This is a genomic window from Rhizobium sp. T1470, assembly GCF_042140505.1.
Classification (GTDB): domain Bacteria; phylum Pseudomonadota; class Alphaproteobacteria; order Rhizobiales; family Rhizobiaceae; genus Rhizobium; species Rhizobium favelukesii.
Genome location: NZ_CP148095.1, coordinates 56,835 through 113,512 on the forward strand (window position 1 = coordinate 56,835; position 56,678 = coordinate 113,512).

General features: G+C 59.5%; 53 protein-coding genes and 7 pseudogenes (1 of these 60 only partly in view). 25 read left to right on the top strand and 35 right to left on the bottom strand.

Annotated elements, in window-relative coordinates; genetic code table 11:
- Positions 1-182: 182 nt before the first annotated feature.
- Positions 183-323 carry a hypothetical protein gene (locus WGT02_RS38615; RefSeq protein WP_208245121.1) on the top strand — a complete coding sequence of 47 codons (141 nt, stop codon included), beginning with the start codon at positions 183-185 and terminating at the stop codon, positions 321-323.
- A 203-nt stretch (positions 324-526) separates the two neighbouring features.
- Here the strand turns inward: WGT02_RS38615 and WGT02_RS38620 are convergent, their stop codons facing one another.
- From WGT02_RS38620 to WGT02_RS38685, 14 genes and pseudogenes are all read right to left on the bottom strand, one after another.
- The gene (locus WGT02_RS38620) at positions 527-1,084 is read right to left on the bottom strand and encodes a hypothetical protein (RefSeq protein WP_208245119.1); all 558 of its coding nucleotides are present in this window, start codon (positions 1,082-1,084) and stop codon (positions 527-529) included.
- A gap of 286 nt (positions 1,085-1,370) precedes the next feature.
- Positions 1,371-1,889 carry a hypothetical protein gene (locus tag WGT02_RS38625; RefSeq protein WP_208245117.1) on the bottom strand — a complete coding sequence of 173 codons (519 nt, stop codon included), beginning with the start codon at positions 1,887-1,889 and terminating at the stop codon, positions 1,371-1,373.
- Between the two features lies 1 nt (position 1,890).
- On the bottom strand, positions 1,891-3,654 hold the full coding sequence (locus WGT02_RS38630) for a hypothetical protein (protein ID WP_208245115.1): 1,764 nt from the start codon (positions 3,652-3,654) through the stop codon (positions 1,891-1,893).
- Positions 3,654-3,848 carry a hypothetical protein gene (locus tag WGT02_RS38635; RefSeq protein ID WP_208245113.1) on the bottom strand — a complete coding sequence of 65 codons (195 nt, stop codon included), beginning with the start codon at positions 3,846-3,848 and terminating at the stop codon, positions 3,654-3,656. The genes WGT02_RS38630 and WGT02_RS38635 overlap by 1 nt, the downstream gene beginning before the upstream one ends.
- 7 nt (positions 3,849-3,855) lie before the next feature.
- Positions 3,856-4,916, bottom strand: a protein-coding gene (locus WGT02_RS38640; protein ID WP_112334090.1) for an IS630 family transposase whose coding sequence is annotated in 2 segments (ribosomal slippage) — positions 3,856-4,424 and positions 4,424-4,916 — 1,062 coding nt in all. Because the reading frame shifts where the segments join, the coding sequence is not laid out codon by codon here.
- 35 nt (positions 4,917-4,951) lie between these two features.
- On the bottom strand, positions 4,952-5,131 hold the full coding sequence (locus WGT02_RS38645; RefSeq protein ID WP_208245112.1) for a hypothetical protein: 180 nt from the start codon (positions 5,129-5,131) through the stop codon (positions 4,952-4,954).
- An 8-nt stretch (positions 5,132-5,139) separates the two neighbouring features.
- On the bottom strand, positions 5,140-6,564 hold the full coding sequence (locus WGT02_RS38650) for a hypothetical protein (protein ID WP_208245110.1): 1,425 nt from the start codon (positions 6,562-6,564) through the stop codon (positions 5,140-5,142).
- Complete coding sequence (locus WGT02_RS38655) at positions 6,501-7,328, bottom strand: phage tail protein (protein WP_208245109.1); 828 nt, start codon at positions 7,326-7,328, stop codon at positions 6,501-6,503. The genes WGT02_RS38650 and WGT02_RS38655 overlap by 64 nt, the downstream gene beginning before the upstream one ends.
- Positions 7,291-7,917 carry a hypothetical protein gene (locus WGT02_RS38660; RefSeq protein WP_208245107.1) on the bottom strand — a complete coding sequence of 209 codons (627 nt, stop codon included), beginning with the start codon at positions 7,915-7,917 and terminating at the stop codon, positions 7,291-7,293. Before WGT02_RS38660 ends, WGT02_RS38655 begins: the two co-directional genes overlap by 38 nt.
- A 3-nt stretch (positions 7,918-7,920) precedes the next feature.
- Complete coding sequence (locus tag WGT02_RS38665; RefSeq protein WP_208245179.1) at positions 7,921-8,208, bottom strand: GNAT family N-acetyltransferase; 288 nt, start codon at positions 8,206-8,208, stop codon at positions 7,921-7,923.
- A gap of 153 nt (positions 8,209-8,361) precedes the next feature.
- A complete protein-coding gene (locus WGT02_RS38670; protein ID WP_375680030.1) occupies positions 8,362-8,943 on the bottom strand; it encodes a hypothetical protein in 582 nt (193 codons plus the stop codon).
- 651 nt (positions 8,944-9,594) lie between these two features.
- A pseudogene (locus WGT02_RS38675) lies at positions 9,595-10,335 on the bottom strand (terminase large subunit domain-containing protein); the annotation flags it as partial.
- Positions 10,336-10,372: 37 nt separating this feature from the next.
- Entirely contained in the window at positions 10,373-10,810 is a 438-nt protein-coding gene (locus tag WGT02_RS38680) for a terminase small subunit (RefSeq protein WP_208245103.1), read from the bottom strand.
- Between the two features lie 95 nt (positions 10,811-10,905).
- Complete coding sequence (locus tag WGT02_RS38685) at positions 10,906-11,205, bottom strand: HNH endonuclease (RefSeq protein WP_208245101.1); 300 nt, start codon at positions 11,203-11,205, stop codon at positions 10,906-10,908.
- 45 nt (positions 11,206-11,250) lie between these two features.
- On the opposite strand from WGT02_RS38685, the pseudogene WGT02_RS38690 reads away from it, so the two are divergent.
- Together WGT02_RS38690 and WGT02_RS38695 are read left to right on the top strand one after the other, a co-directional pair.
- Positions 11,251-11,432 (top strand): annotated as a pseudogene (locus WGT02_RS38690) (DUF3606 domain-containing protein).
- Between the two features lie 720 nt (positions 11,433-12,152).
- Complete coding sequence (locus WGT02_RS38695; RefSeq protein WP_225040687.1) at positions 12,153-12,791, top strand: DUF3800 domain-containing protein; 639 nt, start codon at positions 12,153-12,155, stop codon at positions 12,789-12,791.
- 512 nt (positions 12,792-13,303) lie between these two features.
- On the opposite strand, the gene WGT02_RS38700 is transcribed toward WGT02_RS38695, so the two are convergent.
- Entirely contained in the window at positions 13,304-14,455 is a 1,152-nt protein-coding gene (locus WGT02_RS38700; protein WP_225040689.1) for a hypothetical protein, read from the bottom strand.
- Between WGT02_RS38700 and pcaD the strand changes: the two genes are divergently transcribed.
- Positions 14,429-15,214 (top strand): 3-oxoadipate enol-lactonase, encoded by a 786-nt coding sequence (gene pcaD / locus WGT02_RS38705; protein WP_208245094.1) that lies wholly within the window; start codon positions 14,429-14,431, stop codon positions 15,212-15,214. The two genes, WGT02_RS38700 and pcaD, sit on opposite strands and share 27 nt — an antisense overlap.
- A gap of 461 nt (positions 15,215-15,675) precedes the next feature.
- Here pcaD and WGT02_RS38710 read toward each other — a convergent pair whose 3' ends face one another.
- Complete coding sequence (locus WGT02_RS38710) at positions 15,676-16,812, bottom strand: hypothetical protein (RefSeq protein ID WP_225040620.1); 1,137 nt, start codon at positions 16,810-16,812, stop codon at positions 15,676-15,678.
- Between the two features lie 267 nt (positions 16,813-17,079).
- Between WGT02_RS38710 and WGT02_RS38715 the strand changes: the two genes are divergently transcribed.
- The gene (locus WGT02_RS38715; protein ID WP_011654721.1) at positions 17,080-17,568 is read left to right on the top strand and encodes a DUF488 family protein; all 489 of its coding nucleotides are present in this window, start codon (positions 17,080-17,082) and stop codon (positions 17,566-17,568) included.
- A gap of 8 nt (positions 17,569-17,576) precedes the next feature.
- Here WGT02_RS38715 and WGT02_RS38720 read toward each other — a convergent pair whose 3' ends face one another.
- Both WGT02_RS38720 and WGT02_RS38725 read right to left on the bottom strand, forming a co-directional pair.
- Positions 17,577-18,386 carry a hypothetical protein gene (locus WGT02_RS38720; RefSeq protein ID WP_011654722.1) on the bottom strand — a complete coding sequence of 270 codons (810 nt, stop codon included), beginning with the start codon at positions 18,384-18,386 and terminating at the stop codon, positions 17,577-17,579.
- A 480-nt stretch (positions 18,387-18,866) separates the two neighbouring features.
- The gene (locus WGT02_RS38725; RefSeq protein ID WP_225040622.1) at positions 18,867-20,117 is read right to left on the bottom strand and encodes a hypothetical protein; all 1,251 of its coding nucleotides are present in this window, start codon (positions 20,115-20,117) and stop codon (positions 18,867-18,869) included.
- A gap of 684 nt (positions 20,118-20,801) precedes the next feature.
- Here WGT02_RS38725 and WGT02_RS38730 point away from each other — a divergent pair.
- From WGT02_RS38730 to WGT02_RS38750, 5 genes and pseudogenes are all read left to right on the top strand, one after another.
- Positions 20,802-21,873 (top strand): annotated as a pseudogene (locus tag WGT02_RS38730) (IS630 family transposase).
- A 20-nt stretch (positions 21,874-21,893) separates the two neighbouring features.
- On the top strand, positions 21,894-22,070 hold the full coding sequence (locus WGT02_RS38735; RefSeq protein WP_011654724.1) for a hypothetical protein: 177 nt from the start codon (positions 21,894-21,896) through the stop codon (positions 22,068-22,070).
- A gap of 190 nt (positions 22,071-22,260) precedes the next feature.
- Entirely contained in the window at positions 22,261-23,229 is a 969-nt protein-coding gene (locus tag WGT02_RS38740) for a DUF3991 and toprim domain-containing protein (protein ID WP_011654725.1), read from the top strand.
- Between the two features lie 116 nt (positions 23,230-23,345).
- Positions 23,346-23,948 carry a DUF1419 domain-containing protein gene (locus tag WGT02_RS38745; RefSeq protein ID WP_208245089.1) on the top strand — a complete coding sequence of 201 codons (603 nt, stop codon included), beginning with the start codon at positions 23,346-23,348 and terminating at the stop codon, positions 23,946-23,948.
- 90 nt (positions 23,949-24,038) lie between these two features.
- Positions 24,039-29,130: pseudogene (locus tag WGT02_RS38750) on the top strand (DEAD/DEAH box helicase family protein).
- Between the two features lie 24 nt (positions 29,131-29,154).
- Here WGT02_RS38750 and WGT02_RS38755 read toward each other — a convergent pair.
- Entirely contained in the window at positions 29,155-29,397 is a 243-nt protein-coding gene (locus WGT02_RS38755) for a hypothetical protein (protein WP_065284742.1), read from the bottom strand.
- Positions 29,398-29,714: 317 nt separating this feature from the next.
- Between WGT02_RS38755 and WGT02_RS38760 the strand changes: the two genes are divergently transcribed.
- The 7 genes and pseudogenes from WGT02_RS38760 to WGT02_RS38790 all read left to right on the top strand — a co-directional run bounded on the left by WGT02_RS38760 (position 29,715) and on the right by WGT02_RS38790 (position 34,946).
- Positions 29,715-30,032 carry a hypothetical protein gene (locus WGT02_RS38760; RefSeq protein ID WP_208245087.1) on the top strand — a complete coding sequence of 106 codons (318 nt, stop codon included), beginning with the start codon at positions 29,715-29,717 and terminating at the stop codon, positions 30,030-30,032.
- A gap of 358 nt (positions 30,033-30,390) precedes the next feature.
- Positions 30,391-32,139 (top strand): ParB N-terminal domain-containing protein, encoded by a 1,749-nt coding sequence (locus WGT02_RS38765; RefSeq protein WP_072642069.1) that lies wholly within the window; start codon positions 30,391-30,393, stop codon positions 32,137-32,139.
- A 90-nt stretch (positions 32,140-32,229) separates the two neighbouring features.
- Positions 32,230-33,126 (top strand): DUF7007 domain-containing protein, encoded by an 897-nt coding sequence (locus tag WGT02_RS38770; RefSeq protein WP_208245084.1) that lies wholly within the window; start codon positions 32,230-32,232, stop codon positions 33,124-33,126.
- Positions 33,123-33,464 (top strand): hypothetical protein, encoded by a 342-nt coding sequence (locus WGT02_RS38775; RefSeq protein ID WP_318246616.1) that lies wholly within the window; start codon positions 33,123-33,125, stop codon positions 33,462-33,464. Before WGT02_RS38770 ends, WGT02_RS38775 begins: the two co-directional genes overlap by 4 nt.
- Before the next feature lie 4 nt (positions 33,465-33,468).
- Entirely contained in the window at positions 33,469-33,921 is a 453-nt protein-coding gene (locus WGT02_RS38780; protein WP_072642068.1) for a hypothetical protein, read from the top strand.
- 317 nt (positions 33,922-34,238) lie between these two features.
- Positions 34,239-34,484: pseudogene (locus WGT02_RS38785) on the top strand (hypothetical protein); the annotation flags it as partial.
- Between the two features lie 261 nt (positions 34,485-34,745).
- The gene (locus WGT02_RS38790) at positions 34,746-34,946 is read left to right on the top strand and encodes a hypothetical protein (RefSeq protein WP_128409067.1); all 201 of its coding nucleotides are present in this window, start codon (positions 34,746-34,748) and stop codon (positions 34,944-34,946) included.
- 32 nt (positions 34,947-34,978) lie between these two features.
- On the opposite strand, the gene WGT02_RS38795 is transcribed toward WGT02_RS38790, so the two are convergent.
- The 6 genes from WGT02_RS38795 to traC form a co-directional block, all read right to left on the bottom strand.
- Complete coding sequence (locus WGT02_RS38795; RefSeq protein WP_011654740.1) at positions 34,979-35,419, bottom strand: thermonuclease family protein; 441 nt, start codon at positions 35,417-35,419, stop codon at positions 34,979-34,981.
- On the bottom strand, positions 35,416-35,724 hold the full coding sequence (locus WGT02_RS38800; protein WP_032981063.1) for a WGR domain-containing protein: 309 nt from the start codon (positions 35,722-35,724) through the stop codon (positions 35,416-35,418). Before WGT02_RS38800 ends, WGT02_RS38795 begins: the two co-directional genes overlap by 4 nt.
- 208 nt (positions 35,725-35,932) lie before the next feature.
- Entirely contained in the window at positions 35,933-36,127 is a 195-nt protein-coding gene (locus WGT02_RS38805; protein ID WP_208245081.1) for a hypothetical protein, read from the bottom strand.
- Between the two features lie 18 nt (positions 36,128-36,145).
- Entirely contained in the window at positions 36,146-38,098 is a 1,953-nt protein-coding gene (traG, locus tag WGT02_RS38810) for a Ti-type conjugative transfer system protein TraG (RefSeq protein ID WP_130749266.1), read from the bottom strand.
- On the bottom strand, positions 38,088-38,291 hold the full coding sequence (gene traD / locus WGT02_RS38815; RefSeq protein ID WP_208245079.1) for a conjugal transfer protein TraD: 204 nt from the start codon (positions 38,289-38,291) through the stop codon (positions 38,088-38,090). Before traD ends, traG begins: the two co-directional genes overlap by 11 nt.
- 13 nt (positions 38,292-38,304) lie before the next feature.
- A complete protein-coding gene (traC, locus tag WGT02_RS38820) occupies positions 38,305-38,577 on the bottom strand; it encodes a conjugal transfer protein TraC (RefSeq protein WP_208245077.1) in 273 nt (90 codons plus the stop codon).
- 250 nt (positions 38,578-38,827) lie between these two features.
- Here traC and traA point away from each other — a divergent pair, with 250 nt between their 5' ends.
- The 5 genes and pseudogenes from traA (at position 38,828) to WGT02_RS38845 (ending at position 45,676) form a co-directional block, all read left to right on the top strand.
- The gene (gene traA, locus WGT02_RS38825) at positions 38,828-42,460 is read left to right on the top strand and encodes a Ti-type conjugative transfer relaxase TraA (RefSeq protein WP_208245076.1); all 3,633 of its coding nucleotides are present in this window, start codon (positions 38,828-38,830) and stop codon (positions 42,458-42,460) included.
- Positions 42,457-43,023 carry a conjugative transfer signal peptidase TraF gene (gene traF / locus WGT02_RS38830; RefSeq protein WP_208245075.1) on the top strand — a complete coding sequence of 189 codons (567 nt, stop codon included), beginning with the start codon at positions 42,457-42,459 and terminating at the stop codon, positions 43,021-43,023. The genes traA and traF overlap by 4 nt, the downstream gene beginning before the upstream one ends.
- Positions 43,013-44,179 carry a conjugal transfer protein TraB gene (locus WGT02_RS38835; protein ID WP_208245074.1) on the top strand — a complete coding sequence of 389 codons (1,167 nt, stop codon included), beginning with the start codon at positions 43,013-43,015 and terminating at the stop codon, positions 44,177-44,179. Before traF ends, WGT02_RS38835 begins: the two co-directional genes overlap by 11 nt.
- Positions 44,180-44,193: 14 nt before the next feature.
- Positions 44,194-44,810 (top strand): annotated as a pseudogene (locus WGT02_RS38840) (TraH family protein).
- A gap of 59 nt (positions 44,811-44,869) precedes the next feature.
- Positions 44,870-45,676 carry a DUF3800 domain-containing protein gene (locus tag WGT02_RS38845; RefSeq protein WP_208245073.1) on the top strand — a complete coding sequence of 269 codons (807 nt, stop codon included), beginning with the start codon at positions 44,870-44,872 and terminating at the stop codon, positions 45,674-45,676.
- Positions 45,677-45,843: 167 nt separating this feature from the next.
- On the opposite strand, the gene WGT02_RS38850 is transcribed toward WGT02_RS38845, so the two are convergent.
- Together WGT02_RS38850 and WGT02_RS38855 are read right to left on the bottom strand one after the other, a co-directional pair.
- Positions 45,844-46,839, bottom strand: coding sequence for an RcgR family putative quorum lactone hydrolase (locus WGT02_RS38850; protein ID WP_208245072.1), 996 nt, complete (start codon positions 46,837-46,839; stop codon positions 45,844-45,846).
- Positions 46,829-48,439: an RcgA family putative transporter gene (locus WGT02_RS38855; RefSeq protein WP_208245071.1), complete on the bottom strand. Its 1,611-nt coding sequence runs from the start codon at positions 48,437-48,439 to the stop codon at positions 46,829-46,831. The genes WGT02_RS38850 and WGT02_RS38855 overlap by 11 nt, the downstream gene beginning before the upstream one ends.
- A 210-nt stretch (positions 48,440-48,649) precedes the next feature.
- Between WGT02_RS38855 and WGT02_RS38860 the strand changes: the two genes are divergently transcribed.
- From WGT02_RS38860 to WGT02_RS38870, 3 genes are all read left to right on the top strand, one after another.
- A complete protein-coding gene (locus WGT02_RS38860; protein WP_225040626.1) occupies positions 48,650-48,796 on the top strand; it encodes a hypothetical protein in 147 nt (48 codons plus the stop codon).
- A gap of 165 nt (positions 48,797-48,961) precedes the next feature.
- Positions 48,962-50,022 (top strand): IS630 family transposase gene (locus WGT02_RS38865; protein WP_112334090.1). Its coding sequence is split into 2 segments (ribosomal slippage): positions 48,962-49,454 and positions 49,454-50,022, totalling 1,062 coding nucleotides; the frame shifts between segments, so codons are not numbered across the junction.
- Complete coding sequence (locus WGT02_RS38870) at positions 50,004-50,510, top strand: autoinducer binding domain-containing protein (RefSeq protein ID WP_225040628.1); 507 nt, start codon at positions 50,004-50,006, stop codon at positions 50,508-50,510. Before WGT02_RS38865 ends, WGT02_RS38870 begins: the two co-directional genes overlap by 19 nt.
- Here WGT02_RS38870 and WGT02_RS38875 read toward each other — a convergent pair whose 3' ends face one another.
- The 8 genes and pseudogenes from WGT02_RS38875 to istA all read right to left on the bottom strand — a co-directional run.
- Entirely contained in the window at positions 50,511-50,810 is a 300-nt protein-coding gene (locus WGT02_RS38875) for a transcriptional repressor TraM (RefSeq protein WP_208245070.1), read from the bottom strand.
- Positions 50,811-51,010: 200 nt separating this feature from the next.
- On the bottom strand, positions 51,011-52,306 hold the full coding sequence (trbI, locus tag WGT02_RS38880) for an IncP-type conjugal transfer protein TrbI (RefSeq protein ID WP_208245067.1): 1,296 nt from the start codon (positions 52,304-52,306) through the stop codon (positions 51,011-51,013).
- 15 nt (positions 52,307-52,321) lie between these two features.
- Entirely contained in the window at positions 52,322-52,768 is a 447-nt protein-coding gene (trbH, locus tag WGT02_RS38885) for a conjugal transfer protein TrbH (RefSeq protein WP_208245066.1), read from the bottom strand.
- A 3-nt stretch (positions 52,769-52,771) separates the two neighbouring features.
- Positions 52,772-53,602, bottom strand: coding sequence for a P-type conjugative transfer protein TrbG (trbG, locus tag WGT02_RS38890; RefSeq protein ID WP_208245064.1), 831 nt, complete (start codon positions 53,600-53,602; stop codon positions 52,772-52,774).
- Positions 53,603-53,617: 15 nt separating this feature from the next.
- Positions 53,618-54,280, bottom strand: coding sequence for a conjugal transfer protein TrbF (locus tag WGT02_RS38895; protein ID WP_208245062.1), 663 nt, complete (start codon positions 54,278-54,280; stop codon positions 53,618-53,620).
- Positions 54,281-54,301: 21 nt separating this feature from the next.
- Positions 54,302-55,114: pseudogene (trbL, locus tag WGT02_RS38900) on the bottom strand (P-type conjugative transfer protein TrbL); the annotation flags it as partial.
- Positions 55,115-55,148: 34 nt separating this feature from the next.
- Complete coding sequence (gene istB / locus WGT02_RS38905) at positions 55,149-55,943, bottom strand: IS21-like element helper ATPase IstB (protein WP_208245060.1); 795 nt, start codon at positions 55,941-55,943, stop codon at positions 55,149-55,151.
- Positions 55,933-56,678, bottom strand: the 3' portion of a protein-coding gene (gene istA, locus WGT02_RS38910; protein ID WP_208180357.1) for an IS21 family transposase. It continues 775 nt past the right edge of the window; only the last 746 of its 1,521 coding nucleotides appear in the window; the start codon falls outside the window, past its right edge; its stop codon occupies positions 55,933-55,935. The genes istB and istA overlap by 11 nt, the downstream gene beginning before the upstream one ends.

Sequence of the window (56,678 nt, forward strand, 5' to 3'; positions counted from 1 at the left end):
CCTAGTAGTCGTGATTATCGTCGCCGCGCCGGCCGTGGTTCGGTACGTGGTGAGATACGTTCTCCGTTGAAGGCCGGGCGCGACAGACCACTCACGTAATTTGTCAACCTCCCCAGATAAGTGTTCGACCCATAGTAGCCCTCAAACGTTCATCCGGTTAATTGCGGCTGAGAGGTGAAACAATGCTCGATTCTGAGAAACAACGCGAAAGCGACGAACCGCCTGTACGTGCACCGCTGCCTGAAGGCGAGGAATTCTTCGACCCCTGGGAAGAAGAATTTCGCAAAAGCTACGCAAAGGACAATATGGCGTTCGATTTTTGAACGGAGCGGCCAGTGATTTTTCGCTGACAGGTAGACAATCTACGCCTATTGGCTGACGTGCCGGCAATGGCCGGTTGTGCTTTTATGAGGCCGACCGAGATGCGGTCAGTTTCTTCTGTGATGCGTTATGAAGCCCGCCCGACCCCGGCGGGCTTCTTGTCTGGCCACGAAAGGCAAAGTCTCCGCGCGCCGCACCTCCAGCGCTACAAATCAAAGTCCTGTTGAAGGTCACTGATCGTCCGGGCGAGGCCGAGATAGTAGTTCTTCCCATCATTCTTGGTGAATATCACCCATTTTCCCGTAATCTTTCCGTCCACATTGCGCTTTTCGACCGGCAAGGTTGCTACTGCTTGCGCTAGCTCATCAATAGCCTGAGGTGTTATGACTTGGTATTTCACCGGATCGAGGATTTCATCAACCATGGTATTGAGGCCGTACCTTCCACGCGCTGGGAAGATATTGGCAGGGAGGTAGCGTGCCGAGAAGTAATGTTTGTGCCATAACGCCTTAAGCGACTCGTCTTTGAATTCCGTCACAGTTACATCGCTATTAGGCTTGCCGGCCTCTACGTCGTGGACTGCGTCGATGACCTCGGTTGGGTCGATGCCAAAGGCGATCATGTGTACGAAGATGTCGCGCCACCACGATTCAGACATCCGTGAAAGAAGCTCCTCATCGCGTACAAAATGCGCTATGAAAGCATCGAATGCCTCTGTCGTGATCGTTAGAGCGCGATCTTGAAGTTTCACCGTCCAGGCCATCAAAAAAGTCCGGATTCGTCATGACGCAACCCAAGCCATCATAACCAAGCTATGGCGGCGGACGAGGTTTGCAACCTCAACTCGTACGAATGCATTGTAATATAGCAACCCGTGTGGCTATCTGCCGGGGACTTAACGGACAGATGATCAACTCTTTCGCCGCCCTGCAGGGGACGGGTGTGCCGGTTGTAAATGCTGCGTCGGACGGGACTGGTCGCCAAACTAAGACCCGTCGTTGGAGCTCCCAAACAGCTCCAGGCGCCCGGTCAATGCCGGGAAGCGACTGTCAGGCGTTAGGCCAACTTGCGGCAGTGGCTGCCGTTTCTGCCTCGGCGACGGTCACCGCGATTTCTATCGCGGCTTTGGTTCCAAGGCGCACGGCCTCGATCGCGCCGCCGATGACCTGCCATTGCGTGAATGCGGCGTATATGACGTTCGCAACCTCGCCGATGGTCGGCGCGGTAATCCCGACTTCGGCGGCCAACAGCGGAAAGCTGGAAAGTTCCAGCGCCTCGGAAGCTTCGATGGCGGCCAGATACCGCTTCGCCTCGTCTGACTTCTGCTGATAGGGCATGGCCTGACCAGATCCGCCGGTGATGTATTTCAACCGTTCAGTCTCAGCGGCGATGTCTATCGATGCCTTAAGCTGTTGCTTCAACGTCGCTGGATCCGGCCCGGGAGGATTGAAGAACGTGACCAATTCTGGATCGTCAATCGGCACCGCGATATCATCGAACCCCTCTTGAGGGAGCGGAGACACCGAAACAATCTTCCCATCGCGCCTTTGGACGTAATAAACGTTCATACTACCCTCCAATTCTTGGGATTGTTACATCGACCCAGCCGCGAGTGCGAAACTCCCATTGGAGGGTCGCGTGCGGACTGCCGATGCAGCCAAGAGGAATGGAGCCCGCCACATCGGTGTCATATCCGCTTTCTAGCGCAGTGTAGGTGGCAGTCGTGGTGCTATAGAATTCCTGATAACCCACGTTTACGACGGCCACGAGGCTGCTGGCGGCTATGGGTTTGACTTGGAACAATGCCTGCACGCGGACACCCAGTGGAACGCTTATTGCAATTGGCGCTAACGTACGGGTCGCGGTAGAGGCGAAGTCCAGCACAGATGTCGCCCATATTGTTCGATTTCCGACTTGAGTGAAATCGATAATCTGCGACGAAGCGTTGGTTCTGAGTGCTCCAAGTCGCTGAGACAAAACCCAACCAGAAGGCAAATTTGGTGCGGTTGCCGAGCCTGAGATCAATACGTCCGTGTCGCCAGTGCTTGTCTGACGTATCGCATGGGCATGATAACTTGAGTTCGCCGCGATTGATCCAGTATCTAGGCCACCATTTCCCGTGCCCTTAACCCAAGCGGCATTGATCTGCTTCGTGAACGCGGCCGAGGTTTTGACGAATACCCCACTTTTTTTGCCTTCGAGTACTGCTATGCCGATCACCGTTGCAGATGATCTGGATAGCTCTCCACCCTTCAGGTATTCCATGCCAATACGATCGTTTACTTGAACGTCAGTAAGTTTCTTGATGAGTTTGCCAGTGGATGAATTGAATGCCGCGAAATCATCTGTAGCAACACCGCCGGCTGGACCGACGACGTCGCCTATACCCGTTCCGTCCGTGCCTTTTTGCGCGAGAAGCTGCCACCAAGTATTTGACGTGGTGGGCAAGTTCGGCGGGGCATTGCCGGTTGTCGCCGCGATTGCAATCCAAGTCGAGCCGTTGTGGAGAACGGAATCAGTGACCGCGTAGGCCGTAGCATTGTCGTAAGCCCCGCGGGGGTTAACGCCGGTCGCTCCGGTAGCGCCACGCGCTGCGAGCAAGCCCCAGGTGGCTCCCGCTACAGGTGCCACGTTGGTGTTGTCGACGAGCGCAATCCACGATGCATTGTTGTAGCTGACAGCGTCGTCTTTCTCGTACGCCGTCGCGCCGCTCCAAACGCCTTTCCAGTTAAGGCCGCGCGGTCCTGTGATGTACGCAGGATCGCTCCAATCTCCGGAAGATGCCGTTACCTTCGAATATATAGCCGCCCGCCCGTCGCCGACGTCGGACACCAAAACAGCGTAGCCCGGAACCTGCAAGTCATAGGCGGCGCGATCTGCAAGCGCATCAACCTGCACATCGTAGTTGACGCCCTGCGTCAGATCCTGCCTCGTAAGCAGGCCCATAGCGCCCGGCCCGGTAAAGTACGGCACGGTGTTTGGCTGGCCAGTCAAGCCGGAGAATGCCGTTATGTTGCCATTCATAAGCTGCTGCAGAAGTTGACGAGTCGACGTCGCCATGCGGGCGTTGTCGCTCTGGAGCATGACCTCGTAGGCAGCATCCGTCTGCGACGGGCCGGGCCAAGGATTGGCCAGCGTCAGCGCACCGTTGCCCTCGATGGAGGCGATGCGGATGGCATAGCCCTTATGCACGCCAAACCAGTCGCCCGGCAGAATCGGGTTGCCTTCACCGTTGGGAGTTCCCCAAAAGGTATTGATGCCGGTTACTGCCGTGCTGCCGTTGGCAACCGTTGCGGTGCCCTCCTTGTAGGAAGACGGAAGAATAGCAGCCATTAGATCGCCTCTGGAGTTTCGGTTTCAGCCGTCGATGGTGTTTGATTGCGGGCAAGATAAAGCTGCCGCTCGAACTCGGCGGCGTTTGCCTCGGCCGCTTGCAAGCGGGCCGTCAGTTCCTCGACGCGTCTTGCCAGCTCGGCATTGCCCTCATTGCGCTCGTTAACGTCACGCTGTAGGGCTAATACCAACATGCATTGATCAAAACCGATGCGCCCACTCGCGCAGTCCAATGGACATTATCTTCCAGGGTTGCGCGACGAGTTTGTTCCAGGCGGCACAGCAGTGAGCGACGATGTCCTCGTAGTCTGTGAAGATGCGGTTCGACAGCCAGTTGTCCCTCATAAACTGCCAGACGTTTTCGACAGGGTTCAATTCAGGCGAACGCGGCGGCAAGAACAGCAATGTGATGTTGTCAGGGACGCTGAGCTTCGGCGTGACGTGCCATCCGGCTTGATCGAGGATGAGGACCGCGTGAGCGCCGTCATCGACTGCCTGGCTGATTTCCAGCAGATGTTGATTCATGGCGTCGGTATCGCAATAGGGCAATACGAGGCCCGCGCCCTTACCTTTCTTGGGGCAGATGGCACCGAAGATGTACGCCCACATCGTCCGTTGATCCAGCGGCGCTGAAGGTCGGGTGCCACGGCGAGCCCATCGGCGGGTGATCTTGTTTTTCTGACCTATGCGCGCCTCGTCGGCCCACCAGAGTTCGATCTCGGTATTCTTCGGGAGGCTGCTTCTGATGGCTGCCAATGCGGCAGGGAACTCTTTTTAAAAGCGTCCACTTCGGGTTCATTCTGGGCGTAGTGGCGCGGCCGGGCAGACAGCTTGGCAAAGCCGAGAGCCTTCAATTCGCGACCAACCGTGGTCTCGTCCATCGAGATCCGGAATTCCTGGAAGATCCATTGGACCAGATCCTTGCGCCGCCACCGAACGACACCGTGGATAGCCGGGATCGGACCACGCTCTACAATCTTGGCCAAGGCCTGGCGCTGATCATCATTCAGCTTGGGCCGATTGCCGGGAGCCTTGCCGTTGAGGAGCCCGGCCGACCCGTGCTCATTGAAACGAACGACCCAGTCGCGAACAATCTGCAAGGTCACGCCCCCGATCCGGGCCGCATCTGTACGCGAGCCGCCGTCATAAATTTCCGCCAACGCCAGAAGCCGCCGCGCTTGAGCGGCATCCTTGGTCCCTTTCGCGAACTGCCGCAGAGCAGGACCATCAAAATCATCGCGCAATGCAATCGCCGAACCCATTGCAAACCTCCCGTTTGCCCCATGGATTCAGATTTTCACCGATTCGGGAATCCCAAGTGAGTCGCACTCTGCGCTCGCTGGTATAAGACCTCTTCGGCCTTGTCGTGGAGAAGCTGAGACAGCATCAGCACTCGTTGCTCGAGAAAACTCTTCTGCGCTGCCGTCTCGACAAGCTGCACCTGCGGCGAAATAGTGATTTTGTTCTCTTCGGACATTGCGGCTCCTACACGAGCTCGTCGAACGCGTACCAGGTCACCGTGTGGGCGAACCGGGTGGAGATCGTCACGACGAAGCTGTTGACGTTGATTGTCGCCCATAGATTCGGGTGACCGGGAACAACCCCGATACTCGACTTGAGCATGATGAAAGGTGCGTAACTATAGGCCTTCGTCAGGCCGACGTTGGCCGAGCCGGCTCCTGCAAAGGTGATCTGCCCGTTGACCGTGCCGATATTTGCGACGTTCAGTGACAGCACGCCGGACTGAAAGACGAGCGGGTTGCTCACGTTGCCAAGGTCGGCTTGGTTGGCAACAACGAACTGCTCGGCGACCACGAGGAAGCGCGTGGGCTGCGACGGTGAACTCGGGACGTCGAGATACCAGGCCGCTGCCTTGAAGCTGCCAGCGCCTCCCGCGCGTGCCTCCGCGCCGATACGCGCCGCATAGCCAGACGGCCCCGCGTTCAAGGTCATTCGGAAATTCGCCGTCGCAACGTCACCCGTATTGGATGCGGCAGAAAGCGAGGTGATAGCAGACGCCAGTGCATCGCCTTGCTCGTCGATCTGCACCTGCAGCGAGTCGATCGCCGTGGCGACCGTGGTATCGACATAGACCTCCAGATCCTCCAGGCGCAGCGCCAGAGCCGAATTCGGCCCGGTGGCGATCGTGATGGCATTGAGGTAGCTGGCCGTGATGCTGCCATTCGTCAGCACCATTTCCGTGCGCAACTGCTGACGCGCCAGGAACTTGCCGAAGTCCTCGTCGGCTTGCAGGCGTGAGATGCGCTGGGCCTCAAGGATGGTCTGACGGGTCCCGTCTCTGATCCATGCCGTCGCATCGTTGACGAGCTCCTTAACCCCCTCAACGACACCCGGCAGATAGATATCCATATCCGTCAGCCGGACGTTGGGCGTCGTGACCGGGAGCCAGTCGCTCCATTCCATGAGCCGGTCGGGATCGGACGGCACGAGCTGCCCGCGTACGCCATAGGCATTATTCGGCAAGAGGTTCTGCGCGATGATGACAGAGCCGACGTCAGCGCGAAGGGTGTTGCCGCGATAGACGACTACGAAGGTTTCGGCATCACGCACCTCCCATTGCACGCCGATGACGCCAACCAGCCCGCCCGGCGAGTTGTCCCAAACCATGCGGATTGCAGGCCTGCGGCTGTTGCTGGCGTTATCGAGCAGCGTGTACGGCTCGATGAACCAATCGATAATTGGCTGAGGCTGCGGCACGACAGGGCCAACGGCACCATCAACCGGCGGATGGAACTCCGTTTCCGAGTCCCAATCGTAATCTGACGGATCAACCTCGGTGATGTCGACCATCACATCGAGATTGCCGCGGTCGACTGCACCGTCGATCACGAACCACTTGTTCGCGTAGCCATTGCGGACCGATGTCCACTGGATGACCTCGCCGGGCACCGCATACGCCAGAAGCTTGGCGGCAGCACGATCGTGTGTCGGCGAGCTCGGAGCGCGGCAAGGAGCGCCGACTTCATCAACCGCTGCACCTGCTCGGCATACGGCACCAGGTCAAAAGACACATCAGCCAGGAGTCGTCGGTTGCCGTCCTTCGCTTCCAGATCTGGCCGAAGGTATGGAGGCGCAGTCTGCGTCACCCATCCATTGGCCGGCTCGGGATACGTCCCGTTGATACCGTTGATGGTGTCCGCCAAGCCGTAGAACGGCGTGAAGGTCTGCCCGTCGGTCGACAGGATATCGTCATCCGTGAAGCTGATCGTTGGCGTCCCGGGCTCACCGACAAACAGGCGATAGACGCCACCGATCTCCGAGAGCGAGCCTTGGCACGCCGTCAAAAGGTTCTCGACGGTCGCATTGACAGGCTGATCAACGGAGATCTCGCCGCCCGATCGATACTGTGTGCCGTCACCGGAGACAGAAACGATAACCTTGCGGCACTCGTTGATTGCCGTGATCCAGTTTTGCACCGGCAGCCGCGCAGTCGTCAGGCCCTGAACACCGTAGACCCAGCGGGTTCCGAAGCGAAGGCCGCGCATGATGTTGTAGGTCTGAACGGCCGGAAGCCGGTCGCCATCGCCGCCCCAGGTCGACGGATCGCTATAGCGTTGCGGTCCGGAGCCGCCGACGACGGTGGAGTCCTTCGAAGGATCGTAGAGCGGGATGCCGTCAACGACGAAGGTCACGGCCGGGAAGCCGCTGAACATGTTCCTGGTCGCGCGAGCATGCACAACCGCATAAGGCCACACCGTAGCCGATCCGGTCCGCGCCCCAGGGGCGCTCTATGCTCTGGGCATAGGTGTAGAGCGCCGGATCAGCGGCCGTCTGCTTGCCATTGTAGAATTTGACGTAGAGGTTCGGGCCGCTGTTTTCGTAATCCGGGATCGAATAACCGAAGGCCGTGTTGTTGTTGCCGGCCGGATCATAGGTCACCTTCTTGCCATCGACCCAGATCTCGACGAGGCCGGTGATTGGCAAATCGGAAATCGCGATGACCTGAGTAAACCAGGCGTTCGGCGTATCTCCATCATTACCCCAGGTATTCGACCAGACGAGGCTGCCAGCCGTCGCGTAGCGGCCCAGGATGAACGAACGCGCAAGATCGCCGCCGCCCTGAATGTCTCCGTTGATGGAGAAGTTCGTATTATCTTTCTGCTTGCCTGCGAGAGCCTGCGCCGCGAGGCTCAGACCGATGCCGACGGCCGTGCGCAAGGCGAACGTGCCGAAGGCGCCAAGGCCGCCAATGAAGGAGCTGACAGCCGCATAGGCGCCCGCCAGAGCCGTGGAGATTGCCATCAGTTAAAGCCTTTTGATGAAAGCCGTTTCGGCTGCGGCATAGCCGCTTCTCGAGTAGAGCCGCGCCACTGCTTCCGGCCGAGCCGAATGCTGCGCCGTCAACTTGACGACAGCGCAGCCCGATGAAGCGGCCCACGTTTCGAACTTGGCGATAAGTCCTCTGGCCAGTCCTGCGGAGCGATGGTCAGGATCCACATACATGGCCACCTCTTCTGCCATGCGCTCGCCGGTCAGGTAGTTGCTGCCCGCACGCGCGATGAGGAATCCGCAAGGCGCATCGCCCGCAACGATGGCGAGGTATTCTGCACTTCGCTATCGCTTGGCCAAGGAATGCGCGCACGCGGTCAACCTTGAAGGGATACGAGCCGCCCGCTTCTCCGTGGAAACGTTCTGCCAGCGCAACGAGCGCCGGCAGGTCGCTCAGTCGCGCCTCGTAAATGTCCATTAGAAAATCCCTAGGAACTTCTTGCGTTTCTTCTGCGTAGGCACCACGCCCTTTTGCGAGCCCCACCAGATTTTCCACGTCGGCGTTGTGGCTGCGTCTTTGTAGAAAGTGTCACCGACATTTCGGAGAACCTGCGTCTCATGGCTCCGCGTCTCGGCGTTGGCTCGCGTCATCTCTTGCGTATGGCTGACACAGGTCAGACTGACGCCGCCCGTCTCGTTTTCGCTTGGTGTCTCGATGACGAGATTATCCGCGAAGCCGACGAAGCGGTTTTCAGCCGGCGCAACCATCTGCCTGGTGTCCGGATCGAAAAGACCGCGATAGACTTCCACGCGTGCCTGGCGAATGTCATAATCGCGCACGAGCTGCTGCACGTGGTCATCGATCTGCGACATCTGGATCGTGATGTTCTGCACGCTCATATTCTTGACGAGGGGAATATCGCTCATCTGAATCAGCGTGCCGGAACCGTAGAAGTTGCGGGTTTCTGTCAGGCCGGTATCGGGATTGATGACCTGGGCCGCAACATCGCCCCAGTCGCTCCCTGCCATCGGGCACAAGTTCGCCCGTCGTCCGATCACGGGCGACTATCCAGAGGAAGTCACGTGCAACGAGACGGCGCTCCTGCAAGGCCGCGACGTTGGCGGCAGTCATATTGCGAGGCATCAGCGGGCCTCCCAGGCGTCGAATGAAATGGAGCCCATTCCGGTGGAAAGGTCAGTCTGCGAGCTGACGCTGTCAGGATCAATGGACATGATGCAGTGAGGGCGCTTGACGCTCACTGCCGTGCCGGGTGCGACCGACGGCCAGAGGTGCGGCCGCACTTCAAGTGTCGGAAACACGCCAGAGACGTTTGCTACAGCATCAGACTGCACCCAATGCAAGTCGGTAGTTCCGACCTGTATTATGTCGCCTTCAGACAGCTTGAACCCCGGAGGGAAACCCTGAACGCTGATCACCTTGCGATTGGAATCGATACCGGTAATTCCGCCGGCCCCATCGAATGCATCGCCCGTTGGCCAAGATCCACGAGGATAGGCGATCGGGTAGCAACGGGATAGGTTGACGCCGAGGAACGTCTGGATTCCGCCATCCATGCTGGCAAGGATCGCCCGCCACTTGTCGACAGTGTTGGCTCTCACAAGCTTTGTCACGTAAGAGGCCCGCCAGATCGGCGAGCCGAGATCCTTGGCAAAGGTCTTGCCGCCGGCCGTGCGAGACCGCTCCTGGCGATAGATGTGGCTGACAATGCGTGGATCCTTCGACGTCTCAGCGTCGTCTATCCATCGTGAGAAAAGGTCGTTGTCGGTAGCGGCCTGCGTGGAGATGGCGAAAAGCATAGCCTTGCCATCATAGGCGCCCTGTGACGTTTCGATTGCCTCGACGAAGTCATCGGTCGGGCCTTTGATCTGCCCGACTTCGTCCAGAATCGCCAGGACAGGCGAGCCGCCATGCGCGCTTTTTGCTTCCGCAGAACTTGCCTGGTATTCGACATTTCTTGCCAGCCCAACGATCATTTTCGCTGACGGCACAATTCTTGCGAGCTTTGAAAGTTCCGGCGACATCATAATCATTTTGGCGCTGTAGTTAAAGACTTCAGCGGCTTGCTTGCGCGACCTAGCCCCGGATACGATTCTTCCGTTTTGATATGCCTCCGGTCCCACGATATGTGCCAGCAAGAGGCAAGCAATCGTCGCTGTCTTGGAATTCTTGCGGGCGATCGAAAGATAAGCTCGAGACGTTCCGGCCGGGTTATCGTAGACGGCCAGGATCCAAGCTTCTTGAAAGGGCTCTAGCTTGATTTTCTGGCCAAGAAGCGTCCCTTCCGGGACGAGAAGATATGATTCGATAAACCGGCAAACCCGTTCACCCCGCGACAGCTTATGCGTGGGTAAGTGCCGCCACTTACGCAGCTTTGGCACAGGGCCGCACTGGATTGCCTCCGTCGTTGTTTCCGGCAGCCGGCTGGCCATTCTTGCACCTAACTGGGTCGCGCTAACAGGTCATCCTCTAATCTAATGGATTGTCCGCCTCTATCTCTTTCGTGGCTCGCCTCTTCGCAACGTCCCGAGCCTCGCCCGCTTGCGCGCGCGCGTGAAGTGACAGCGATCGCCGAAACGATAGGATCGAGCCCGCGTGCATCTGAACTATGCTTTTCCGCGGGTTAGCGACCGGAGTCCCTTTGTCTGAGTAGGCAATACCGCCCTCGTCCCGCAGCAATTTTTGCTCTCGCGTCAGGTCTGCCATCGTGCGAGCAAGCATTGCGGCAAGCTCAAGCTGATGGTTCGACCATTCCGAGCGCGCGTACTCCGCGATCACATTCTCGAAAAACGGTAAGTCTTCGTGGTCGAGTGGGACGTTGGCCGGAGGCACGATCGCAGCGCTGGCTTTCGCCATTACGCGCACCGCCTCGGCCGCGCTATCAATGCGCGCCTTTCGCTTGGCCATGAAATGTTCCTATGAAATAAACTGTAATAGCAATAACGCTAAGGGGGGACACGGGTACGCGGGCCGACGTCGCCAGACCGGCGACCTCCCCCACCCTAGCCGACCTCGATGGGGTATCCGTCGATGCCCGTGATGGTCACGGTCTTGCCTCGATCGATGCGTTGCTTGAGACCGTCATGGCAGGGCTTGCACAATGATTTCAGGTTTGAAGGATCATGGAATAGCTCGAGGTTTCCCTTGTGTGCCTTGATGTGGTCGACAACGGTTGCCTCAGTAACATCCTCGGTGATCAGGCAAAACTGGCACAGAGGTTGAGCCGCGAGCTGGTAGCGCCTCAGTCGCCGCCAAGCAGCCAGCTGATATAGGTGGTGCCAAGCATCTTTCGTCGCGGCCATGTTCGGGAAAGCCAGCGTTCTGCCTCAGCAACAAAGGAGCGATCAATGGCAGACGACAAAACGAAAAAGGGGCGACAGGACCGAGACCGGTGTCGCTGAGCGAGCCGTATGAAGTAGCCTACTTCGCCAAGAAACACGGCATCGCAACCGAAGACGCGAAGCGTATCATCAAGCAACACGGATCAGACCGGGACGCGGCCGACAAGGCGGCCAGTCGCCTGAAATAGCGGCAGCGGCGGGGAGCTGGGTGTTGGCTACGCTTCACCCGCCGCGCGCACCACCGGCGCGCCGACTTCAGCGCCCAGGTGATTCAGACGTTTGGGGAGCGGCCGGCTCAACGCTAGCACTGCGTGCGCGCGAGCCGACCTCATACGCCGGTCGTTGGGAAACGGGCCCGGCGCATAATCTTTATGTGGTGATTGCGTGGGCAGGATTCTAGATGCAAACACGGCAGGGAGTGCACCAGCCTTAAGCCACAACGAATCGTCTGCCGCATTTGTTCGGCAAAGCTGCAACCAAATCAACACGGTCACAACTTTTCCCCGGCCCGACGGTAGCGCAGATCGCAACGGATTGATTTTGCTAAATTATTTTGCTTTTCCCCGTTCTCCACAGCCGATCCACAACATCTTGTGGTGAACGGTTCGTTAAAAACGACCCCTTGACGCAATTCCCACTTTGCTTCGTAATAGCAATTGATGTTGCTGCGGCAGTTGGACCGGAATTAACGAGGCCGGTTCTCTTCAAAAATCGAGCGTAGAATCAGGGTGTTGCATCCACGAGAGGATGACAGCCCGTTATGGTTTCGTGTGCGATTTTTAACGTCCGAAAAGTGACGTCCGGGCAGGCGATAATAAGCTGTTAATACTATATTTAGTGTTTGCAGCCGATATTGCCACAAGTTAACAAATGATGAATAATGCAAGGTTAAGGCTACGGTCCTGAAGATTTTTTGTGATGAGAGCGGAGGTTTCGGGGGGAACGAGCACTCGTTTCTTGTTTCCGCTGTTCGCATTTCAGATCACGATGCTGGCCGTCTCATGAAGCGGCTCAGAAAGACTTTCAAGGCGCCGAATGAAATCAAGGGTAATTCGCTGACGGAAAAGCAGCGGGTGACCTTCTTCGACATGCTGAGTGAAATTGATCAAGTTGCCGCCGTTGTGACGTGCCAAAAGACGTCGGCTCTCGGAGCTATTGTGTCAAAGTCGCACCGGGAGCACGAGATCTTTGAGGATATGCTTGTAGAGGCGTGCGATCACCTAGTCGACTTCAATGCCCCGGTGTTGCGCATCGTGGCGGATGGCGGCAGATACAAGCGGCCCGTTCACGATAAGCTTGCTATTAACGCTGCGGGGCGCCTCACTCGAGACGGCGTTATGGCAAACGTCGATTTCGCCAGGAGCGAAGAGATTGCGGGTATCCAAGTCGCAGACATAATCGCAAACACGGTCTACAAGGCGTTGACCGGCGGCGGTTTTGACACCACATCCGCGTGCGGACTTCTGGTGCAAACGAAAAGGATTATAGTCTCATCTGCAGGTCTGCCGACGACGAGACCTTCTTGGATGACAATGGCTGCAGAATGAATCACTAGGGCCACCTCACGGTGGCCCAGACTGATAGCGTCGACGTTGTAATGTTGGTCCGCATCTAGTGACTAGCGGTGCCAGCTGGCCCCTCCTGATCGGCATTGCAACGCGCCTCCCCTGTAGGGAAAACTTTCCCTGACGCATAAAAAGATATGGTGCAAAATGACGGAGTCGTCAAATTCATTTTACGCTTTTCGACAACGCTGTAAAAAACATGCGCATAAATGCGCACCTGTAAACCCTCGTCCGAATTTCTTCTTGCGATGTTCTAGGCAGCACCAAAAACCGCTAGCGGCCGCTCAACACCGCAGATCGCAGTGGAGCAGCCGCACGATCGCCCGTCGCCGGAGGAGGCAGCGCCAGGAGATGGGGAATGAGGCTGACCCGGCTACACTCGCGAGTTTACAACGTCCGCGGATCGACAGCGCCTCAAAGAAAACGGCCGACGAGGCGGCCGCTGGGATAACCCATTCAATAAAATACGACTTGAGGGTGCGGTTAACCGGACATCAGGCGGCAATTTTATCTTCGATGGGTGTGAATTCACCGCGTGCTGTCTCGTCAAGCTCAATCAGGGCATCAATCGCCGCCTCGATCAGTGACGGGCCGCGTTTCTCAGCATACGCGGGCGCCAATCCCATGGCGATGCCAATGTCCTTCGCGGAAGTATCGGTGATGGCCAAATCAAGCACTTTGGCGTGCTGTCCAAGGCGTCGGCGCAGATAGTCGACGTACGAGAGTGTTTCGACCTGACGAACGAATTCAGGTTCCTTGCCAGCTGGCTCCGACGCGTTGGGTTTTGGTTTCTTCACTCCACCGATCCACTGCTCACCGGTGACGATGCCGTCCGGGTGTCGGGTCGCAGCGAATGGCAGCCGATCGAATGGCACGCTGCCGTCGACCTTGAAGGACCGCAGAACTTCGCGCGCTTCCTTGACGCCGTAGCGGCCGTGCCTGTCCTTCGCGTTAGGTTCTTCTCGTGGCAGCGGACTGTAGCAATCATGAATCGCAGGCTCACTCGATATGGGCTTTTCGTATGGCAACGCGGTGAATGGCGAGACGGCACCACGCAGTCCGAGATATGACAGGATTGCGCCTTCCGACCTGGGTGGCGCGCTGCCGCCCTTAACGCCGCGATGGCGTTCAACTGGTCGCAAAGCCGAACCCTTCTTTGTCTCGCCCCATTGGACGAGTTTGCCATCACGGAAGATCAACGTACCGACCGAAGTGTCCGTTCCGCCGTTCCGGTTCTTCTGTCTGGTCTCCATGGAGGGCTGCGACTGGTAGTTGTTCACCATCTCGCCAATCTCGTGCCAGCGCTCGCGATCAATGACTTCCCAGCCTATGGCGGTGAGGGGCACTGTAAAGTTATCAGCGGATGCAATCCCTCGGCTGCTTTCGCCGGTGTCATATCCACTCCGAGCGCAAATGCCGGGCCGCTGGTCATCGTCTTTCCGGCAGCGCACGGACCGAACCCCCGGCGTTGCCTGAAGCCTGGCTCTGGGCATCGCCGTCGGCAGGGGTGTGTCCGGAATGTGCCGAGCCGGGTGCGGGTGGTGATTGCCTGGTCGGCGTCGAGTTAGGCACCACTGATCATCGTTCTGCCGACTGTCCAGATCGTGAGTATTTGACTTATGCCTTATCTTGATCTTCCCAGTCATCGCCTTCACTACTGCATCGACAGCGATCCGGCTGACGGCCAAAGCAAGCCTTGGCTTATGTTCTGCAATTCGCTTGGCACCGACCTGCACATGTGGGACGCGCAGGTGGCCGGACTGTGGCAGCATTTCCGAATTCTGCGGTATGATCGTCGCGGTCACGGTCTGTCTTCGCCGCCGCCGCCGCCATACGGATTGGCCGACCTCGGCAACGACATCGTTGCGCTGCTCGATGCGCTGCAAATAGAGCGAGTGCATTTCTGCGGTCTGTCCATCGGCGGCCTGACAGGGCAGTGGCTGGGCATTCATGCCGGACAGCGTCTCGGCAGGATCGCTGTGTGCGCGACATCCGCGAAGATCGGTACTGCCGAAAGCTGGATCGCGCGAATGGACGCCGTGCGGGAGAACGGTCTTGCGGCACTGACCGCCGCCACCGCCGAACGCTGGTTCACTCCGCGTTTCAACGCAGCCGAACCCAGCGGTGTCGGCAAGGTGCTCGACAGTTTTGTCGCCACGTCGATCGACGGGTATATCGGCTGCTGCGCCGCTCTGGCCGGGGCCGACTTGCGTGAGGACATCAAACGGATCGCCAACCCTCTGCTCGCCGTTTCCGGTGATGACGACCCGGTGTGCCAGCCAGCTGACCTGAAAAATATTGTCACCCGCGTGCAGCAGGGCCGGCATCTGTCGTTGCCGGGCCGGCATATCGTCAACATCGAGTCGGCGCATGCTTTCAATGCCGCACTCCTGGAATTTTTTTAGAGCATGGAGACAGACGATAGTCGAGCAAATCCCTCAGGCGCGATGGAGCTTCAATGCCTTTAGCAGACCTGTGCGGCGATCGATCGGAACGTGGTCGCGAACCGCGCTGATTGGCGTCAAATCATCAACGATTGGCCGCTGCGCCCAATCGCGCATCGAGCCTTACTTAGGCTGCGTGTTCCGACAGAAGTCTGCCGCAGATTCCGATACCAAGCCGGCCATCCATCCGATCTCATTCCGGCCAGCATTCCGACTTGAAGCGGTCTGATAGTCTCCTGGGTCGTTGATTTGAACGGCTCCTGATTGTCGCTCTCACCCCAAGACTTCCGAGCAGGGATGTTCATCATTAGCCGCGCTTCATCAGCTGGATTTCATCGTCGTTGGGTCCGCTTGTAGAAGTTCCATAAATCTGCTTATGCGACGTTATAACATTACCAATTGATTCGTAATGTCGGAAGCTGCTATTCGTCGTCGGGAGTCTGCGGTTTGACTGCCGCCAGAAGGCATTCCTCGCAGTCGTTCCTGAACCTCGTCGCCTGCAGGTGCTTGCCGTATTCCTCTCGAGTTTTTTCACCCGCAATGACCTGCTCCGATGTCACCCCATCCGGATCGCCCAGTATTGTCGCAAGAGCCATCCGGAATATTGCGGCCGGGAAGGACAGGATCAACGTCCCGTTTTTGAGTCGGAAGTCCTCTGGTTCGACGGCATTTCCATGAAGGAAGTTGTTCCTCAGGTCATTCATCTTCATATAGAGCGCATTCGCGAGCCGGAGGTCGAAGGTCTTTCCGCCGCCGAAGTCAGCCGAATGTGTCTCCTCCCTCGCCATCTCGCTCTGCCATGGAATGGACTTCAGCAGGTCGAGCACCCTCTGACGGGTCGCCTTGCCGGTCGCTCCGGGATGCACGAGGATCTCGAACGCGCTGACCCACAGGGACAGGACGCGACCGTAGTCGTAGAAGGATTCGGTGGAACCGGTAGGAGACGACAGGCGCATCGCGGACGCAGCCATTTTCAGAGACCGTAGAATAGCGCGCGACGTCCAAGCGTTGTGCCCGTCGATGAACCGGGACTTCCATAGCGCGAGGAGCTGCTTGAAGAACCGGGGATGCGCCGGCTCGTTTCCGACGTCCTGGACCGGAACGGCCGCCGACGCCGCGCCGCGGAACTTGTCGAGTTCGTGGATTGCCCACAGCGCGGCGTTACCGGCGACGAGTCTCTTGCCCTGCGGGTCGATCATCCACGGGTAGATCTCGAAGGCATCGGTATGAAACGGGCCGACGTTCCTGCGCCATGTCACCGCCCTCACTCTGGCATCAAGCACGACACAGGCGACAACTATATCCATGAAGCTCGAAATTGCCTCCGAGTTCGGGCGATCCGGATAGGCATCCGATCTCACCAGCAGGCTCGGTCTTAGCCGCTGACCGTGGTTGCCTTCGAATTTCGAGAGAAAGGTCTGGAGGTTTGGACCGTTGGCGAGGGCATCTAGGAAGCGATCATCCTGGAAGCCCACCAGCGCCATGTGCTCGCCTGCAAAGACGTCCGACATCATGTTAATGTTCGGCAGGACACCAAGCGCGGTCCACTTCAGTGCCATCTCCATCTCTCCTGTAACGTTTAGCGACCGGGAAGGTACAAGGCTGGCCAAGATTCCTGCAAACGCGCGATTCGGGCCGTCCACAGAAACTCGGGCTAGAAGGTCTTCGGCATTGCAAGTCAATAGCGGCGGCCAGGTTACCCGCCCTTGCGGAAATCGGCGTTTCCCTCTGGCGGCCCCCTCCCCGATGCAGTATCGAGGCGCGTTCGCGCTAGGCAAGCGTCAGGCCAGCGACGCTCGCTATCACGAGCGAAGAAGGAGCATCGCATGAAGACAGTCTACACCATCGGCTACGAGGGCACCGACATCGAGCGTTTCGTGAAGACGCTGACCGCCGTCGGAATCGAAGCGGTAGCAGATGTCCGGGCAGTTCCCCTGTCACGCAAGAAGGGATTCTCCAAGAACGCTTTGCGGGAGCATCTTGAAAAAGCCGGCATCAAGTATCTCGCGATGCAGCAGCTTGGCGATCCGAAAGAAGGCCGTGAAGCGGCGAAGGCGGGCGACTACGATCGGTTCCGCTCGATCTATTCCGGGCATGTTGACCTTCCCGAAGTAGCCGCGGCAATTGAAGAGCTCGCGACCGCCTCCGAGGAGCAGGCGGTCTGCCTCCTCTGCTTCGAACGCGATCCGAAAACCTGCCACCGATTCATAGTCGGCGAACGCATGGGCGCTTTCGGATACGAGATGACGCATCTCTTCGGCGACGATCCTGCACGGTACATCCGAAACCAGGACCGGCTTCCGAAGCGGTCGTAGCTCTTTAGCTATAGCAGCAGCCCCTGGGCAAGATGTGGCGGATAGATGAGGCTGATGATCAACCACTGGTCCTGAAACCGGTGCTGGTTGCCCATGAGAAACATCAGGTCCTTCGCTGGAATCTTATTTTCGAGTTGGTCCCGGAAGTATTTTTCCCAGTCGGCTCCATGGGAGCGATGACAGTTCAAATAGAGAGCACCCACCTCCCAGTCCACAAGCTTGTGCCTGAACATTTTCGCGCCTGGACCTTCGCCGCACTGGTAGCGGTAGTAAAAGTCGAAGGGAAGCTTCTGCAGGGTCCTGATCGATGGCTTGTCTTCATCATCGAAGAGACCGCCCTGCTTTTGCTCTTGCACTAGCTTCGCCAGTTCCTCTTCGGTCCATTCGGGATTCGAGACTGGCTCGATATCCAGACCAAGAATCCGCGCCGGCTTCAACATGGCGAGCGACATACCGCTGGCCCGCTGCTCGGCATCTATCTTATCGAAATGATCGTAGACATGGATGGGCGAGATCAGGTGTCTTCGTTCGGCCCAATCCTTGCCCGGCTGAACGACGGCTTCGCCTTCGATCGTGTCGACCTTGATGGTCAAGCTTTCCTGCCGATGATCTTTGCGCGCTTTTTCAACCTTCGCACGGATCCACTGCCACTTCTTAAACTGTTGACCCGTGGCAATAAGACGAAAAGGAACCGGGAAGAGGCGGACCAGCTTGCCACTCTCGTCCATCCCAGCAACACACGTCGTCTCCGCATACTTTCCGCTCGGCGACGGGTAGGTCTTGCAGAGAATAAGAATTCGAGCATCGACGACGGCCATGGATCTCTCCGGGGCGAATCAACCCAGCTTCAAGGAGTTGCGCAATAGCGCCTGTAGCCAGTGCATTGGTCAATCCTGCGTTGCTTCGATCTGAGCTAGAACGCACAACCTTGTGTCTATGCGCCCGTGGCCACGCCCAACCGCGTAGGCTTTTTTGTTTGACGAGATCGATTAAGAAGGAGACGGCCTCGGCCCTCTTATCGAAGCGATGGTCATCGACTGGCCCCGATCCGCCCCAACGATGCGTCAAGGAGGCTCCGCCAAAAAGACTGGGAGTCTTCGACGGCTTGAGGGAATATGTCTCGGACGACCAGGCAGCAGCCTGAAGCGGAACGCCCCCGCCGGGCGCAGTCGGTCCCGGCTTCCGCTGACCGGCGCTATGCTAAGCCTCCTGCGGCTGCGCTACTTCCGGCAGTGCCGTGTCGAGAATTCCCGAAATCCCGGCCGAGCGGCCGTCGCTATGCTGATTTCTCCGATGTTCTACATTTTTTGTCCCGGATCTCGGCCTAACGCCGGTTGACCCGGGCCGGCTATGGCTTCGAGCGCAGTGGCGCCGCGGATATTCCACGGAAGCGAGTATTTCTCGATCAATCCGAGTTCAAGGCCCGCACTTCCGTTGACCGGCAGGCCATTCCATTCGAGATCCGGAGGCATGGCTATGAAGATCTCAATGGCCTCAGGGCCTGACAGCTCTGCCATGATGATGGCTTCGAGGCGCTGGTTGATTCGCTGCGAGATCCCCGGGCGCCCATATGAATAGAGCCTGCCCGCGAGCCCTTTTGTTGCGACGCCGACATAGAGCGCGACGCCGGCTTTTACGAAGGCATAGACACCCTTGGACTTCGGCGCAGGCGTTTCGACAGCAAGGCTGTCCCCCGAGATGATCCAGCGTCCGACCCGTGTAAAGCCGCCGCTGATCAGGATGTCGGTCGTGAGCGCGGGTTTGCTTTGTGGGCGCGTTTCCGGTCGACCGATGGGGGACGGCTTGGTCGCCGCTTCCAACGTCCGACGCGGACCGGCATTGATGACATTGTAGGCATGCTGATAGCGGATCCCCAATCGAGCAGCGATGTCCGCCGCCTTCAGGCCATCCGCCGCTAATGAGCGTATCTGATCTGCTTTTGTCATGTCAGTTCCTGTTAAGGCCCATTTCCCGGCTCTGCAGCTTGTCCTTCCAGCGTCGTTCGAGCTCCCCGAGGTCCGCGGTCGTCGCGGTCGAGCCGACCGTTTAAGGATCGATAGCTGGTAGTCGCTGGGGTCGCGACTCTTAAGCCCGACATTACCGCCGTGGCCCGTTGCAAAGTATTCGCGCCACCTGCCGATGAAGCCGTCGACACCCGACGCCATGCCGAAATATTGCTCGCGCGTTCTCGGGCAGGTCAGAAGATAGATGCCGCTCGTCGCAGACAGAGGTGCCTGCCAGGTCGCGGGAAGGCTCTCGATATCGGAGAGATTGGCGATAAAGGCCGCAAAGCCGGGGAATGGAGGATCGCCTAGAGTTCGCCGCAGTTCGATTAGGCGCTTCGCCTTACCGTCACCGCGCTGGATCCAGGACCTATAGCTATCGCCCCAGTCGATCCAGAGCCGGCCGGCGTATTCGGAAAGCGAAGGCAGGCGATCAACTTCGTAAACGTTGCAGCTTCCGGCGGGCTCTATGCCGCCGGTGATCGGGTGCTGGCGATCGGCCGGCAATGGGCCGAGAAGCCGGGCTGCGTATAGCCCAACGAACAACGTTTCCCGCTCGGGAACGCCGACGAAAGAGGCCCAGTAGGTCGCGCGCAGTTTCGGCTCACTGGCGAAGGATTGGGTCGCCTGGTATGCCTCGAAGCGTTCGCGATGGTCACGCCATAAAGCATAGGGTGTCGGAACCCGGCATGCCGGTTGTCCTGATGTCGAAGCAGCCGGACCGTGCTTCGTTCAATTCCCGCCAGGTCCAACATGTTTCCGAATGCCAGCATTGTTCGCCCTCACCTCCTCCATGACATGGCTTATCGTCGAGCGGTTTGCAAACACATGCGTGTGCATACACGCCTCTCCCTTTCGTCTGTGAAGGACATCCGCAAATGTCCCGAATGTCTGGCTTGTACGCGGCTGAGTGTCCAACTCCATTCGAATTCGGCCGTGGCTGGGCGGCACCATTCGGAAGCACGCCAAACCCGCTCTCTTGCGATGGCGTCCTGGCCCAGATCCGGATCTTCCACGATCAACCCGCAAGGGGTCCGCTAGCAATGCGGCCACTCGGGCTGCACCCTCGCGGTGATCGCGCCCGTCCCAGGGCCTTTTGAGGAGCCATCGAGCGGGAATTGGCCCGCTCCCAAATGGAGCCTCTCATACCAACGTGAGCGGTTTCTGACTCGTTTTGCGGTTTCCAAATCAGTTGAATTCTGAATCTCTGTCGCAAACGGAGGTTTGCGGATGACATTGGGAATTCCACTGCGCGATGACTTCGACGGTTTTGCCCTGCGGGCATTGGCCAAGAGCACGAAGGATGCGGCACAGGCTCGGCGGCTTCTTGCCCTTGCCGAAATCTATGATGGTCATTCACGCAGCGACGCGGCCAGGATCGGAGGCGTGACCCTGCAGATTGTCCGCGATTGGGTTATGCGCTTCAATGCCCGCGGTCCGTCAGGGCTCATCAACGGCAAAGCGCCTGGCAATCAAGGAAAGCTTTCCGCTGTGCATCGCCAGGCTTTGGCGAAGATTGTCGAAAGCGGGCCGATACCAGCAGTGCATGGCGTCGTTCGCTGGCGGCGCAAGGATCTGGTTCAATGGCTTTCCAGGAATACCGGATCTCTGTGGACGAGACGACCATTGGCCGCGAATTGAAGGCGCTCGGCTTTGCAAAGCTGTCTGCTCGTCCGCGCCATTACGCCCAGAACGAGGGTGACCTGGAGAGTTTTAAAAAAACTTCCCCGCCACACTGGCAACCATCAAAAGCAGGCTCCCCAAGAACATCGAGATCGAGCTCTGGTGGGCCGACGAAGCTCGGATAGGGCAGAAGAACAAGATCACCCGACGATGGGCACGCAAGGGCACAAGGCCTTCGGCACCACTCGATCAACGCACGATGTGGACTTATATCTTCGGCGCCATCTGCCCCAAGAAGGGCAAAGCTGCGGGCCTTGTTCTTCCCTACTGCGACACCGATGCCATGAACCATGCCATGAACCAGCATCTGCTCGAAATCAGCCAGGCGGTCGATGAAGGTGCTCATGCCGTGCTGATCGTTGATCAGGCTGGATGGCACGTCACGCCGAAACTCAAAGTACCCGACACCGTCACCCTGCTGTTCCTGCCGCCGCGGTCGCCCGAATTGAACCCTGTCGAGAACCTGTGGCAATTTATGAGGGAGAACTGGTTGTCCAACCGGATATTCAAAGACTACGACGACATCGTTTCCCATTGCTGTGACGCATGGAACAAGCTGGTCGCGCAGCCGTGGAAGATCATGTCAATTGGAATGCGTGATTGGGCGCACCGGTTTTGATTAGCGCTCGTTGGTATCACATGTCGCACGATCTTTCTCTCGCACAGTCCCACGCCTTCCAGCTCTCCCGCGACCTGATGGTCCCCGTCACCGTCTTCGAAGTCGACGGGGAGTATGGCGTCCTGCCCTCTGACGAGATCGACGCCGATGATGACCTTTCGGTCATCCATGAATTTCATCCGTGGCCGGCTCACTGAGCCGGCAATTGCCGTTCCGAGTGCCGCTGGCGACCTATCGGCGGCAAGGGAAGCTTCGCCGCGGGCGGTGCAACCTTGCACCTTGCTTCCCGCGCCCTTGCCCCCTCTGCTCTTCGCGGCGGCTGGAAGATGTCCCGCCGATCATGCGGGGAGTTAAATTGAGGAACGATCGCAGGCGATCGGAAAAATCATGAAAAGAGAAGAAATCGAGAAACTACGCGAGGCGGTGAGTTGTGCTGCCGTCCTCGAACAGGCTGGGTTCGCGGTCGATGTGAAGGAAAGCACGCGCCGGGCGGTGAAGTTTCGTCGCGGAGCGGAAATCATCATCGTCACCCACGAAGGTCGCGGCTGGTTTGATCCCTTGAGCGACGACAAAGGCGACGTTTTCGCTCTTACTTGCTTGCTTCAGCATTTAGGATTTTCAGAGGCTGTCGACCGTGTTGGCGATCTCATCGGCTTCACAGCTGCACCCGTCATCTGGAAGAAGCCGCCGTCCAAGGTCGAGCCTGCGGATATTCTGACACGATGGCAAGGTCGCGGTCTTCCAGCTACTGGATCCGGCGTCTGGAGGTATCTCTGCTGGTCGCGTGCGATCCCGATCTCCATCCTGCGCTCGGCCATCAATCAAGGGATCGTTCGAGAAGGTCCATTCGGCAGCATGTGGGCCGCCCATAGCGATGGCGCCGGATTGGTGGTTGGATGGGAAGAGCGCGGACCTGACTGGCGCGGCTTTTCGACGGGTGGCAGCAAAGTTCTGTTTCGCCTGGGTGCGCCTGACGCTCTCCGTCTCTGCGTGACGGAGGCTGCCATCGACGCGATGAGCCTCGCCACGATCGAAGATCTGCAGGACGGAAGTCTTTACCTCAGTACCGGTGGCGGATGGTCGCCCAGAACCGAAGCGGCGCTGGTCGACCTTCTCGCTTGCCCTGGCACTCACCTCGTCTGTGCCACCGATGCCAATAGCCAAGGCGATGCGTTCGCACGTCGTCTTCAGGCACTGGCCGCACAGGTCGATCGCCCTTCGGTCCGTCTCCGGCCGCCGGCGGAGGATTGGAATGAAGTCCTGCAGGAGAGAAGGAGAGAGAAATTGAAGAGCGAAGGAAGAGAGAGGCGTGCCGCATCGCCGCCGACCGCATCAAGGGAGGCTTCGCCCGGCTAAAGCCGGCCCTTGACGCGGCCGATCGGGATGCCGGCGGCCCGGAAGGTGTCATGAGGGACTAAAACAGAGGTGATGGAGTGGCCATCGCCAGGTCCCGAAACCTGAAGGAGCCAGAGATGAACACCCCTGCCCCCATCCGCAAGATTTTCGAGGGCGTCGCAACGCGCCCGCAAATGTTCCGGCTTTTCGATCGCCATAGTCAGCGCCCCGACCGGTGGCAGAGCGATGCTGCTCCGCCTTACAGCGGAGAATGGTTCGAAATTGATGAGGCACTCTACGATTACATGCTCAATATCCTGCCGCCATTGTGGATGTGCGGGCCGATCTTCGCGTTGCGCGAATTCCTAACGGGCTCGACCACCAGCATCTTCCTTGCGCTGCGGATCGACGGAAAGCCTCGGTACTTCCACGGCTATTGCGACCTGTCCGATCCCACTTCGGTCGAGACGATGCGGGCGACGATCTTCGAGCGCGAAACCCAGCCGGTTCGCGCCATGTCCCGTGAAGAGCTACTAGAACATATCTGGAGCAGCACTGCGAATGCCTATCGCGGCTATGCCGGCGATCGGTTTCCACCGGTGATGCAGGGGCAGCGCATGGTCATGCTGTGGAGCGGCACCAATGGCACGCTTCTGAAGCTGCTGGACGACCTTACCGATGATGAGATCGCCGCCAAACTGCCCGTTCATATGCGGCATCTGCCTGACATCGCGGCCTAGGCGTCATCAATCCCTTCAATCCATCAGGCGCTTCCAGCCCGCTATTGCGGCGGGCGAGCGATGGCGCGCATCCGAAAAGGAAAACTCCCGATGAGCAACGATCCTTTCACTCTCGACATGTTCGGTAGCTCTGCGCTCTCTTCAGGCCTTGCGCTAGGTGTCACCGCATTTGGCGGCTTCGACACAGTGGCGGCCAATGACGACGATCCCGATCCCACTCCGCCGGCGCCCGCCCCGGCTTTGCCAGTTGTGACTTCGGCGGCGTGCCCGAACAGTCAGCGCCAGAATTTCTATCTGGACGGCGACCGCGGTCTCGGTGCCTCATGGAAGGATCGTGCTCGCGTCAACGTGGCGGCAATCCTGGTCACGGAGGGCATAGTGAAGCAGGAGCGGCCGGCGACCGCCAAGGAGCAGGCACAGATGGTCCGCTTCACTGGCTTCGGTGCTGGCGAGCTTGCCAATGGCATGTTCCGCCGGCCGGGCGAGGTCGATTTTCGTGATGGCTGGGACGCGCTCGGTTCTTCGCTCGAAACCGCCGTGTCGGAGGCTGATTATGCCTCGCTTGCCCGCTGCACCCAATATGCCCATTTCACGCCGGAACTGATCGTCCGGGCGATCTGGGCTGGGATCCAGCGTCTCGGCTGGCGCGGGGGCCGGGTGCTTGAGCCCGGTATCGGGACAGGGCTCTTCCCTGCCCTCATCCCACCAGAGTACCGCGACACCGCCTATGTCACCGGGATCGAGCTCGATCCGGTCACGGCGCGCATCGTGCGCCTTCTTCAGCCGCGGTCTCGCATCATTGAAGGCGACTTCGCCCGCACGGATCTGGCGCCGATCTACGATCTCGCCATCGGCAATCCGCCCTTTTCCGATCGCACCGTCCGCTCCGACCGGGCCTACCGGTCGCTTGGCTTGCGGCTCCACGATTATTTCATTGCGCGCTCGATCGACTTGTTGAAGCCGGGCGCACTGGCCGCCTTCGTCACCTCGCATGGCACGTTGGACAAGGCCGCTACGACCGCACGCGAGCATATCGCCAAAACCGCCGACCTGATCGCGGCGATCCGCCTGCCAGAAGGCAGCTTTCGGCGCGACGCCGGCACCGATGTCGTCGTTGACATCCTCTTCTTCCGCAAGCGCAAGGCAGGAGAACCGGAAGGCGATCAGATCTGGCTTGATGTTGATGAGGTGCGGCCTGCTGTCGACGATGAGGGTGCGATCCGCGTGAACCGCTGGTTTGCACGCCATCCCGACTTCGTGCTCGGCACCCATGCCCTCACCTCTGGGCCGTTTGGCGAGACGTACACCTGCGTCGCCCGCGACGGAGCCGATCTCGACACCATCCTCGACGCCGCCATCGAACTTCTTCCGGCCGACGTCTATGACGGCGAGCCGACCCCGATTGATATCGATCTGGAAGATGAGCTCGCCGAGATCGTCGACCTCAGGCCGAAGGATAGCCCGGTCCGCGAAGGCAGCTTCTTCGTTGACCGGGCGAAGGGGCTGATGCAGATGCTCGACGGCACGGCGGTAGCGGTGACCGTCCGGAAGGGCCGCCCCGGTGACGGGATCTCTGAAAAGCATGTTCGGATCATCTCGAAACTGGTCCCGATCCGCGATGCCGTCCGTGAGATACTGAAGGCCCAGGAGACGGACCGGCCGTGGCGCGACCTGCAGGTGCGGCTCCGCCTCGCCTGGTCGGCATTCGTCCGCGACTTCGGTCCGATCAACCACACAACCGTCTCGATCCAGGAGGATCCAGAGACCGGCGAGGTGAAGGAGACCCATCGTCAGCCGAACTTGTTGCCCTTCCGCGATGATCCCGATTGCTGGCTGGTTGCATCGATCGAGGACTATGATCTGGAGACGGACACGGCGAAGCCGGGTCCGATCTTCGCCACCCGTGTGATCGCTCCGCCGATGTCGCCTGTCATCACCAATGCGGCTGATGCGCTGGCGGTCGTACTCAACGAGCGCGGCCATGTCGATCTCGATCATATCGCCGAGCTCCTCCATCGCGAAATCTCCGCAGTCACCGATGACCTCCGTGACACGGTGTTTCAAGATCCGGCTGATGGTTCCTGGAAGACTGCCGATGCCTATCTCTCCGGATCGGTCCGCACCAAGCTGGCGGCCGCGCAGGCAGCAGCGGAACTTGATCCGGTCTACGAGCGTAATGTTCGTGCCCTTCAGGCGGTCCAACCGGCCGACCTGCGTCCGTCGGACATCACGGCACGCCTCGGCGCGCCTTGGATCCCGGCCGCGGATGTCGTCGCCTTCGTCAAGGAAAGGATGGAAAGCGATATCCGCATCCACCACATGCCGGAGCTTAGCTCCTGGACGGTGGAAGCGCGCCAGCTCGGCTATTCTGCTGCCGGCACATCCGAATGGGGCACGGGCCGCCGGCATGCCGGCGAGCTGCTCGCCGATGCGTTAAACAGCCGCGTCCCGCAGATCTTCGATGTGTTCAAGGATGTCGATGGCGAGCGCCGGGTGCTGAACGTCGTCGATACCGAGGCGGCGCGCGACAAGTTGCAGAAGATCAAGCAGGCGTTTCAAGACTGGGTTTGGACCGATCCGGACCGCACCGACCGGTTGGCCCGCGATTACAACGACCGCTTCAACAACATTGCGCCGCGCAAATTCGACGGCTCCCATCTGAAACTTCCCGGCGCCTCTGGCGCCTTCGTTCTTTATGGGCACCAGAAACGCGGCATCTGGCGGATCATCGCCGATGGCTCGACCTATCTCGCCCACGCCGTCGGCGCCGGCAAGACGATGACGATGGCGGCCGCGATCATGGAGCAACGCCGGCTGGGGCTGATCGCCAAGGCGATGCTGGTTGTCCCCGGCCATTGCCTGGCGCAGGCGGCGCGCGAATTCCTGGCTCTTTACCCCAACGCGCGCATTCTCGTGGCCGACGAGACCAATTTCACCAAGGACAAGCGCGCTCGCTTCCTGTCGCGGGCAGCGACCGCCACTTGGGACGCGATCATCATCACCCATTCGGCGTTTCGCTTCATCGCCGTGCCGTCGGCCTTCGAGCAGGAGATGATCCAGGACGAGCTGCAGCTATACGAGGATCTGCTGACCAAGGTCGACAGCGAGGACCGCGTCTCGCGTAAGCGGCTTGAGCGGTTGAAAGAAGGAATGAAGGAGCGGCTCGAAGGTCTCGCTACCCGCAAGGACGATCTTCTTACGATCTCGGAGATCGGTGTGGATCAGATCGTCGTCGACGAGGCGCAGGAATTCCGCAAGCTCTCCTTCGCCACCAATATGTCGACGCTGAAGGGCATCGATCCGAACGGCTCGCAGCGCGCCTGGGATCTCTATGTGAAGTCCCGCTACATCGAGACGAAAAATCCCGGCCGGGCGCTGGTGCTGGCCTCCGGCACGCCGATCACCAACACGCTAGGCGAAATGTTCTCGATCCAGAGACTGCTTGGCCACGCGGCTCTTTTCGAGCGCGGGCTGCATGAATTCGATGCCTGGGCGTCCTGCTTCGGCGATACGACGACCGAACTGGAAATCCAATCATCCGGCAAATACAAGCCGGTCAGTCGCTTTGCGTCGTTCGTCAACGTCCCCGAGCTGATCGCGATGTTCCGCTCGTTTGCCGATGTGGTCATGCCGGATGACCTTCGGCAGTATGTGAGGGTGCCCGACATCTCGACCGGCCGGCGGCAGATCCTGACCGCGAAGCCGACGGCGCTGTTCAAGACCTATCAGCAGACGCTCGGCAGCAGGATCAAGATGATCGAACAGCGCGAGGGTCCGGCCAAACCCCGGTGACGACATTCTTCTATCCGTCATCACTGACGGCCGCCACGCCGCTATCGATCTGCGGTTCGTCATGCCGGCGGCTGGGAACGAGGACGATAACAAGCTGAATCTCCTGGTCCGCAATGCGCACCGGATCTGGAAGGAGACCGGTGACGCGGTCTACCGGCGCCCCGATGGCAAGGATTTCGAACTGCCGGGGGCCGCGCAGATAATCTTCTCCGATCTCGGCACTATGAATGTCGAGAAGACCCGGGGGTTTTCGGCCTACCGGTTCATCCGCGACGAGCTGATCCGGCTCGGCGTACCCGCGGCGGAGATCGCCTTCATGCAGGACTACAAGAAGACCGAGGCCAAGCAACGGCTGTTCGGCGATGTCCGCGCCGGCAAGGTGCGTTTCCTGATTGGATCCTCCGAGACCATGGGCACCGGCGTCAATGCCCAGCTCCGGCTGAAAGCGCTCCACCATCTCGATGTCCCGTGGCTGCCGTCGCAGATCGAACAGCGCGAAGGACGCATCGTTCGACAGGGAAACCAGCATGACGAGGTCGACATCTTCGCCTATGCCACCGAGGGAAGTCTCGACGCTTCCATGTGGCAGAACAACGAACGCAAGGCGCGGTTTATCGCCGCTGCCCTTTCAGGCGACACGTCGATCCGCAGGCTCGAAGATGTAGGCGAAGGCGCCGCCAACCAGTTCGCCATGGCCAAGGCCATCGCGTCCGGCGACGAGCGATTGATGCAGAAAGCCGGCCTGGAAGCCGACATTGCCCGGCTCGAACGGCTCCGCGCCGCCCACGAAGACGATCAGTATGCCGTCCGCCGGCAGATGCGCGATGCCGAACGCGAGATCGAGATCTCGACCCGCCGCATCGGTGAGGTCGGCCAGGACCTCGAGCGGCTCCAGCCCACGTCAGGCGACGCCTTTACGATGACGGTGCTGGGAGAGAGCCATACCGAGCGCAAGGAGGCCGGCCGCTCACTGATGAAAGAGATCCTCACGCTTCTGCAGCTCCAGCACGAGGGCGAGGTTCATCTGGCGACGATCGGCGGGTTCGATCTCGTCTATGAGGGCGAGCGGTTCGGCAGGGGCGATGGCTATCGCTACAAGACGCTCATCCAGCGCAGCGGCGCCGACTACGAGATCGAGCTTGCTATCACTGTCACCCCACTTGGAGCGATCTCCCGGCTCGAGCATGGGCTCGACGGGTTCGCGGAGGAACAACGGCGCTATCGCCAGCGCCTGGATGACGCCGAGCGACGCCTGACGTCCTATCGTTCCCGCACGGGCGGAACCTTCCAGTTCGCCGATGAGCTCTCCGAGAAGCGCCGTCTTCTCCGTGGGATCGAAGACGAACTGGCGGCCGCCGCCGTGGATGACGGTGCCCAGGAGGCCGCTTGAAACTGCGGCCGGAACCGGAGGTCTTCAGGTCTCGCCTGGTTCCGGTCGTGCTCGCCTGCGCGCGAGGCGGCCGCGTTGCTCGGCCTCCTGCAGGGCGAGTCTGCCGAGGTAGCGCTCCCGCATCTGCTTCATATCGATCTCGCCGCGAACCCATTCGTCGAGAAGCGCGATGAAGGCCGGATCTTCATCGATGGGCACGCCATGGCCTTTCGCCCTGTCGATGGCCCGCTGCGCGATGGATTTCCGGGTGTTGGGGTCCGTGCTCATCTTGCCTCGACTTGGGAGTTATCGGATGGGCGGCGACATCTATCAGGGGGTCGCTCACGCCGCGACTTGAAATCTGTGGCTATCAACAATATCTGAGCATCACTTCCCGTTTCGATGATGTCCTGCCGCCGGGCAACCGCCGCGGCTTTCGATATCGTCCGGGATCAGAGAAAAGGGCGCTCCCCGCACGGGTCGAGCGCCCTTTTCGCTTCGGCCGCTAAGTCGATGTGGATACAAGATACGGATTTCGTTTTCGCTTTTGGCGCCTTGACCGATGCGCGCGCGATGAGACCTGAAGAATAACACTGCGGGAACCCATGCCTTTTTATCTTGTAATCCAGACCTCTCTCATTGAAGCCGACGACGAGGAGGCCGCTGCTCGAATTGCGGTCGACCAGATCCGATCCGGCAACAAAGTCGCCGTCACTGTGAAGTCCGACGAAACGACCGTCTCGCACATCGTCGTTGCTGCGAAACCGGCTATCTCACTCGCAGATCCGGTTGCGGATCCTGAGGATGGCGGGCCGGTTCCGGCCACTCACCCTGCCCCAACGTCCGCGGTCGAGGCCGATCGAAAGGCGACGCTGAAGAGGACAGTGGCTGATGCGTTCTCGCTTCTGAAACGGCGCCCCTAAGTCTTTCAGACGGGCCGCGTCTATACGCAGATCTAGCGCTGCATGATGAACCTCCGCGCCATTTGGCGGGGTAATCGCTGCGATGTAAATTAGAAAAGGGGCGAAGTATAGGGAAAGAAAATGGAACCGGTCGCAGATCGGTCCTCCTGCCGCCGCTTCCGCTCAACCGCCGCCTGTGCGATCCCGGCCGGTTGTCCTTCGCAGGGCAGATGCCCCGCTCGTCCTGCCCAGCAGGGATGCTCGGCCGCAGTTGCGGCAGTTCGGCCGACCCCGCGGTCCCGGAGGTGTCTTCGAGAAAAATGAAGACAGGAAGGGCTGGCAAGGCGCCGGCTCGTAACCCTCCCGAAAGGACAGTCCCATGCAGATCAAGACGATCGATCCCCGCGCTCTGAAGGAAAACCCCGACCGCATGCGTCAGACGAAATCGTCGCCACAGGCCGATGCGCTGATGCTGGCGACGATCAAAGCCGTCGGTATCGTCCAGCCGCCCATCGTTGCGCCCGAAGCGGATGGTGGCAATGGCTACATCATCGATGCCGGCCATCGCCGAGTGCGCCTCGCGATCGCTGCGGGCCTCGGGGAAATCGAGATCCTCGTGGTGGATGCTGCGAACGACAACGGCGCCATGCGCTCGATGGTCGAAAACAGCGTGCGCGAAGCGCTAAACCCGGTCGACCAATGGCGGGGTATCGAGCGGCTCGTCGCACTCGGCTGGACCGAGGAAGCGATCGCCGTCGCGCTGGCGCTCCCCGTTCGCCAGATCCGCAAGCTACGCCTGCTTGCAAACGTTCTGCCGGCGATGCTCGAGCAGATGGCGCTGGGCGATATGCCCTCCGAGCAGCAGTTGCGGATCATTGCTGCCGCCGGTGAGGTCGAACAGAAGGAAGTCTGGAAGGCGCACAAGCCGAAGAAGGGCGACACCGCTGCCTGGTGGTCGATCGCCAATGCCCTGACCAAGAAGCGCATGTATGCCAAGGATGCCAGCTTCGGCGATGATCTGCGCGAGGCCTATGGCATCGAATGGGTCGAAGATCTGTTCGCGCCGGCCGACCAGGACAGCCGCTACACCACCAACGTCGAAGGTTTTCTCGGCGCCCAGCACGAATGGATGACGTCCAATCTGCCGAAGCGCGGCGCGATCGTCGAGGTCAACAGCTGGGGTCAGCCGGAACTGCCGAAGAAGGCAAGCCAGGTCTACGGCAAGCCCTCGAAATCCGACAACACAGGCCTTTATCTCAATCGCGACGGCAAGGTTCAGACCGTCTACTACCGCATGCCCGAGGCGGCGAAGCCGAAGGGCGACAGTGCAAATGGTGCCGAGGGCGCCATCAATGACGATACCGGCTCAACACCGAAGGCACGCCCGGATGTTACCCAGAAGGGTCAGGATATGATTGGCGATTTCCGCACCGACGCCCTGCACGATGCCCTCGGCCGCGCTCTGATCGAAGACGATATGCTGATGGCGCTGCTCGTGCTTGCCTTCGCGGGACAGAACGTTCGCGTCGACTCCGGCGCGGGCGGCAACCTTTACGGCGGTGCGCGCTTCGGCCGCCATGCCGCTCGCCTCTTCACCGAGGATGGCAAGCTGTCTTTCGACATGGATACAGTTCGCGGCGCTGCACGTGCAGCCCTGATCGACGTGCTCTCATGCCGTCGCGGCATGTCGAACAGCGGCGTCGTGTCCCGTGTCGCCGGCCAGGCGATCGGTGCGGACAGCTACCTGCCGAACATGGGCATGGAGGATTTCCTCGCATCCCTATCGCGTCGGGCCCTTGAAACCGTCGCCAAGGATGCCGGTGTCGAGCCGCGTGCGCGTGTCCGCGAGACCCGCTCAGCTCTCGTCACCCACTTCGAAGGCGATACGAACCTCGTCCATCCGTCTGCTCTGTTCGCGCCGGAGCCGACGGAGGTTCTCGCCCTCCTCAAGCATCTTGATCACGAAGCGACCCCGCAGGACGAGGGCGAGACCGACGATGGCACTGACGGCGGTATCGTCGCCAATGACGGGCATGGAGAGGTTGATGTCTCCGACATGGTCGAAGCGGATGAGGGTCCGGGCACGCTCGACGACCACGAAACGGCCTACGGGATCGCGGCCGAGTAATCCCACCAGTCCTTTCCAAATCTTCCGCTCCGCCGCCGGTCATCCCGGCGGCGGTTTGCTTTTCAGACCTTCAAACAAAGGAGCCCGACCATGAACGGAGCATCATTTACCTCCGCCACAGACCCAGTATCCATCTCCTCAGCCGCCGATGGCGTCGAGTTCGGGACAAGCGCCGACGGATTTCCTGTTGCACGCATCGGCGAAATCCTCCTCGGCCTGATCTCCAACGGAAGCGGCGACTTCTTTCTGGCCAGTGCTTGGCGCATCACCAAGCCGTTAGCCGAAGTGCGGCGTCACCATTTTTATCGCCACGATGGGCGCGTGAAGGACGAAGCGGCGTTCCGTCTCCGCGCAATCGAGACCGCGGAGCACATGCGGGAACTTTCAGCCTTCTCCCGCATCCAGACACGCATGTCGGCAAGCACGCCATGGGGCGGCTCGCAGCTGGCGACGATCTATGCCGAGGGAATTGTCAGCCACTCGACCTCAGGACATGGCGGCTTTCATCTTTCTCCCGATCGAAATCTTCAGGTCGATGCCTCGGTTCGCAGCGCGGGCGGTTGGTACGAGGAAGATAGCGAATGGGCGATCGTCGCCTTGACGTTCCCGGATCTCTTCACCGGCTACGAGCGCCAGTGCGCCAATGAGGCCGCGCGCAACACCTTCCCGGATTATTGGGAGAAGCTTCGCGGCCGTCAGCTCAGCGCCGGGGAATCCTGGTTGAAGGATCGCGCTGAGTTTGATCGCGTGCATGCTGACGACTGGATCGTCATCTCTGCAATCATCTCCTCTCACCACTCCGGCATGACTGAGGTGTTCGCCAAGAGAGGCGGCAATCGCGAATCCCAGCGAGAGGAGCGTCGCTTTCTCGTTCCTCATGAAGAATATGGTAGGCGCGGTCGCTTTGGCTTTGTCATCGATCTCGCGCGTCATGCCGCCTATGATGGTCCGTCGAGCTTCGTCGGTTGGAGCGCGAGGGCGGCATGATGGCACCGGTAATGTCACCCGAAACCCAGCTCTCTCGCATGGAGGACGCCCGCCGTCAGACCCAGAGGCAGTTGGAACTCATTGACAGGCAGATCACCCGCCGGATGACGGCAATCCTGCCGAAGCTTGGGAGGCGCCAGACTGGCTACCATCGCGGAAAGGCGCCCGATGGCCGCACCCTGCTCGAGCGCTATCGCACCAACCTAGCCGGCCTCACAGCAGAGCGTCAGCCAGAGGCCGAAGCCCTATCAAGAAAGCTGGCTCGACAGGACGCTGCGATCGCAGCGCTGCGCGACCGTTTATCTTCTGCCGGCCCACACTCGAGTCCGGAGGGCTGATGACATGGCAACAATAGGTGACCTCGAGCGGAACGCCGGGATCGGATCTTCCAATGCTGAGCGAACTGCGTTCTGGCTGCGGTTTCATCATCTCGAAGGGAAAGCATGCCTTGACGCGGGCGTGGCCGAGCTCAAGCGCATGATCGCAGAGCGCAACGGGACCGAATTGCGTGCTGCCAAACACAGGCGCCAGCAATGGCCAGCCCCGAGCGACGATCAGGAAGCTGCACTACAAGCGTATGCCGCCAGGCATGGACGACGCTGGAAGAGCATCCTCAGCGATGTCTGGATGGGGGGTGGACCGCCTTATGACGATGGCGGGATCTTGCGCGGTCTCCGTAACACCCATGGTCCCACATGGCTTCAATCCTACCGGTTGCCGAAGGCAGTATTGCGGAGCCAGTCCGACGGGAACGCAGCGGTCTCGCATGTGGGCATCGGCAAAAGCGAGGAGTAGAACGGGCTGGAGCCATATCCTTGTCGTGTCCGGTGATGGCACCGTGACGGTTTGTCCTTCGGTTTTGCTGCGGTCTGAGCCAGCGGCCGTCCACTTCAAGGCCGCTATCGCGCCGCGGGGCGGCCGGAACCCGCCGTCCTGCGCGGAGCAGTTCCGCTCGGCCTCGCAGGGCGGTTGCCCTGCTGGCTCGCAGATCGGCTCCGCTTGGCCTGGCACGCCCGGACCTTGAAGCGCCCGTCTTCCGCCGGTTCGGGTCGACCGCACCGAAGGGCAAGCCGGCACGGGGCCGGAACCACTTCGGCTCGAAAGGAAGAGACATGGCCAAGCCCGTAACCACTCGCCAGACCGCCCGGGTCGTCCAGCTCCGCAAGGGCGCCACCGTCGAAATGGTCCGCCTCACCTGCCCAGACAGCGCCCAGGCGATCAAGATCGCCGAAAGCTTCGGGACCGCCGTCATCGACAGCGAGGGGATCCGCGACCTCCACGAACGGCTCATCACCGAGACCGCGGATGCTCTCAGCGAAGGCCTCGGTGACCGGGCCATGCAGATCCACCTGCAGCGGCAACATCTTCGATTGGGAGCCCCCTCACTGAGGGCAACCGATAGCGCCGCGCCATTATCGACCGTCGCGGTTCTCCTGTGATCCCATTTCATCGACATCAGGGATGGTGCGTCTAGAGCGTCGTGCCGCAACCTGATGCCGCCAGAATTTTCCCCGCCTTCGGCTTCCTCGCGCAGCAAAATTCAGTCGTTCTCAGGTCCTCCGCTTCGCTGCGGTCGTGCCGATGCAGCACTCCTTCCCGAGGCACATCTCATCCCCGCGATGAAACGCAATCACAGGAGAAAGATCATCCAACAGCTCGCCAAATTCCTCGCCGCTACCGGCCGCCGCCTGCGCACTCTCGGCAAGGTCGTCGGTCACTTCGTCCGCAAGGGTAAACTCGGCCTGAAGGTCGCGATCAAGATCCCCTTCTTCGTAGACATCGAGGTCAACTTCGAGACCGACTGGAACCGGCGCCCGTAAGGCGCCTCGGCCCGCTTTGGCGGGCCGGATCCTCAGCACCAGGGCTCGCGCCGGCCCGACCAGGTCCGCGCCAGGCCTTCCGACACCAGCCGATCGCCGAGGCTTCGTCCTTCCCGGACGAGAACCCGGAGCTTGCGGCCGTAACGATCCGTATCGCGGCCTGGCCACGCCTGGAGTTGGAATGGTCCCTCGTTGACGAGCTCGATCAACCGCTCTGTTGCCTTGTTGCCAAGTGTCAGTTCCGACGCGCATTTCGGGGTGCTGATCTCCGGGGCGTCGATATCGGCAACTCTCACCTTCTGGCCGTAGATCCACAGCGTATCACCATCGACGACGCAGTTGTAACGGGCGCCGGACGCACATTTGGGGTACGTTGCGGGTAGACCAGATTGAGCCGCTTCAACATGCGGGACAATCAAGATTGCGCCTAGCAGAACAGCGGCGGAAATGACGCCTGTCAGAATTGATTTCACCTGATTGCCCCAAGCTCGATGACGGTAGATGGAGCGCAACTATCAGATTCGCGGGTTGCAGCTGACCGCGTTCGATAGCCTCGAGCGCGCTTCTGTCGGGTCAGGTCGAGGAAGAGGGCGACCGCATCCTGCTCCCGCTCGAAGTGGTGGGTCAATGTCTGGCCCTTGCTGCCGATCCGTCCCCATCGCCGGGTCAGGCAAAGTTCACCGAACAGGTTGGCCTCGATCGACATGGCATAGTAGCGAGCCATGTTCTTGGCGCGGTCCTTGCGTTCGACATAGAGCTGGTAGGGCTGTGCGATCATGACTGAGAATCGCGCGTACGGAGTCCGCGGTCCAACGACAATTATGAATCGGTTTCGCGTGATCGATTCAATCTGGTGAAGCGTTCGAAACGTTAGGTCTTGGGCGATCCGCCTTCGGCGTACGGCTCTATTCGCCACGGCGAACGAAGCCCGCAAGCGGTCTTCGTCCATTTCGGTCACGATCTTCTCGCGGTCACCGCGGCATTGATCAGTACCCGAGATAGCCGAGGATATCCGCACCATAATATTCCCCCTCCTCGTCGGCATGAGCAATGACCTCACCAGCAGCTTCATCGACCAATGCCTTGTCATCTTCTCGGACGGCCGCCACTTCGTGGATGCGGCATTCCTCGATCGCGTCTTCAGCCGAAACCTGAGCCTCACAGGCTTCCCAATATCGCATTGATGGATCCTCCCGCGTTTAGTTCGGTTCGGCCGAAGCTGAGACTTCTGGACGATCACCGCGCTGTTGAAACCTGTTTTCGCCGACACATGACTTCATGTCCGACCGGCGGAACCAGATCGCGCGGCCGCATCGCAATGGCGCGTTGCCGGCGGTGAAGACGATCTGCTCGTCAGCACGCATGCGAAGGACTTCGTGCGGTTGGATCAACTGCCTTGAAGCGAGCTGTTTCGAGCGGGTTCGTGACGACCCGCGCGATTGGAAACTGCGGCTGACCTGGTCGATCTCGACTGTCGTCGTGCCACATCGACGGGAGATATAGTCTGCGGTTTCCGGATCGTTGATTGCCGCAAACGAGATCCAGCTGGCGCTTTCGAACCATTTGCTGGACGCGTCACGACCGCCGTAGGTTTCCCGCAGCTGGCCGATCGACTGATAGATCATCGTGAGCGTGATGCCATATTTCCGGCCGGCGTCGCGCGCCGTCTCCAGCACCCGCATGTAGCCGAGCCTCGCCACCTCATCGAGGAGAAACAGTGCCCGGCCTTTGATCGCCCCGTCGCGATGGTAGATCGCGTTGAGGAAGGAGCCGATGATGACGCGCGCCAGGCCGGCATGGGTTTCCAAAGCCTTGAGGTCGATATTGATGAAGACGTCGGTTTCACCATCGGCCAGCGCCTCGGTGGAGAAGCTGGAACCGGAAACGAGGGCGCCGTAGTTCGCATAGCTTAGCCAATGCGTTTCCTTGATCGCATTGGCGTAGACGCCAGAGAAGGTCTCCGGCGTCATGTTGACGAAAGCGGCGACATTCTCCTTCACGAAATCGGAAGCGGAATTGTCGTAGATCTCCTGCAGGCGCGCGCGGAGCTTAGGTTCCGGCTCTGAGAGATTGGCCCGCACCTGTCGCAGCGTCTGGTGCTTCTCATCGGTATGGCCGGACAGGCAGACGTCAGCGATCATGGCGGTGAGCAGCTGAAGACCGGACGCGCGGAAGAAGTCATCGCGGACGCCGGTCGCGCGACCGCTGTCGCTCATGATCCACGACGCGACGGCTGCGATGTCCTCTTCCTTGGTGCCGCCGTGGCGACCGATCCAGTCGAGCGCGTTGAAGCCGGATTGGGCGTTCTTCGGATCGAGAACGATAACGCGCCGGCCTGCCTTACGCCGATGCTCCATCACCATCGGCGCCACCTCGTTGGACGGATCGAGCACGACGAGAGAGCCGCCCCATTTGAGCGCCGTCGGGATCGTAACAGAGGTCGTCTTGAAACCTCCTGAACCGGCGAAAACGATCCCATGCGATGAGCCGAACGAGCCGTCGAAGCAGAGCAGCGGTGCGGAACCTCCCCTCCCCCAGGAAGTCGGCTCGCCAGGCCGAAACGACGTGGCGGCCGGATCGTCGCGATCGACACGATATCGCTCGCCGATGACGATGCCTCCTGTTTCCGGAAAGAGCTTTTCCGCCTCTTGCATCGTCATCCAATCCGCCTCCCCGTGCAGGGCGCGTTTGCCCCGGATGCGTCTCGGCTCGCTTCGGGTAAAGGCCGCATTGCCCATCCTGGCGACGCGCAGCGCGAAGAAGGTGACGAGCAGCGCGGTGCCCGCTCCTATGATGGTCGAAGGGTCGGCGTAGGACAGAAGCGTCCTGCGCGCGGGCACCTGACTGGCAAAGGTCAACAGACGCGATCCCTCGCGAAGAGCTGCGACGGCGATGACGCCGAGACCGCCCGCGGCAACGCTCCAACCTGATGTCTTGACGTTGATCGATCCCTTGGTGCCGAACAGGAACATGACGCCACATGCCCCGGCGAGTGCATAGGGCAATGCAAGCCCGATCCGCCCCAGCATCAGCTTCGCCTGATCCGTCGTTCCGAATGCTGAGAGCCACCGTTCGATGCCTGGGAAAGTCAAAGCGATGGCCAGCATGGCTACGGCTGGAATACCGGCGACAAGGATCCGCTTAGGCGTCATCGGCGAATGCCTTCGCACCGAGTTCACTCAGACGCGTTCGCTCCGCCTCGTCAGCCTTTATCCGTGCGCTGGCATCGATCAGAAGCCCGAGCAAGAGCGCGCGCTTCTCGTAGCGCAGGCCGGCCTTGACGATCAGGCCGCCAAGTTCGATCTTTTCCCGCGCGTTCTTTTTTCGAGCCTCGGCCGTCGACATCTTTTGCACCCGCTCAAGCCTCAGCAGACCGGCCCGCAGCCTCGCCAGCGCCGTTCGGCGGCGTGGTCGCAGGCTTGCGCCCCTGAGCGGGTCTCGCCTGTGCCCGAAACCGAGCCGCGACTTCTTCGAACGCCGACAGAAGTTTACCCTCCTCTATCTCGATCTCTCCGAGCCCTGCCCGTAGCGCGATCCGACCGATGCGCTCGGCGTCACGTGTTTCGGCCTGCTTGAGTTGCTCCTGCAGGTGAGCAATCTCTTCCCGGATTTTGGCGGTTGGCTTCTTCATGAGCGTTGCTTCCTTGTTCATGATGGTCCGTTGAAGACGAACCCTGCCCCGAATTTTCTCCCGCTGGAAAGGTGCAATGTTGCACCTCGCCAAAGCGCTAGCTTTTGGCGAATGATCCCGCCGTTCCGAAGGAGCGGATCCAAGGGCGCAATTATACGTCGCTGCGCGACGTGCTCGAAAGAGCGGCCTGGCGGGGCCGCATTGTTCTTCGGAGTGATTGGAATCGTTTGCCTAAGGGAGAGTTTCGCTCGTGACAGTCCCGCATTTCTCAGTCAGCATCGTTGCCCGCGGCTCCGGCCGCAGCGCCGTGCTGTCGGCGGCGTATCGGCATTGTGCGAAGATGGACTTCGAGCGCGAAGCGCGAACGATCGACTACACCCACAAGCAGGGCCTCCTGCATGAGGAGTTCGTTGTTCCGGAGGATGCACCCGAGTGGTTGCGGGCGATGGTGGCAGACCGGTCCATCCCCGGCGCGTCGGAAGCCTTCTGGAATTCGGTCGAAGCTTTCGAAAAGCGATCAGACGCCCAGCTCGCCAAGGATGTCACCATCGCCTTGCCGATCGAGTTGTCTGCCAAGCAGAAGATAGACCTCATCCGGGATTTTGTTGCCAGGCACATCACGGCTCAGGGCATGGTCGCTGATTGGGTCTACCACGACGCTCCAGGCAACCCGCACATCCACATGATGACGACGCTTCGGCCACTCACAGAAGATGGTTTCGGATCGAAGAAGGTCGCAGTCCTCGGTCCCGACGGGAGGCCTCATCGCAACGATGCGGGCAGGATCGTTTATGAGCTTTGGGCCGGCAGCGCCTCTGACTTCAACGCCTTCCGCGATGGATGGTTTGCCTGCCAGAACCGGCATCTGGCACTTGCCGGTCTCGACATTCGTGTCGATGGCCGTTCCTTCGAAAAGCAGGGCATTGCGCTGGAGCCGACCATTCATGTCGGAGTGGGCGCGACCGCAATCGAGCGAAAGGCGGACGCAGCGGCAGAGACTGCATCTGCGGTAGCGGTGAAGTTGGAAAGGATCGAACTGCAACAGGAGCGCCGCGAGGAAAACGCGCGGCGGATCCAGCGCGATCCAGGTCTTGTGCTCGATCTCATTACACGGGAAAAGAGCGTCTTCGACGAGCGCGATGTCGCCAGGGTCCTGCACCGATACATCGTTGATCCGGCCGTGTTCCGGGATCTGATGGCGCGGGTTTTGCAGCATCCGGACGCGCTGCGACTGGATAGAGAACGGATCTCGTTTTCCACGGGCGCCCGGTCGCCGGCAAAATACACGACGCGCGATCTCATCCGCATCGAAGCGGAGATGGCGCACCGGGCGGTGTGGCTCGGTCGGCAGCGCTCGTACCATGTTGCCAGCCGTGTCCTCGCCCGGACCCTCGAACGGCATGATCGGCTTTCGGACGAGCAGAAATCGGCGATCGAGCATATCTCCAGTAACAGCCGGATCGCTGCGGTCGTCGGACGCGCCGGCGCCGGCAAGACGACGATGATGAAGGCTGTCCGCGAGGCATGGGAAACCGCCGGATACCGTGTTGTCGGTGCGGCGCTTGCCGGCAAGGCCGCCGAGGGCCTGGAGAAGGAAGCCGGCATTGCCTCCCGCACGCTGTCAGCCTGGGAGCTGCGGTGGGATCAGGACCGGGACCATCTGGACGACAAGACGGTTCTGGTGCTCGATGAGGCCGGGATGGTCTCCTCGCGGCAGATGGCGCGCTTCGTCGAAGCGGCCACGATGTCCGGCGCGAAGCTGGTTCTCGTCGGCGATCCCGATCAACTGCAGCCGATCGAAGCGGGCGCTGCTTTCCGTGCCATTGCCGAGCGGATTGGCTATGCGGAATTGGAGACCATCTATCGTCAGCGTGAGCAGTGGATGCGGGATGCGTCCCTTGATCTGGCGCGTGGAAACGTGTCGGCTGCGCTCGAAGCTTACGAGCAGCGAGACATGGTCCGGACGGCGTGGACAAGGTATGACGCGATCACGACTTTGATCGCCGATTGGGACCGCGACTATGATCCGGCCAAGTCCTCCCTGATCCTTGCCCATCGCCGTCGTGATGTCCGGATGCTGAATGAATTGGCGCGCGGCAAGCTCGTTGAGCGCGGCCTGATGGAGAACGGTCACGCCTTCAAGACGGAAGACGGGCCGCGGCAGTTCGCGGCCGGCGACCAGATCGTCTTCTTGAGGAACGAGGGATCACTCGGGGTGAAGAATGGCATGCTGGCGCGTGTGGTCGAAGCCCAGCCCGGTCGTTTGGCCGCCGAGATCGAGAGTGGCGATGATCGTCGCGTGGTCGTGGTCGAACAGCGCTTCTATGCCAATGTCGATTATGGCTATGCCACCTCCGTTCACAAGAGCCAGGGTGCCACCGTCGATCGGGTGAAAGTTCTGGCATCGAGCACGCTGGACCGGCACCTGTCCTATGTCGCCATGACCCGCCACCGCGAGACCGCCGAGCTCTATGTCGGGCTGGAAGAGTTCGCACAGCGACGCGCCGGCGTCCTGATCGCCCATGGTGAAGCGCCTTTCGAGCATAAGCCAGGCAACCGGGACAGCTACTATGTCACGCTCGGCTTCGCCGATGGTCAGGAGCGCACCGTCTGGGGTGTCGATCTCGCCCGCGCGATGGATGTGGCCGATGTCAGGATCGGTGATCGGATCGGTCTCGAGCGCGTCGGATCCGAGCGTGTCAGGCTTCCTGACGGCACCGAGGCAGATCGCAATTCCTGGAAGGTCGTGCCGGTCGCCGATCTGGCGATGGCGAGAATGCGTGAGCGCCTATCGCGTGACGCGTCGAAGGAAACGACACTCGACTATCAGAATGCTTCCTCCTATCGCGCGGCACTTCATTTCGCTGACATGCGCGGGCTTCATCTGATGAATGTCGGACGCACGCTCCTGCGCGATCGTCTGCACTGGACGATCCGTCAAAAGCAAAAACTGACCGATCTCGTGTCACGGCTCGCTGCCGTCGGAGCGCGGCTCGGTTTGCGTCCGAGGGTTGGCGGAGAGCGCCAGGTTCGTGGCGCGTCGGAAATCCAAAACCAACCCAACTCTGTCGTCCAGGAGGATAGGAAGCCCATGGTTGCCGGCATCACGACGTTTGCAAAATCGATCGAGAAATCTGTAGAGGACAAGGTCTCGGCGGACCCCGCGTTGATGAGCCGGTGGCAGGAGGTCTCCGCGCGCTTCCACCTCGTTTATGCTGACCCTCAAGGCGCCTTCAATAGGGTCAATGTCGAGGCCATGGTCGGCAGTTCTGAGACCGCGAAGGCGACACTGGCGACGATTTCCAAGCAGCCGGAATCCTTTGGACCTTTGAAGGGCAAGACCGGCCTGTTTGCCGGTAAAGTCGAGAGCCAGGCGCGGGAGACGGCGCTCGTGAATGTCCCTGCACTGGCACTCGATCTGGATGGCTATCTGCAGAAGCGGGCCGAGGCTGAGCGTCGTTATGACGCGGAGGAGCGGGCTGTTCGCCTGAAGGTCTCAATCGATATTCCGGCTCTCTCCGGAGCGGCCAAGCAGACCCTTGAACGGGTCCGCGACGCCATTGATCGAAACGACCTTCCTTCTGGCTTGGAATATGCGCTCGCGGACAGACAAGTGAAAGCCGAGTTGGAGGGGTTTGCCAAGGCTGTCTCCGAGCGTTTCGGGGAGAGGACGTTCCTGCCGTTGGCCGCGAAAGAGGCGGATGGCAAGGTTTTCGAGAAGCTATCTGCTGGCATGGCGCCGGCGCAGAAGGCGGACCTGCAGTCGGCCTGGAACACGATACGGACCGTTCAACAGCTCGCGGCTCATGAGCGGACAGTGACCGCCCTCAAACAGGCCGAGACGATGCGTCCGGCCAAGACCACCGGGCTCTCCCTGAAATGAGCACCGACGCTTCAGATCCGCGTCGGAAGTCGCGGGCGGGGAGAGGCGCCACCTTTATCCTGGGAGCGACCGCTCTTTTCGCTAGTGCGGTGTTGGTTGCCGGCTTCGGAGCTGGCCTCAGGATTAACACGACGCCAAGCGAGCCGCTTGGGCTCTGGGAGATTGAGCCGCTCTCTCGGTCTGCTGTTGTCGGCGATCTTGTCTTCGTTTGCATGCCAGACAGCGCCGCGCGCACCCAGGGAAAAGCGAGGGGCTATCTACGATGGGGACCATGCCCGGGTGGGACTGGACCGCTGATCAAGCAAGTCGTTGCGATCGCTGGGCAGCAGGTCGCGATTGACAGGAGCGTATCGATCGACGGGCGGGTATTGCGCAATTCTCGTCTCGTTGAGCGTGACGGTCGGGGCCGGTCACTACGCCCCTATTCCAGTGGAATCGTGCCGCCGGGGCAGGTCTTTCTCCATTCGTCCTTTCCCGGCTCCTGGGACAGCCGATACTTCGGGCCGGTTCCTGCTTCCGGCATCCTTGGAATTGCGCGCGAGGTACTGACCTATGCGCCGTAAATGGATGCTTTCTCTCGCGCTTGTGCTTGCGTCCGGCGTTTCCGGCTATCTTGGTTGGAGTGGGTATGCGTTGGCTCTTCCTGTCGCGATTGCCTTTCCGGCATTGTGGTCAACAGCGCAGAGCCGGCAAACGGCCGGCCTGGTAGCGGTTGCCTACTTTCTGGCCGCATCCCGCGGGTTGCCTCAGGGTGTCGCTGCCTTCTATCAGTCGGACGTCTGGCCCGGGCTGATCTTGTGGCTGGCCGCCTCGATCGGTTTCGTGTTCGTGCACAGTGTCCTCTGGTCGCTTCGTCGCGATAACTGGAACGCGCTACGGTATTCGATCGCAATGATTGTCATGGCCGTTCCGCCGTTCGGAATTGTCGGGTGGGCTCATCCCCTAACGGCCGCCGGCGTTCTTCTTCCGGGATGGGGTTGGGCCGGCCTGGCAGCAATGGCAGCCGGCCTCGCGATCATGACGACTCGCTATTGGCCGGCTGCTGCCATCACCTTTGCAGGGCTCTGGCTCTGGTCAGCCTCATTCTGGACGACACCCAGCTTGGGGCAGCATTGGCAGGGCGTCGACCTGGCGCTCGGCAATAGTCTCGGCCGGGACAATAGTCTTACCCGACATAGTGACTTGGCGGCGACGGTACACAATCAGCGCCGGCGGGACGCAGCGGTGATTTTACTCCCAGAGAGCACCTTCGGGTTTTGGACGCCGACAGTTCGGCGCTTCTGGCAAGACAAGCTCTCAGGGTCAGATCTCACTGTTGTTGCAGGCGCGGCAATCGTCGGATCGGATGGTTACGATAACGTCCTGGTCAGCATCTCGGGACATGGAGCAGTGGTCATGTACAACGAGCGAATGCCGGTGCCGGGGTCGATGTGGCAGCCTTGGCTGTCGATTGTTGGGCGGGACGGCGGCGCTCGAGCGCACTTCTTCGCCAATCCGGTTGCGCCGGTCGGGAACAGCCGGACAGCACCTCTCATCTGCTACGAGCTGCTGCTCGTATGGCCGATCCTGCAATCCATGATCTACGAGCCTGATCTTATTGTAGCCGCGGGAAATGGCTGGTGGACGAAAGGCACTAACATCGTCGCGATTCAACGGGCCAGCGCCGTGGCTTGGGCTCGGCTTTTCGACAAACCGCTCGTGATGTCCTTCAACATCTAACCTGGAGAAAAACAATGGATGCCGCATTCATCGCCAAATGTGCTGATCCCAGCCTTACCCCAGCTATCGTCGAGCAGTTCGTTTCCGCGGTCGGATCGGATGACCCGCTCGCCGTTACCGTCAAATCGGGTGGTCGTGTGGTTCTCATTCCCAAGCCTCGAACACCTGATGAAGCCCTGGAGGTCGTGCGAAGCAATGTTGGTCAGGCCGTGGTGCGGGTTGGGATCACGCAGTTTCCGGCCGGCGTCGGCGTCATCGATGCGTCGGAACTTCAAACGGGCATGTTCGATGCTTGTGAGAACTTGCGTACTGGAACAGGCCTATTCGCAAAGGCCGCTCGGATCGTGACCAAGTGGTATGGCCACCCGACGAATAAGGAGCTTCTGCCGCAGATGCTGGATGATACGATCTACGCTTGGAAGACCGGCACGTTTGAGGGCGAAAGCATTTTCCCCGCCGAGGATCCTGGTGGTCCCACCTTCTTTGGAAAGGCCTCAGCGACGCGAAGCCCGCAGCCGAGCCGTCGAACCCTGTATCGGACAAAGAAGTAGCTCCGCAATCGGGCGAGCCGGACACGGCTGCAGAGGCAGGGATCAGGATCGACTTGTCCCGGATCGGCGGACAGAAATAATGCGATAGAGGGGGCAAACACGTGGCTTTCCGAGCTTCTGCCGGATAGACTGATCACCAATGACCGCAGTTCCTGAATATCACCTCTTCATCGACGATACCGGTAGCCGGGACCCCGATCATGAGCTCCCCCAAGAGCGCAAGGACGGCATGGACTGCTTCGCTTTGGGTGGGTTTCTGATCAGGCAGGAAGATATCGACGAGCTGAAAGCGCGGCACGCCGCATTCTGCGCCGCGCATGGGATCACCTACCCTCTTCACTCCCACAAAATTCGTGGCGGGCGCGGAGACTTCGGCTGGCTCAGGAACCCCGAAAAGGCGCGGATCTTCTTTCCGGAGCTTGACGCGTTCATCCTCGCGCTCCCCGTGATTGGGATTGCGGCCGTTATCGATCGGCCGGGATATGTCCTACGGTATAGTGAGAGATACAAAGAGCGGCTATGGCTGATGTGCAAAACCGCGTACTCGATCCTCATCGAGCGGGCGGCAAAGTTCGCCGATAGCCAGGGCCGCACCCTCCGGGTCTTTTTCGAGGCAAGCGGCAAACACGAAGACCGAAATCTGATTTCCTATGCCAAGGCGCTCAAAGCCGACGGGATGCCCTTCGCCGGCGAAGGCGCCAACGCCTACGGCGCCCTTCCTCCGGAGGAGTTTCGGCGGATCGTCAGGGGTGAGCCTAAGCGCCGGACAAAGGAGGCAGCGATGATGCAAGTCGCTGACCTGATGCTGTATCCCATGGCCAAGGGCGGTTACGATCCCACCTACAAGCCCTATGTTGATCTGATGAAAGCGGGCAGGCTGATCGACGCTCATTTTCCTGAGGAAGACCGGCCTAACCTCGGCATCAAATACAGCTGCTTTAAATGAAAAAAGGTCCTCGCGGACCTTAATTCGTTTCGGCCAGCGCCTAGCGCTGACCCCGGAGCGTTGCTCTGATTACAAGGTAGTACACGTAAGGAGGATTTGCAAGGCGGCTGTCGGTTAGTCGGCGCCTTCCATACCCGAATATTCGGGGCCTAGCTTGCCGTTCTAAATCACGATAGAAATCGTCTCGCCCTCAACCCGGCAAAGATTATGTAGGGCGACTTTCCGAGGGAGTAGTGGCCACAGTTCATTTTCAGAACTTGTTGGCGTCCGCCTGCGTCCCTCAAACCTCGTATCAGGCTTTCTGAAAGCTTCGGCAATACAACCGTGTCCCTCTTCGCCAAAATGAACTGAAGATCCAAGTCGGGCCGAGCCAATCGACGGAGGTAGTTTTCGAGATTGAGCGGACCCCAGGCTCTTCGGAGATCTATCAGGTCGAGTTCTGGTTCGAGGCTCTCCCGTATAGAACGCGTCGCCCGACCAGTCCAAACCATGTCGGCAAGGCTTCCGCCCGCCAGGAAAAGCGAAGCTTTAGCCACGGTCGTATCATGCGCTGCGATCAGCCCTGCGACCCAGGAGCCGAGGCTCATACCGAGGACCGAGATTTCCTGGAAGCCTTCGCATTTCAGCCAACGGATAAGTTTTCGCCCGTCGCATACGGCTTGTTTTACGGCTTCGACCGTTCGACCAAGATTTGCGCTGAGCATGTAATCGGCATGAACTGACCCTGGCCGGCTCCGTTCGAAATGATAAGGCATAGCAATCTCAAAGACTGTAATTCCACGCTTCGAAAAGAAGCTGGCAATCTGTGGGTTTCGGGCCCGTGCGTTCCAATGGTGAAAAATCACCAAGGCCCTATCAAATGGTCCGCTTCGAGTGATTTTCGCCCAGACGATGTTGTTCTCGGTGACCTCGGTACTAATGGCTGATGGAAATTTGACCCAGTTTTCATCCGCCTCAAACTCGTGATCGCCCCCGTGCGGCTCTTCAAAAAAGGTTGGGTCGGTCGACGCCCGATCTGCGCGGGCACAGAACTCGCGAAAGCTATCTACTTTCTCTCCTGGAAAGGCACGGTCTGCATCAAGGATGAAACCTGTGGGCTCCTTACCTTCCTCACCACGTCGAGCGCGCTGCTCATCCCACCGATCAAGCCAGTTAAAGTACACGTTGACTGCTTCCTACTTTGCTGAATCGCTTAGGCCCGAGCGTTGGATCAATTATGCCGTACGAACCTACCAGCACACCAACGCACAAAACGAATGACGATCCGACGAACGCATCCACCAACAGGTAGCTGGTGAACAGGATCGCGATCACTACTGACATCTTCCAAAAAGCCGCTTGGAACCGAGCCCCCATACCGCGCAAGCACATCGAAGCGTAGAGAAAAACCGCGATGGTCGAAACAGCGACGAGGAGGCTGCTATAGTGTGTCGGCATCCGATAGTGGAATCCATTGCGAACGCCTTCACGCCTAGCCAACGCCAAATTCATGTCGTCGAGCAACCAGGCCACGATATTTTCTGAGTTGGATGTCAGATAAGCGCTCTGGGCTTTCATGCACAGCGCAACGAGAATACCGACGATCGTGCAGCGAAATATTCCCCGCAATAACCTGAAGCGGAGATCATGGAGTTCGTCTCGATACGCATCCCTCCGCAGCGAATTCGCATCCATTTTCCTCAGATCATGGACCATGGTGTGCAGCAAAATGAGGCCCGCAAAAAACAGATAAAAGCAAAGGCACATATAAAGGTAGGCGAGTGCTGTGAACGCGATCGACGTCGGGACCGAAATGACTTCTGGTCGCACAATTGCCAACGTGCCCCAGCTGGTCGCGTAGTCAGCGCCGCCTTTCAAGAGCGGTATCAAACACACGCCGATCCATTGAAAAATCCCGGCGAACAAAACGCAGATGATAAATACCGCCCAATAGGTGGAGGTGGTGGCCTGCACATTGCGTTCCCAATCGACGTCGCTATTCCGCGTGTCGCTGGTGGACGACAGCTTCTCGCGCCCTTCCCTCTTCCAAAAGGCGAGCAGCTCCATCACAAGTGCGAAAAACAGCGGCAAGAGCACCATGAAAAGGAACGTCCAATTGGGCGCCCAGAGAAACCCGACCTGTTTCGCAATGTTATCTGCGCGCAAATAGACTGCGCTGTGGATCCCCAGGATATAAGATAGGAAACCAAGAGCTGATGCACCCGCAAATACAAATGCGGGAAGGTTCAACGGCGAACCTTCGCTATAAACTGACTCAGATACCCGCGCCAAACGGAAACCCCGCCGTTTGCTGGCGGGTTCGACATCTCGGCTGGACTCGACCGCAGGGGCCAGCTCGTGATCGACTACGGCGTCTCCAGACCCATCGAGATTTTCCGGCGCAGAGCTATTTCCTGCCTTTTTCGCCTCTCGCCTTTTTGACAACAGTCGTGTCTGAGCCGAACTTAGCTCAACCTGCCACGCGCCTGTTGCCACCGGATCATCGCAGCCGAAAACCCTCGCCAGCCAACGAATGTTGCTGGAGCTAATTCCCCGGTCATTCTCCTGAAACCAAAGCTGGACGGTGCGTAGATCAACCCCAGCTTGGTTCGAATCGAGTTGCGAAATCGCCTCTGTAAGCAATTCGGGCGTCCATGGGCCTGTCGGAAATCCGTCTTCCCCCAGGGGTCTACCCGCGCCGGCCGCAGCTGCTTTCCGGAACAGTTCCTTCCAATCACTACCATCATTCGGTGGCGGAAGAAATAATTTCCCATTTTGAAACAATCGGTTACCAACTTTGATTTCGTTTCGTTTCGCTGCACTTCATATTACATCGTGCCAAATCACGCAATCGAAGGTTATCGAATCCAGGTTGGATAATATTCCGACAAACGCAAAGCGAGTGCGCGAACTACTCTGAGATCAAGATCAATCTCAGGCTGTGCCGATATGAGAATACCGTGCGCGCCGTAGGACTGAATGGGAGAGGTATCGATGAACCAACTCGTGGCAGGGCTCTTGGAGATCAGCGCCATCGCGCATGACGATGCAACACTAAAAGCCGCCCTGGAGGATCTAGCAGACCGGTTCGAATTTACCGGTTATGCCTACACCAAATTACTGCCGGGCGACTTTGTGTAATTTCAAACCTGCACCCCGATTGGCTAAAACGCAGTCAGAAGTATGACCTGGATCGGCGTAACCCAGTTCTGCGACGAGCTCATACCAGCGAGCGCAGAGTGCGACTCACTTGGGATTCCCGAATCGGTGAAAATCTGAATCCATGGGGCAAACGGGAGGTTTGCAATGGGTTCGGCGATTGCATTGCGCGATGATTTTGATGGTCCTGCTCTGCGGCAGTTCGCGAAAGGGACCAAGGATGCCGCTCAAGCGCGGCGGCTTCTGGCGTTGGCGGAAATTTATGACGGCGGCTCGCGTACAGATGCGGCCCGGATCGGGGGCGTGACCTTGCAGATTGTTCGCGACTGGGTCGTTCGTTTCAATGAGCACGGGTCGGCCGGGCTCCTCAACGGCAAGGCTCCCGGCAATCGGCCCAAGCTGAATGATGATCAGCGCCAGGCCTTGGCCAAGATTGTAGAGCGTGGTCCGATCCCGGCTATCCACGGTGTCGTTCGGTGGCGGCGCAAGGATCTGGTCCAATGGATCTTCCAGGAATTCCGGATCTCGATGGACGAGACCACGGTTGGTCGCGAATTGAAGGCTCTCGGCTTTGCCAAGCTGTCTGCCCGGCCGCGCCACTACGCCCAGAATGAACCCGAAGTGGACGCTTTTAAAAAGAGTTCCCTGCCGCATTGGCAGCCATCAGAAGCAGCCTCCCGAAGAATACCGAGATCGAACTCTGGTGGGCCGACGAGGCGCGCATAGGTCAGAAAAACAAGATCACCCGCCGATGGGCTCGCCGTGGCACCCGACCTTCAGCGCCGCTGGATCAACGGACGATGTGGGCGTACATCTTCGGTGCCATCTGCCCCAAGAAAGGTAAGGGCGCGGGCCTCGTATTGCCCTATTGCGATACCGACGCCATGAATCAACATCTGCTGGAAATCAGCCAGGCAGTCGATGACGGCGCTCACGCGGTCCTCATCCTCGATCAAGCCGGATGGCACGTCACGCCGAAGCTCAGCGTCCCTGACAACATCACATTGCTGTTCTTGCCGCCGCGTTCGCCTGAATTGAACCCTGTCGAAAACGTCTGGCAGTTTATGAGGGACAACTGGCTGTCGAACCGCATCTTCACAGACTACGAGGACATCGTCGCTCACTGCTGTGCCGCCTGGAACAAACTCGTCGCGCAACCCTGGAAGATAATGTCCATTGGACTGCGCGAGTGGGCGCATCGGTTTTGATCAATGCATGTTGGTATCAACGGTCACGTCGTGCGTTTGTTTGGTCCTCTCAAGAACAAAACCTGTCGGAAGAAGACCGGAGTTTCTTTGGATGTGCAGCGCAGTTCGAAATCCGCTCAGGCATAACCATTCCTATCGCTATCTCTAACGGCGCAATCGCTGCGCTGAGCTTTGTCTCTCCAAAGCCCAACCTGACGACTCACGAAGAAATCGATCCGATCGTCGCATCCTCTGCGGTCGGGCAGCTACATGCCCGCATTGAGCAACTGAAAGTGATCCCATCGATGCAGGAACCGTTCTACCTTACTCCAAAGGAGGGGACCTACACGCGGTGGCTTTCATTGGGCAAGACGGTCGAAGATACAGCCGACATCGAGCACGTGAAGTACAACACAGTCCGCATTGCGCTCGCCGAGGCAAGGCGCCGGTACGACCTGTGCAACAATACGCAACTTGTGGCACTGGCAATTCGACGTGGTTTGATTTGATCAGACTTTCGGCGTCCGGCCCAGGATGCCAAGAAGCGTTGTCAGGGCCGACATCTGCGCGTGCATTTCGATCGTTGCATCGAGATAGGCTAAGTAAGCCTTATCGGGCTCACCCTCCTGTTTGCGTTCGCTTGCGCGGACATCTTGAAACAACCGTTCGGCGCGGTCGACCAGTTTACGGTGTTTCTTGATCGCGCCAATCGTCAAGATCTCGATAGTTTGCTCGGACTCGCTAGAGAGCAATCCAACAAGGGGCGGAAGGTCAACGTCTTTGGTAATGATATTTCTCTCGTAACTCATCGCTTCTCTCAACGCGTACGCGCGGCTCCCGGTGTACGCAAGCAGATTTGCTCGCATTCTAAACGAGCGACGCAGCGAATGGGAACTATTATTTTAGCGATAGGCTGGCGAGTGTTCCACTGCAGTTTTGCAGCGAAGTTCTGTTTGGTCGACGGAGCCGACTTGTATCGACTGCATTCAGCAGGTTTCCGTCGCAGACCTCAGTTGCTGTAGACGCCCGGAAAGATGATGTCCTGGTCGACAAGCACATTGAACCTGTAGCCCGGCCTGATTTTGATCGTTGGCTGGACGTTGAGGTTCTTCGAAATCGTCTGCTCGGCGACCCGCCCAAAGGTCTCGGCAAAGTTCCGGCGCGCGGCGTCGGAGGCCGTGTCCTGCGTCGCGAGAGTCGAGCTTTCGAGCATCGCCATATCGATACCTGTCCCAATGAGCGCGACCAGGGCCGCAGAGCCGAACGTCCGGAGATAGTGATTGTCGACCTTGTCGCTGAAACCACCGTATCCCTCCGAGTCTGTGCCGGCCATGCCACCGATCTGCAGGGTAGAGCCATTCGGGAAGATGATATCGGTCCAGACGACAAGAGCGCGATTCTGGCCGAACGAGACCTTGCTGTCATAGCGACCAAATAGTTTCGTCCCTTGTGGAACCAGCATGAAATGCCCGGTCGCGCTGTCATAGACGTTCTGGCTGACCTGCGCGGTGATGCGGCCTGGCAGGTCGGAGCTGATGCCAGTGACCAAGGTCGCCGGAATAACCGATCCGCGCTTTAGCTCGTAGCGCGATTGCTGTGGAACGACGCGGTTCGGCAAGTAGCCGAGATCCTTGATATCAGCATTGAAGAAATCTTCCTTAGACGCTTGTCCATTCTGATCGGTCTGCCCGGCCGCGCCAGCTCTCAAAGCCGCGGCATAGAGATCCTGCGAACCCGTTGCCCCGACATTCGATTGACGCGGTCCTGCAGATGAGGCGCCTTGCGCCTGCGCGGCGACATCGCTGATGTCAACTTTCAAGGGAGAATCGAGAGCAGCCCGTGCCTGAAGGCTTGCCATGCGCTGGCGCTGCTGCTCGCGAAATATCTGTTCTCGCTGTTCACGAAGCATCCTGGCATTCCATTCCTCGTCCGATTCCATGCGGGGCCTGCGCTGTTCACGAGGCTCGACTTTTGGCTCCGCTTCCACAGGGCGGGCATCGGTCTGCTGCTGCGGCACTGGCGACGGCTGGAAATTCGGCTGCGCATCTTCTCGATCACCGATAATTCCGTCTTTGACACCCCGTTTCAGCTGATCGGCGAAGGTCGAAGCCGGAGTGCCGGAACCGCTCTCGTTCGGGTCGTGCTGACCAAACCTCAGCCCACGCGAGGAGAGGCCGTAGACGAGAACGGCAAGGAACAGAACCAGGATCCCGATGCCGACGAACAGAGGCACCCGATTGAGGCGCTTCATCCCTTTCTCGTCAGGAAATTGATTGGACGTTCCCAGTTGCAGCGATTGGACCATGATCGTCTCCGCCTGTCAGTTTCGCTTCATAAGGGAAAGGGGGCTTGCCGGCGTCGCCACGCCATTGCTAACCGAGTAGGCTCGACCGAGCTCCATAGTGTCAGTCGAAAGGCGCGCCAGCACTTGTCCGTCTACGGCAGCGATCGAGTAGGCCAGCTCGACCGGTTTTGGCGCTTCAGTCGCGCTCGCGCTCTTGTCATCGGTGACGATGGCAAAGCCCCACCCTTTCAAAGCAGCTTCTAGCGCGACGGAGAATTCGGAGGTGTCCTTGTGGAGTTTGATGGGGGTGGACGTCGATCCGGCTTGCTCGGCGAACCGTCCTGCCATGTCGCCAGCAATAGCACCGGCGGCAGGACCCCAGACGTCCGCGGGCGCTGCGCTGGAGGACAGCCCGTCAGTAGCGGTTTGGCATCCCGCGAGGCTCAGGACAAAGACGATTGGGAGGAAATGTTGAAACTTCATGGGTCACCCTCCCCGCCAGATCGTGATCTTCTGCTGTTTCCATCCAACTCCGGAAATCAGGATCGCCTTGTCGATATTATAGTCGACGATCATCATGTCGTTTTTCATCCGGTAATTGACGATGCGGTTCTGTCCGCCTGACACGACGAAGAGGACTGGCGCGTCCTGGCCGGAGATCGCACGGGGAAACTGGATGTAGGTCTTCTGGCCATCGGAATAGACACGCTTCGGCCGCCACGGGGCGCTTCCGCTGACCGCGTAGGAGAAGGCAAGCTGTTCTGGAGCCACTCCGCCGTCCGGTCCGGTCATCGCCTGGATGCGCGCATTGATATCGGAAAGCTTCGTGGCAGCATCTTCGGAATACTCGAACCCAATGCGAGCCATGTACTGTGTCGGATGCGATTTCAGCTGGATATGGTAGGTGCGGCGTGAGGTCGTCACCACCATGGAAGTGACGAGCCCCGGCTCGGACGGCTTGACGATCAGGTGGATCGCCTGTCCACTGGCGGCGCCAGACGTTGCCGGCTCTACCTTCCAGCGTACCGTATCGCCGACGAGGACATCGCGGACAATTTCGCCACCCTGCAGCTCGATGTCGCACACCTGCAAGGGTGAGCAGACGACGGAGGGCTGCGTCTCACCAAAGAGGAAGATCACTTTGCCGTCCGGTCCGCGTGTGACCAGTCCGGCCTGCCCTCGCCATTTGTCGGAGAGGTTCGTCCCTTTGACCTCATTGCCCGTCAGGCTTTGCGCGATGGCCGTCGATGAAACCCCGGTCGATACGGCAAGCGCCAGCATGCAGCGAAGAGCGACGCGTTTGTGTTTGATCCTCATTGCAGATCCCAGCCCTTAAAGTTGCGCGGTCCAGTCGAAATCGGTCACATAGACACCGATCGGATTGAGCCGGATTGTTGCTTCGTCCTGTGGTGATGTGATCGACACGGTCGCGATGCCCCGGAAGCGTCGGGTCGCGACCTCCTTGCCTTTCCGATCGCGCTCGTACTCGGTCCAGTCGATCTGATAGGTCTGGTTCGAAAGCGCGACGATGTTGTTCACCTCGATCGCGACAGTCGCGTTGACCGCCTTTTCGAACGGCGAGTTGCCGCGGAACCATGCATTGACCTTTTGCGTCGAGGGATCGCTCGTCCGCAGGAGGGCATAGGTGCGGTCGATATATTGCTTCTGGACCACCGCATCTGGTGTGATAGAACGGAAGCTGGTCACGAAGTTCCCGAGCGTCGCGCGAACGACCCGCGTGTCCGCATACTCGATCTGCTGCGGGAAGCCGCCGGAAACCGTGTTCCCGAGCTTATCAACCTCGACGATATACGGGACGAGCTTGACCTGCGTGCTGAGGTAAAGCGCGTAGCCGAAGCCGATCACAGCCATTCCCAGCCTCAAGATGCCAACGGCCCTCCAGGCGGTGGCTGCCTTGACGTAGGAGCCGTAACGTTCTGACCATTCCTGCCTCGCGGCAAGGTACGGGTTTTCAGGTGCGGGATGCCCTGCCATGTGAGTGATCCTGTCCGTGAATTATGGTTTGTCCGGTCTTTCCGGAGGCGGCGTCGGAGTGGGTGGATTGCCCCTTGCCTGATCGAGCTTCGCGTTGGCCAGGCCGAGAAGGGAGCCGGCATAAGCGCCGGGTGATCCGATTGCCTTCTCCTTGGCTGCGGATCCGGCAGCGATGGCACCGGAGCTGAAACTTGCGCCCATGCCCCGGAGTACTGAACCGGCTGCCGAGGATCCACCGGCGCGCGCTGCCTGCGCGGCGGCAAAGCCGGCGCCGACCGCGCCTGCGCCAAGGAATGCTCCGCCTGCTGCAAACGAGGCCGCCTGTCCGCCGTGGCGGATTGACTCCATGCCGCCGGAGACCGAGGTCCCTTGGACAACGCCTTGGATGATGTTCGGGACGTACATCGCGATGATGAAGACGACGACAGAGATGCCGGCAATGGCCAGTGTGGTGATGAACTGGTCGCTCTCGGCTGTCGGAGCCTGCGCGAGCCCAAGCAGAACGTTCGAGCCGATCTTGGCGATCATGACCAAGGCCATCAGTTTCATCCCAACCCCGAAGGCATAAACGAGATAGCGGATCGCAAAGTCTTTGGTGAAGGAGGAGCCCCCGAGCCCGAGCATGATCATGCCTGCCAGCAGGCCGACATACATCTCGACCATGACCGAGACGAATATTGCCGCAACGAGAGAGAAGCAGATGACGACGATGCCCATCGCAAGCACGGCGGCGATCGCCAGGGCATTGTCCTCGAAGACGCCGAACTTTGCCTGCTCCGACATCTGGGATGCCACGTGTTGGTTTCCACGCAGAACTGAGCCGGTTTTTCCACCAAGAAGTGAGCCACCTCTAAGTATGGTTTTCTGATCAGGATTTGGTCAAGGGATTGGCTTTTTCTCCTTTCTTCTGTGCTGCGGCAGCCGAGCTGGCTTTGAAGCGGAAGCTGTCGTTACCGGTTTCCAGGATATGGCAACGGTGGGTCAAACGATCGAGCAGAGCGGTCGTCATCTTGGCGTCGCCGAAGACGGTTGCCCACTCGCTGAAGCTGAGGTTGGTGGTAATCACGACGCTGGTCCGCTCGTAGAGCTTGCTTAACAGGTGGAAGAGTAGTGCTCCGCCTGAGGCGCTGAACGGCAGGTATCCCAACTCGTCCAGGATGAGCAGATCGAGGCGGACCAAGGTCTCCGCGATCTGGCCCGCCTTGCCTTTAGCCTTCTCCTGCTCGAGAGCATTGACCAGTTCGATGGTCGAGAAGAAGCGGACCTTTCGGCGATGATGCTCGATGGCTTGGATTCCAAGAGCGGTCGCGACATGCGTTTTTCCAGTGCCAGGGCCACCGATAAGGACAACGTTCTGCGCCCCATCCATGAACTCGCATCGGTGCAGTTGGCGCACGGTGGCCTCGTTGATCTCGCTGGCGGCGAAGTCGTATCCGGAGATGTCTTTGTAGGCTGGGAAGCGAGCAGCCTTCATGTGATAGGCAATCGAGCGGACCTCACGCTCGGCCATCTCGGCTTTCAGCAACTGGGACAAGATTGGCACGGCCGCATCGAAGGCGGGAGCACCTTGCTCGATCAGGTCCGTGACGGCCTGGGCCATGCCATACATCTTCAGGCTACGCAGCATGATGACGACGGCAGCACTTGCGGGGTCATGACGCATGACGACCTCCTACGATCCGGACCCGCAAGCCATCGTAGCGTTCTACATTGGCCTTGGGTTCGCGCAGCAGGGTCAGTGCCTGTGGCGTATCGATGTCGGGACCGTCGGTCGTCTTGCCATCAATCAGCCGATGCAGCAGGTTCAACACATGCGTTTTGGTCGCCACGCCTTGATCCAGAGCCAGTTCCACGGCCCTGACGACGACCTGTTCGTCGTGATGAAGCACCAGAGCGAGGATGTCGGCCATCTCACGATCACCGCCGGGGCGGCGAAGCATCTGATCTTGCAACTGTCTGAAGGCCAGCGGCAATTCCAGGAAGGGCGCACCATTGCGCAAGGCACCGGGTTTGCGCTGGATGACGGCAAGGTAATGTCGCCAGTCGTAAATCGTTCGTGGCGGCTTATCGTGGCTCCGCTCAATGACCCGCTCATGCTCGCATAGGATATTGCCCTCGGCCGCAACGACCAGTCTCTCGGGATAAATGCGCAGGCTGACAGGCCGGTTCGCAAACGATGCTGGCACACTGTAACGATTGCGCTCGAAGGTGATCAGGCATGTCGGTGAGACGCGCTTGCTCTGCTCAACGAAGCCGTCAAATGCGGGTGGCAGTGCCATTAATGCTGCCCGCTCATCAGCCCAAACATCTGCGATTGTGCCGGGCAAGGTGCCATGCGCCGTCTCCCGCCACAGGTCCTGGCAATGCTGTTCCAGCCAAGCATTCAATACCGCCAAAT

Excerpts from the sequence above, each read along its gene's own strand:
- WGT02_RS38615 (WP_208245121.1), top strand. The coding sequence starts at position 183 with ATGCTCGATTCTGAGAAACAACGCGAAAGCGACGAACCGCCTGTACGT.
- WGT02_RS38620 (WP_208245119.1), bottom strand. The coding sequence starts at position 1,084 with ATGGCCTGGACGGTGAAACTTCAAGATCGCGCTCTAACGATCACGACA.
- WGT02_RS38625 (WP_208245117.1), bottom strand. The coding sequence starts at position 1,889 with ATGAACGTTTATTACGTCCAAAGGCGCGATGGGAAGATTGTTTCGGTG.
- WGT02_RS38630 (WP_208245115.1), bottom strand. The coding sequence starts at position 3,654 with ATGGCTGCTATTCTTCCGTCTTCCTACAAGGAGGGCACCGCAACGGTT.
- WGT02_RS38635 (WP_208245113.1), bottom strand. The coding sequence starts at position 3,848 with ATGTTGGTATTAGCCCTACAGCGTGACGTTAACGAGCGCAATGAGGGC.
- WGT02_RS38645 (WP_208245112.1), bottom strand. The coding sequence starts at position 5,131 with ATGTCCGAAGAGAACAAAATCACTATTTCGCCGCAGGTGCAGCTTGTC.
- WGT02_RS38655 (WP_208245109.1), bottom strand. The coding sequence starts at position 7,328 with ATGTTCAGCGGCTTCCCGGCCGTGACCTTCGTCGTTGACGGCATCCCG.
- WGT02_RS38660 (WP_208245107.1), bottom strand. The coding sequence starts at position 7,917 with ATGGCAATCTCCACGGCTCTGGCGGGCGCCTATGCGGCTGTCAGCTCC.
- WGT02_RS38680 (WP_208245103.1), bottom strand. The coding sequence starts at position 10,810 with ATGGCCAAGCGAAAGGCGCGCATTGATAGCGCGGCCGAGGCGGTGCGC.
- WGT02_RS38685 (WP_208245101.1), bottom strand. The coding sequence starts at position 11,205 with ATGGCCGCGACGAAAGATGCTTGGCACCACCTATATCAGCTGGCTGCT.
- pcaD (WP_208245094.1), top strand. The coding sequence starts at position 14,429 with ATGCCTTATCTTGATCTTCCCAGTCATCGCCTTCACTACTGCATCGAC.
- WGT02_RS38700 (WP_225040689.1), bottom strand. The coding sequence starts at position 14,455 with ATGACTGGGAAGATCAAGATAAGGCATAAGTCAAATACTCACGATCTG.
- WGT02_RS38710 (WP_225040620.1), bottom strand. The coding sequence starts at position 16,812 with ATGGCACTGAAGTGGACCGCGCTTGGTGTCCTGCCGAACATTAACATG.
- WGT02_RS38715 (WP_011654721.1), top strand. The coding sequence starts at position 17,080 with ATGAAGACAGTCTACACCATCGGCTACGAGGGCACCGACATCGAGCGT.
- WGT02_RS38720 (WP_011654722.1), bottom strand. The coding sequence starts at position 18,386 with ATGGCCGTCGTCGATGCTCGAATTCTTATTCTCTGCAAGACCTACCCG.
- WGT02_RS38735 (WP_011654724.1), top strand. The coding sequence starts at position 21,894 with ATGTCGCACGATCTTTCTCTCGCACAGTCCCACGCCTTCCAGCTCTCC.
- WGT02_RS38740 (WP_011654725.1), top strand. The coding sequence starts at position 22,261 with ATGAAAAGAGAAGAAATCGAGAAACTACGCGAGGCGGTGAGTTGTGCT.
- WGT02_RS38745 (WP_208245089.1), top strand. The coding sequence starts at position 23,346 with ATGAACACCCCTGCCCCCATCCGCAAGATTTTCGAGGGCGTCGCAACG.
- WGT02_RS38755 (WP_065284742.1), bottom strand. The coding sequence starts at position 29,397 with ATGAGCACGGACCCCAACACCCGGAAATCCATCGCGCAGCGGGCCATC.
- WGT02_RS38760 (WP_208245087.1), top strand. The coding sequence starts at position 29,715 with ATGCCTTTTTATCTTGTAATCCAGACCTCTCTCATTGAAGCCGACGAC.
- WGT02_RS38765 (WP_072642069.1), top strand. The coding sequence starts at position 30,391 with ATGCAGATCAAGACGATCGATCCCCGCGCTCTGAAGGAAAACCCCGAC.
- WGT02_RS38770 (WP_208245084.1), top strand. The coding sequence starts at position 32,230 with ATGAACGGAGCATCATTTACCTCCGCCACAGACCCAGTATCCATCTCC.
- WGT02_RS38775 (WP_318246616.1), top strand. The coding sequence starts at position 33,123 with ATGATGGCACCGGTAATGTCACCCGAAACCCAGCTCTCTCGCATGGAG.
- WGT02_RS38780 (WP_072642068.1), top strand. The coding sequence starts at position 33,469 with ATGGCAACAATAGGTGACCTCGAGCGGAACGCCGGGATCGGATCTTCC.
- WGT02_RS38790 (WP_128409067.1), top strand. The coding sequence starts at position 34,746 with ATGAAACGCAATCACAGGAGAAAGATCATCCAACAGCTCGCCAAATTC.
- WGT02_RS38800 (WP_032981063.1), bottom strand. The coding sequence starts at position 35,724 with ATGATCGCACAGCCCTACCAGCTCTATGTCGAACGCAAGGACCGCGCC.
- WGT02_RS38805 (WP_208245081.1), bottom strand. The coding sequence starts at position 36,127 with ATGCGATATTGGGAAGCCTGTGAGGCTCAGGTTTCGGCTGAAGACGCG.
- traG (WP_130749266.1), bottom strand. The coding sequence starts at position 38,098 with ATGACGCCTAAGCGGATCCTTGTCGCCGGTATTCCAGCCGTAGCCATG.
- traD (WP_208245079.1), bottom strand. The coding sequence starts at position 38,291 with ATGTCGACGGCCGAGGCTCGAAAAAAGAACGCGCGGGAAAAGATCGAA.
- traC (WP_208245077.1), bottom strand. The coding sequence starts at position 38,577 with ATGAAGAAGCCAACCGCCAAAATCCGGGAAGAGATTGCTCACCTGCAG.
- traF (WP_208245075.1), top strand. The coding sequence starts at position 42,457 with ATGAGCACCGACGCTTCAGATCCGCGTCGGAAGTCGCGGGCGGGGAGA.
- WGT02_RS38835 (WP_208245074.1), top strand. The coding sequence starts at position 43,013 with ATGCGCCGTAAATGGATGCTTTCTCTCGCGCTTGTGCTTGCGTCCGGC.
- WGT02_RS38845 (WP_208245073.1), top strand. The coding sequence starts at position 44,870 with ATGACCGCAGTTCCTGAATATCACCTCTTCATCGACGATACCGGTAGC.
- WGT02_RS38860 (WP_225040626.1), top strand. The coding sequence starts at position 48,650 with ATGAACCAACTCGTGGCAGGGCTCTTGGAGATCAGCGCCATCGCGCAT.
- WGT02_RS38875 (WP_208245070.1), bottom strand. The coding sequence starts at position 50,810 with ATGAGTTACGAGAGAAATATCATTACCAAAGACGTTGACCTTCCGCCC.
- trbI (WP_208245067.1), bottom strand. The coding sequence starts at position 52,306 with ATGGTCCAATCGCTGCAACTGGGAACGTCCAATCAATTTCCTGACGAG.
- trbH (WP_208245066.1), bottom strand. The coding sequence starts at position 52,768 with ATGAAGTTTCAACATTTCCTCCCAATCGTCTTTGTCCTGAGCCTCGCG.
- trbG (WP_208245064.1), bottom strand. The coding sequence starts at position 53,602 with ATGAGGATCAAACACAAACGCGTCGCTCTTCGCTGCATGCTGGCGCTT.
- WGT02_RS38895 (WP_208245062.1), bottom strand. The coding sequence starts at position 54,280 with ATGGCAGGGCATCCCGCACCTGAAAACCCGTACCTTGCCGCGAGGCAG.
- istB (WP_208245060.1), bottom strand. The coding sequence starts at position 55,943 with ATGCGTCATGACCCCGCAAGTGCTGCCGTCGTCATCATGCTGCGTAGC.